This window comes from Streptomyces sp. NPDC091649, assembly GCF_044756785.1.
Lineage (GTDB): Bacteria > Actinomycetota > Actinomycetes > Streptomycetales > Streptomycetaceae > Streptomyces.
The window spans coordinates 1-55,743 of sequence record NZ_JBIVTR010000013.1 but is presented as its reverse complement, the minus strand read 5'-3'; the positions used below and the strand labels follow the sequence as shown (position 1 = coordinate 55,743).

The 55,743-nt window shown below is 73.0% G+C and carries 34 protein-coding genes; 23 read left to right on the top strand and 11 right to left on the bottom strand.

The window, feature by feature from the left end; genetic code table 11:
• The 4 genes from ACIQMU_RS21820 to ACIQMU_RS21805 form a co-directional block, all read right to left on the bottom strand.
• Positions 1-3,610, bottom strand: a 3,610-nt coding sequence (locus ACIQMU_RS21820) for a beta-ketoacyl synthase N-terminal-like domain-containing protein (RefSeq protein WP_402689493.1), incomplete at its 3' end; no start/stop codon positions are given.
• A 292-nt stretch (positions 3,611-3,902) separates the two neighbouring features.
• Positions 3,903-4,172: an acyl carrier protein gene (locus ACIQMU_RS21815; protein WP_352242735.1), complete on the bottom strand. Its 270-nt coding sequence runs from the start codon at positions 4,170-4,172 to the stop codon at positions 3,903-3,905.
• Between the two features lie 318 nt (positions 4,173-4,490).
• Complete coding sequence (locus tag ACIQMU_RS21810) at positions 4,491-6,419, bottom strand: BTAD domain-containing putative transcriptional regulator (RefSeq protein WP_402689492.1); 1,929 nt, start codon at positions 6,417-6,419, stop codon at positions 4,491-4,493.
• A 175-nt stretch (positions 6,420-6,594) separates the two neighbouring features.
• Positions 6,595-8,145, bottom strand: coding sequence for an MFS transporter (locus ACIQMU_RS21805; RefSeq protein WP_402689491.1), 1,551 nt, complete (start codon positions 8,143-8,145; stop codon positions 6,595-6,597).
• Between the two features lie 261 nt (positions 8,146-8,406).
• On the opposite strand from ACIQMU_RS21805, the gene ACIQMU_RS21800 reads away from it, so the two are divergent.
• Positions 8,407-9,117, top strand: a complete 711-nt coding sequence (locus ACIQMU_RS21800) for a TetR/AcrR family transcriptional regulator (protein WP_352242732.1) — start codon at positions 8,407-8,409, stop codon at positions 9,115-9,117.
• A gap of 104 nt (positions 9,118-9,221) precedes the next feature.
• Here ACIQMU_RS21800 and ACIQMU_RS21795 read toward each other — a convergent pair whose 3' ends face one another.
• Positions 9,222-14,372, bottom strand: coding sequence for an SDR family NAD(P)-dependent oxidoreductase (locus tag ACIQMU_RS21795; RefSeq protein ID WP_402689490.1), 5,151 nt, complete (start codon positions 14,370-14,372; stop codon positions 9,222-9,224).
• A 128-nt stretch (positions 14,373-14,500) separates the two neighbouring features.
• A complete protein-coding gene (locus ACIQMU_RS21790; RefSeq protein WP_352243816.1) occupies positions 14,501-15,811 on the bottom strand; it encodes an AMP-binding protein in 1,311 nt (436 codons plus the stop codon).
• A gap of 270 nt (positions 15,812-16,081) precedes the next feature.
• On the opposite strand from ACIQMU_RS21790, the gene ACIQMU_RS21785 reads away from it, so the two are divergent.
• Genes ACIQMU_RS21785 through ACIQMU_RS21720 form a run of 14 tightly spaced genes read left to right on the top strand, consistent with a single transcriptional unit; the run spans position 16,082 to position 37,037 of the window.
• The gene (locus tag ACIQMU_RS21785) at positions 16,082-17,119 is read left to right on the top strand and encodes a ketoacyl-ACP synthase III family protein (protein ID WP_352243817.1); all 1,038 of its coding nucleotides are present in this window, start codon (positions 16,082-16,084) and stop codon (positions 17,117-17,119) included.
• A gap of 12 nt (positions 17,120-17,131) precedes the next feature.
• Complete coding sequence (locus ACIQMU_RS21780) at positions 17,132-18,751, top strand: AMP-binding protein (protein ID WP_352243818.1); 1,620 nt, start codon at positions 17,132-17,134, stop codon at positions 18,749-18,751.
• 1 nt (position 18,752) lies between these two features.
• Positions 18,753-19,025, top strand: coding sequence for a phosphopantetheine-binding protein (locus ACIQMU_RS21775; RefSeq protein ID WP_352243819.1), 273 nt, complete (start codon positions 18,753-18,755; stop codon positions 19,023-19,025).
• Complete coding sequence (locus tag ACIQMU_RS21770; RefSeq protein WP_402689489.1) at positions 19,022-20,506, top strand: amidohydrolase family protein; 1,485 nt, start codon at positions 19,022-19,024, stop codon at positions 20,504-20,506. Before ACIQMU_RS21775 ends, ACIQMU_RS21770 begins: the two co-directional genes overlap by 4 nt.
• Positions 20,503-21,279, top strand: a complete 777-nt coding sequence (locus ACIQMU_RS21765) for a 2,3-dihydro-2,3-dihydroxybenzoate dehydrogenase (protein ID WP_402689488.1) — start codon at positions 20,503-20,505, stop codon at positions 21,277-21,279. The genes ACIQMU_RS21770 and ACIQMU_RS21765 overlap by 4 nt, the downstream gene beginning before the upstream one ends.
• A gap of 28 nt (positions 21,280-21,307) precedes the next feature.
• Complete coding sequence (locus ACIQMU_RS21760) at positions 21,308-21,976, top strand: isochorismatase family protein (RefSeq protein WP_352243822.1); 669 nt, start codon at positions 21,308-21,310, stop codon at positions 21,974-21,976.
• Positions 21,973-23,856 (top strand): anthranilate synthase family protein, encoded by a 1,884-nt coding sequence (locus ACIQMU_RS21755; RefSeq protein ID WP_352243823.1) that lies wholly within the window; start codon positions 21,973-21,975, stop codon positions 23,854-23,856. The genes ACIQMU_RS21760 and ACIQMU_RS21755 overlap by 4 nt, the downstream gene beginning before the upstream one ends.
• Entirely contained in the window at positions 23,853-25,139 is a 1,287-nt protein-coding gene (locus tag ACIQMU_RS21750; RefSeq protein ID WP_402689487.1) for a 3-deoxy-7-phosphoheptulonate synthase, read from the top strand. Before ACIQMU_RS21755 ends, ACIQMU_RS21750 begins: the two co-directional genes overlap by 4 nt.
• Positions 25,136-25,897 (top strand): 4'-phosphopantetheinyl transferase superfamily protein, encoded by a 762-nt coding sequence (locus ACIQMU_RS21745; RefSeq protein ID WP_352243825.1) that lies wholly within the window; start codon positions 25,136-25,138, stop codon positions 25,895-25,897. The genes ACIQMU_RS21750 and ACIQMU_RS21745 overlap by 4 nt, the downstream gene beginning before the upstream one ends.
• Positions 25,894-27,315 (top strand): acyltransferase domain-containing protein, encoded by a 1,422-nt coding sequence (locus ACIQMU_RS21740; protein ID WP_402689486.1) that lies wholly within the window; start codon positions 25,894-25,896, stop codon positions 27,313-27,315. Before ACIQMU_RS21745 ends, ACIQMU_RS21740 begins: the two co-directional genes overlap by 4 nt.
• Positions 27,312-30,467 carry an SDR family oxidoreductase gene (locus ACIQMU_RS21735; RefSeq protein WP_352243827.1) on the top strand — a complete coding sequence of 1,052 codons (3,156 nt, stop codon included), beginning with the start codon at positions 27,312-27,314 and terminating at the stop codon, positions 30,465-30,467. The genes ACIQMU_RS21740 and ACIQMU_RS21735 overlap by 4 nt, the downstream gene beginning before the upstream one ends.
• Entirely contained in the window at positions 30,464-33,220 is a 2,757-nt protein-coding gene (locus ACIQMU_RS21730; protein ID WP_402689485.1) for a KR domain-containing protein, read from the top strand. The genes ACIQMU_RS21735 and ACIQMU_RS21730 overlap by 4 nt, the downstream gene beginning before the upstream one ends.
• Positions 33,217-34,626, top strand: a complete 1,410-nt coding sequence (locus ACIQMU_RS21725; protein ID WP_352243829.1) for a cytochrome P450 — start codon at positions 33,217-33,219, stop codon at positions 34,624-34,626. Before ACIQMU_RS21730 ends, ACIQMU_RS21725 begins: the two co-directional genes overlap by 4 nt.
• Positions 34,623-37,037, top strand: coding sequence for an SDR family NAD(P)-dependent oxidoreductase (locus ACIQMU_RS21720; protein ID WP_352243830.1), 2,415 nt, complete (start codon positions 34,623-34,625; stop codon positions 37,035-37,037). The genes ACIQMU_RS21725 and ACIQMU_RS21720 overlap by 4 nt, the downstream gene beginning before the upstream one ends.
• On the opposite strand, the gene ACIQMU_RS21715 is transcribed toward ACIQMU_RS21720, so the two are convergent.
• A complete protein-coding gene (locus ACIQMU_RS21715) occupies positions 37,034-37,657 on the bottom strand; it encodes a WHG domain-containing protein (RefSeq protein WP_352243831.1) in 624 nt (207 codons plus the stop codon). The two genes, ACIQMU_RS21720 and ACIQMU_RS21715, sit on opposite strands and share 4 nt — an antisense overlap.
• A gap of 262 nt (positions 37,658-37,919) precedes the next feature.
• Between ACIQMU_RS21715 and ACIQMU_RS21710 the strand changes: the two genes are divergently transcribed.
• From ACIQMU_RS21710 to ACIQMU_RS21695, 4 genes are all read left to right on the top strand, one after another.
• On the top strand, positions 37,920-40,109 hold the full coding sequence (locus tag ACIQMU_RS21710; protein WP_352243832.1) for an MMPL family transporter: 2,190 nt from the start codon (positions 37,920-37,922) through the stop codon (positions 40,107-40,109).
• Between the two features lie 157 nt (positions 40,110-40,266).
• Positions 40,267-42,060 (top strand): ABC transporter ATP-binding protein, encoded by a 1,794-nt coding sequence (locus ACIQMU_RS21705; RefSeq protein WP_352243833.1) that lies wholly within the window; start codon positions 40,267-40,269, stop codon positions 42,058-42,060.
• Positions 42,057-43,796, top strand: coding sequence for an ABC transporter ATP-binding protein (locus ACIQMU_RS21700; protein WP_402689484.1), 1,740 nt, complete (start codon positions 42,057-42,059; stop codon positions 43,794-43,796). The genes ACIQMU_RS21705 and ACIQMU_RS21700 overlap by 4 nt, the downstream gene beginning before the upstream one ends.
• Before the next feature lie 606 nt (positions 43,797-44,402).
• The gene (locus ACIQMU_RS21695; protein WP_402689483.1) at positions 44,403-47,048 is read left to right on the top strand and encodes a LuxR C-terminal-related transcriptional regulator; all 2,646 of its coding nucleotides are present in this window, start codon (positions 44,403-44,405) and stop codon (positions 47,046-47,048) included.
• Between the two features lie 106 nt (positions 47,049-47,154).
• Here ACIQMU_RS21695 and ACIQMU_RS21690 read toward each other — a convergent pair whose 3' ends face one another.
• The 4 genes from ACIQMU_RS21690 to ACIQMU_RS21675 all read right to left on the bottom strand — a co-directional run bounded on the left by ACIQMU_RS21690 (position 47,155) and on the right by ACIQMU_RS21675 (position 51,199).
• Positions 47,155-48,348, bottom strand: a complete 1,194-nt coding sequence (locus tag ACIQMU_RS21690; RefSeq protein WP_352243838.1) for a thioester reductase domain-containing protein — start codon at positions 48,346-48,348, stop codon at positions 47,155-47,157.
• A gap of 64 nt (positions 48,349-48,412) precedes the next feature.
• Positions 48,413-49,654: an aspartate aminotransferase family protein gene (locus ACIQMU_RS21685; RefSeq protein WP_352243839.1), complete on the bottom strand. Its 1,242-nt coding sequence runs from the start codon at positions 49,652-49,654 to the stop codon at positions 48,413-48,415.
• A gap of 10 nt (positions 49,655-49,664) precedes the next feature.
• Positions 49,665-50,084, bottom strand: a complete 420-nt coding sequence (locus ACIQMU_RS21680; RefSeq protein WP_352243840.1) for an SRPBCC family protein — start codon at positions 50,082-50,084, stop codon at positions 49,665-49,667.
• Positions 50,085-50,251: 167 nt separating this feature from the next.
• On the bottom strand, positions 50,252-51,199 hold the full coding sequence (locus ACIQMU_RS21675; RefSeq protein ID WP_352243841.1) for an AfsR/SARP family transcriptional regulator: 948 nt from the start codon (positions 51,197-51,199) through the stop codon (positions 50,252-50,254).
• Between the two features lie 275 nt (positions 51,200-51,474).
• Here ACIQMU_RS21675 and ACIQMU_RS21670 point away from each other — a divergent pair, with 275 nt between their 5' ends.
• From ACIQMU_RS21670 to proC, 4 genes are all read left to right on the top strand, one after another.
• The gene (locus ACIQMU_RS21670; RefSeq protein ID WP_352243842.1) at positions 51,475-52,617 is read left to right on the top strand and encodes an FAD-dependent oxidoreductase; all 1,143 of its coding nucleotides are present in this window, start codon (positions 51,475-51,477) and stop codon (positions 52,615-52,617) included.
• Positions 52,618-52,811: 194 nt separating this feature from the next.
• Entirely contained in the window at positions 52,812-53,618 is an 807-nt protein-coding gene (locus ACIQMU_RS21665; RefSeq protein WP_402689482.1) for an ABC transporter ATP-binding protein, read from the top strand.
• Positions 53,615-54,418, top strand: a complete 804-nt coding sequence (locus ACIQMU_RS21660; RefSeq protein ID WP_352243844.1) for an ABC transporter permease — start codon at positions 53,615-53,617, stop codon at positions 54,416-54,418. Before ACIQMU_RS21665 ends, ACIQMU_RS21660 begins: the two co-directional genes overlap by 4 nt.
• An 84-nt stretch (positions 54,419-54,502) precedes the next feature.
• Positions 54,503-55,312 carry a pyrroline-5-carboxylate reductase gene (gene proC / locus ACIQMU_RS21655; protein ID WP_352243845.1) on the top strand — a complete coding sequence of 270 codons (810 nt, stop codon included), beginning with the start codon at positions 54,503-54,505 and terminating at the stop codon, positions 55,310-55,312.
• The last annotated feature ends 431 nt before the right edge of the window (positions 55,313-55,743 follow it).

Sequence of the window (55,743 nt, the reverse complement as noted above, 5' to 3'; positions counted from 1 at the left end):
CGAGTTCGAGCATGTCGGCGGGGTAGCCGGTCTTGAGTGCGACGACGTCGAGGAGTGCGGTCTGCACGGTGGCGGCGTCGAGGCCGGCGGGTGCGGGCGCGGCCGGGGCGGGTGCTGCGGCGGGCGTGGGCGCCACCGGGGGCGCTACCCGCTCCGGCGCGGGCGCCGCCGGGGCCGCCGGCAGGGGCTGCGGCGCGGCGGCCGGCGCCGCGGTGAGCTGCGCGGGGGCCGACTGGCGGGGAGCGGGCAGGGGCGACGGTGCGCGCAGAGCCTGCGGAACCGCCGTACGGGTCGCCGGGGCCGGCGCTCCGCCGAACTCCAGACCCGCCAGGTCGCGCAGGATCTCGTTGGCCCGCAGATGGCTGCGGCCGATGTCCAGGCCGTGTTCCTTGACGGCGTTCACACCGGCCAGGACCTGACTGACCTGGCCCTGGGCGGCGGCGCGCTCCAGCAGCCCGGCCAACCGCTCCGCGCTCTGCAACTGGCCGTTGAGGTAGTCGTCGTGCAGGGCGAGGTGGTCGGCCACCAGACCGGTCAGGCGATCACTGTCCACGTGAGGTGTCTCCAAGGCGGTGGGTGCGGGAGCGGGAGCGGGCCGGGCCGGGGCCGCGACCGCCGCGGGGCGGAGGGCCGTGGCCGTCGCGGCGGGGGCCGGGGCGACGGCCGCCGCGACGGGCAGCGCCGCGGGACGGGAAGCCGGAGCCTGGGGCCGGGCCGACGGCGGCGTCGAGGGGTTCGCCGGTGCGGGGCCCGCCGACGGCAGGGCCGGTGAGGCGATCCGGTAGCCGTTGTCGATCGCCTCGCGGTACGCGGCCCGCCGCTCGGGCGAGACGTAGTTGATGCCGTTCAGCAGGATGGACATGCCCTTGGCGGGCTCCGCCACCGGCGGCTCGGCGACGTACCGGTCGCTCGTCTCCAACGGAAGGCCCAGAACCGCGAGTTGGGCGACCGCCTGCTTGAGCGAGACGTCCGCGTCCCGTCCCGGGCCGGCATCCAGCCCCACGGCCCAGTGCTCCCGGTCGCCGAGGATGCGGCGTACCAGCTGGGTGAGGATGTTCTTGGGTCCGAACTCCACGAAGACCCGGAACCCGGCGGCGTACATCTCCTCCACCCGGGCGGCGAAGTCCACCGGGTTGACGAGCTGCTCGGCCAGGACCCTGCGGTTGGCCGCGGCGTCCTCGCCGTAGCCCGCGCCGCGCGTGTTGGCGTAGACGGTCCCGTTCGGCGCGCCGATCTCGACCTGCTCGACGTCGGCGCGGAACGCGTCCAGCGCGTGGCTGACGAAGGGGGTGTGGAAGGCCGCCGAGACCGGCAGCCGGGAGGCCCGCAGGCCCGCCTCCTTCGCGGTGGCGACCAGCCGGTCCACCGCCTCGGTGGGTCCGCCGACGACGATCTGGTCGAGCGCGTTGCGGTTGCAGACGATCACGTCGCTCTGCCCGGCGAGCAGCTCGGCGACGCGCTCCTCCGGGGCGGAGACCGCGGCCATCGCCCCGGCGTCGAACCCGGGGTCCGACGGCGGGGCCATGGCCCTGCCCCGGGCCCGGGCGAGGGCGAAGAAGGCGTCGTCGTCGAGCGCGCCCGAGGCCCACAGCGCGGTCAGTTCACCGAAGCTGTGGCCGAGGAACCCCTCGGCGGTGAGGCCCAGCTCGCCCAGGTAGCGGAACTGGCCCGCCGACAGGGCGCCGATGGCCGGCTGCGCGTAGGCGGTCGCCTGCAGCGCGGCCTCCTGCGCGGCACGGACATCGGCCCCGAACAGCGGCGGCGGGAAGGCGATCCGGGACAGCGGGGTCTCACCGGGCACCGCGACGTTGGCCCGGTCGAAGGCGGCCCGCATCGGGGGCACCGCCAGGACGGCGGTCTTGCCGAGGTTCGTGTACTGGCTGCCCTGGCCGGCGAAGAGCGCGCCGACCTTGCCGGTGCGCGCGGCGCGGCGCCGGTAGTTCGGGCCCTTGGGGTGCGACCAGGCGTCGGCGTCGGGACGGGCCCGCAGCTCGCCGAGGGCCAGCTCGCGCAGGGCGGCCAGTTCGTCGTCGGTACGGGCGACGAGCGCGACGCGGGCGTGGTCCTCGGGGGCCGGCCCGCCGGTCGCGGGGGCACCCGCCGCGAGCAGTTCGGTGAGCGCGGCGGTGTCCGGCGCGTGCCACAGGTGGACCGCGGCCACGGGGAAGGACACCTTCAGGTCGTCGCCGTCGCCGTGCTCCTCCAGGACCATGTGGAAGTTGGTGCCGCCGAAGCCGAACGAGGAGATCGCGGCCCGGCGCTTGGGGCGCTCCGGGTCGCGGATCCACGGGCGGGCCTCGGTGTTGACGTAGAACGGCCCGGAGGTGAAGTCGATGGCGGGGTTGGGCTCGGACACGTTGATGCTGGGCGGCAGCACCTTGTGGTGCAGCGACAGCGCCAGCTTGATCAGACCGGCCGCCCCGGCGGCCGCCTTGGTGTGCCCGATCTGCGACTTGACGCTGCCCACGGCCGCGTACTGCCGGTTGTCGTTGTCCTCGGAGACGACCGCGGACAGCGCGCTCAGTTCGGTGGCGTCCCCGACGGCGGTGCCGGTGCCGTGCGCCTCGAACAGCTCGATGCTGGAGGGCTCGCAGTCGGCGTCCTCGTACGCGCGGCGCAGCGCGACGATCTGGCCCTCCTTGCGGGGCGCGTAGATGGACTTGAACCGGCCGTCGCTGGAGGTGCCCATGCCCCGCAGGACCGCGTAGATCCGGTTGCCGTCGCGCTCGGCGTCGGACAGCCGGCGCAGCGCGAGCATCCCGATGCCCTCGCCGATCAGGGTGCCGTCGGCGTCCTTGTCGAACGGGCGGATCTGCCCGGACTTGGACAGCGCGGGCGTCTTGCTGAAGCAGAGGTACATGAAGATGGTGTTCTCGGCGTCGCAGCCGCCCACCAGCATGGTGTCGGAGCGGCCTTCGAGCAGCTCGCTGACAGCGGTGCGGACCGCGCCGAGGGAGCTGGCACAGGCCGCGTCGACCGTCATGTTCATGCCGCCGAGGTCGAGCCGGTTGGCGACGCGGCCCGCCACCACGTTGCCGAGCATGCCGGGGAAGGAGTTCTCCTCCCACGGGGCGTACGCCAGGCGGAACTTGGCGACGATCTCCTCTGCGTCCCGGTCGGACAGGCCGCAGCTGCGGACGACCTCCTTGAGCACCGGGCTCTGGAGGCGGGCGGTCAGCGGCTGGGTCAGCTGGTTGGCTCCGGTGATGCCGAGGACGACACCGGTGCGGGACGCGTCGTACCAGGGCTGCTCGGCGCCGGCGTCCTTGAGCAGGTCGCGGGCGACCACCAGGCTGAGCAGCTGGAGGACGTCGGTCACCTCCAGCGTGTTCGGCGGGAGGCCGAACTCCAGCGGGTTGAAGGGCACGTCGGGGATGAAGCCACCGCGCTTGGAGTACGTCTTGTCCGGCACCGTGGGATCGGGGTCGTAGTGCTCGTCCACGTCCCAGTGGCCTGCGGGCACATCGTCGATGCAGTCGGCGGCCGAGACAACGTTCGCCCAGAAGTCCCGCACATTGCTGGACTTGGGGTAGAGCGCGGAGAGGCCGACGATGGCGATGGGGTCCCGGGCGAGCCGACGGTCGAGGTCGGATTCCTGCGAAGAGTTCACGGCAAGTCTCTCTGGATCTGGGCGAACAGGGACTTCGGGGCGCGGTGGCCCCGGCTCCCGGCGCGAAGGGCCGAGGGGGGAAGCCGGAAGGCGGGGCGGGGCGGCCCTCGGAAGACGGACGGACCGGCTGCTCTCGCATGGCGGGCAGCGGCCGTCGGCAGGGGCGGGCCGGTTCGTGCGTGCGCGGGGGCCGCTGTCGGTGGGGGCGGCCGTACCGGTCGGGCGGTACGGGCGTCGCGCCGTGCGGGGTCCTGCCCGAGATCAGGCGGGCGGCGCCCGGGCTGCCGGGCGGCTACGCCGCGGCGGTGTGCTTCTGGCTCTCTTCGGCGATGTGGGCGGCGAGGGCCTCGATGGTGGGGTGGTACCAGAGGGCCGTGGTGCCGAGCTCGAACCCGAGCCAGGTCTCCATCTCACCGGCGATGATCAGCGCCTGAGTGCTGTCGAGGTCGAGCTCGTCGAAGTACTGATCGGCCGGAACGTCGGCCGGTGCCACGCCGACCCGCTGGGCGATCTCCTCGATCAGCCACTTCTGGGCTTCCTCGGCCGATATGTTCTTCGCCATTTCCCATCCTCTCCAAGCAGTTTATTGCCCACGTCGGGGACCTCAGCGAATTCCCCGTGGGACGCCTCGCGAGTGGAGGCTTCGAAGGGCGACAGGTGGGGTCCGGAACGGTGCCACCCGGGATCGTCCTGCGATCCGTGACCCTAGGTGGGCACTCGTTCCGGAGCAACCGAACTCTGCTCGTATAAAGGCCGGGCAATGCGTTTTCCGGCGGAACTCCCGGCCGGTTGACGCGCAATTGAGTCGCTGAGCTGCGGTGATGGGCGGAGACGAGGAGTGGCGAACGCTGCTGTCAGGCTGCCGTAAGGCTGTCAGCGGTCATGTCAGGCTCCGTTTCCGGCGGTCCTCGGCATTGCCCCGAGGGGCGGCCGGCGAGGGCTCCCGGGGGCCCGGAAACGGGTAGAGGTTGCTCTGGTCCCGCATTCCCCGCCGGTGCTCGGCGACGAGTCCGGCGATCGAGGCTTCCGGTGTCGCGGCGAGCTGGGCGACACACCTGCGCAGGGCGAGCGGCAGGTGGCCGCAGGCCGCCGCCAGCTCCTCGGCGGCCCCCGGCTCGGCGGCCGTGCGTTCTGTTCCGAGGTGCGTCACGACGAGTTCGCGGGCCTCCTCCGCGGTGAGCGGGCCCAGGGCCAGGGAGAGGGCGCCCTCCCGGGTCGTCAGGTCGACGAGGGGGGAGCGGCTGGTGGCGATCACCGCGTTGCCCGGGGTGCCCGGGAGGAGGCAGCGGACCTGGCAGGCGTTCGCGATGTCGTCCAGCACCACGAGGAAGCGGCGGCCGGCCAGCAGGCTGCGGAAGAGGGCGGTCGCCTCCTCGGTGGTGCCGGGAATCCAGTCGTCGCGTACGCCGAGGGAGCGGATGAAACCGGACAGCACCGTGGCCGGGGTCACCGTCCGCTGCGCGGGCTCGACGCTGCCCTGGAGGTCGGCGTAGAGCTGCCCGTCGGGGAACGCGTCGAGCCGGTGGTGTGCCCAGTGCACGGCCAGCGCGCTCTTGCCGATGTCCGGGGGGCCGTGCAGGACCGCGATGCCGAGGGGGCCGTTCGTGTCCCGCCGTCGCTCCAGCAGGCCGTCCAGCGCGGCCAGGTGCGGCCGTCTGCCGGTGAAGGGCGCGAAGACCGGGGGGAGCTGGGCCGGTGACCCCAGGGCGGGGGAGCGGTCGAGCGGGGTCGCGGCCTGACGGGCGGGCAGGGCCGCGGCCCCGTGGTGGGCCGTGTCGAGCAGCCGGACTCCGGCGGGCCGGTCGGTCACGGGGGGAACGGCCCGCTCGACGGCCCCGCTCAGCCGGAGGACGGCTTCGTGCGCCCGGCGGATGTCGTCGCTCGGTTCGACACCGAGCTCTTCCTTGAGCCGGGTCCGCAGCTCCGCGAAGAGGTGGAGGGCGGCGGCCCGGCGTCCGGAGGCCGCGAGCGCCAGCATGATGCGGGCCTGGAGGGGCTCGTGCAGCGGTTCCTCGTACGAGGCGATCCTGAGGTGGTCCACGGCGAGGGCGGACCGGTTCAGCCGCAGGGCCAGGTCGGCCAGCTCGATGGCCACGTCGATGTGGCGCTGGGCGACGCGGACCACCGCGGGGTGGTGCCAGAGCTGCGGGAGGTCGTGCAGCAGCCGGCCCTGCCAGCAGCTCAGGGCCTGCCCGTAGAGGTCGAGCGCGGTGGCGGGGCCGTTCGCCGCGGTCCGGCGGGCCAGGGCCACGCGGTCCTCGAAGTGGCACAGGTCCAGCCGTACGCCCGTGCTGTTGAAGACGTAGCCACCGCGGACGGTGCGGATTCTCCGGTCGGCGGCGCCGTGCCCGGGGGGAGGGCCGAGGAGCCGGCGCAGCCGGGCCATGTGGGTGTGCACCAACTGCGGGTAGGAGGGCGGGGCCTCTCCGCTCCACAGGACGTCCGCTATCTCCTCGTGGCTGACCGTGCGGTCCGGCTGGACGGCGAGGAGGCCGAGCAGCACGCGCTGTTTGCGCGGCATCGACACCGTCCGGTCGCCGCTCAGGACGCAGAGGGGACCGAGCAGCCGGATCTCCTGGGCGCAGGCCGGGGAAGCGGGGGTGTCGCAGACGTCCGGTCCTTCGGCGTGGCGCCAGCCGACGACTTCGGCGATACGTGTCAACGTCTCCAGTCGAGGCGTTTTCACGTGGCCGTGTTCGATATGGCGTATGGTGCGCACGCTCACGGAAGCCCGGCGCGCCACCTCGTCCTGGGTCAGACCCGCCTTTGTGCGTGCGGTGCGTAGTTCGGAACCTCGTATAGTTCTCAACTATTTCCCCACCGTGAGCCGATTGGCGAAGTCGGAAGTGAACTCGCTGCTAAGTTTCCGCTTCCAACCACTCTATTGCGAATGGTTAACGGAAGCGATCATTCCGGAGAGAGAAGGGTGCGGAACGGATGGCCGTCCCGCACCCTTTCCCTGTTCCGGCGCCGGCGAATGCCGGTCAGGCGACGGGTTTCGGGCTTTCCATCACGGGCCGCGGGCCGGTGTCCTGCCCCGACTCCGCGGCGTCCGACGGGTCGGGTGACCTGCGCACGAGCGCCAGCACGAGGACGCCGGCCAGCACCGCCGCCACTCCGCTCACCAGGAAGGCCAGGTCGAGCCCGGCGGAGTATGCCTGTTCGATCGCCCGCTCTCCCGCTTCCCGCGCCCCGGAGGGCAGTTCGGCGATCAGGCGCTCCGACTGGCCGCCGGTCACCAGCTCCGCGGCCGAGTCCGTGTCGGAGAACTGGCCGCTGTCGGCCATGCTCCGCCCGATCGCGCCGGTCAGGATGGCCCCCACCACGGGGATGCCGATGGCGAAACCGAGCTGCCGGAAGGTGTTCGCCGCGCCGCCGGCCATGCCCGCCCGGTTCGCCGGGGCCGCGGCCAGCGCGGCCGAGGCGAGGATCGGGGACGCGATGCCGACGCCGACACCGGTCAGCAGCATGCCGGGGAGCAGAGCCGTCCAGCCGGAGGTGGCCGTCAGCCTCATCTCCAGCAGGGTGCCGAGGCCGATCAGCAGCAGACCCGCGCCGATCGGCCACTGCGGGGGCGCCGACGAGAGGAACCGTCCCGCCAGCCCGGCGGCCACGAAGGACATGGCGCTCAGCGGCATCAGGATCAGACCCGCCTCCACCGGGCTGAGGTCCAGCACCGACTGGGCCCAGACGGAGACGAACACGAGGTTGGCGAAGGCGGCGGCGCTGAAGACCACCGCACCCGCCATGAGCCCGCCGAACGAGGGCGACCGCAGCAGCTTCAGGTCCAGCATCGGGTCCGGCCTGCCGCTCTCGGCCAGGAAGAAGACGACCAGCGCGACCGCGCTCCCGGCGAAGAGGGCCAGGGTGGTGGTCGAGGTCCAGCCGTCCTCGCCCGCGTGGATCAGGGCGAAGATCAGCAGCGTCGCGGCGGCGGTGAAGCAGACCGTGCCCGGTACGTCGATCCGGCGTCCGGCTCCGGACGGGGAGCCCTTGAGATGCCGGTGGCCGATGACCAGCGCGAGGGCCGCGACCGGCAGATTGACGAAGAAGATCCAGCGCCAGTTGACGTGCTCGGTGAGCAGGCCGCCGAGGATCGGCCCGGCGGCGGCCGCCGCGCCGTTGACGGCGCCCCAGAGGCCGAACGCGATCCCGCGGTCCCTGCCCTGGTAATTGGCCGCCAGCAACGCGGTGTTGGTGGCGAACATCGCGGCGGCGCCCAGGCCCTGCACGCCCCGGGCGACGATCAGCGTGGCGCTGCTGTCGGCCAGACCGCAGGCGAGCGAGGCGGCGGCGAAGACGGCCAGGCCGATCAGGTAGACGCGGCGGGAGCCGACGTGGTCGGAGAGGGAGCCGATCGCCATCAACAGGGCGGCGAGAACGAGGACGTAGATGTCGACCACCCATTGCAGGGCGGTGAACGACGCGCCGAGCGAGTCCGTCATCCGGGGGAGGGCGACGCTGACGATCGTCACATCGATCAACAGCATGAACGTGCCCAGGCAGACCGCCAGCAGCGGCATCCATTTGCGCATGGCGCGGTGCCTCTCGAGAAAGGGAGGAGCAAGTGGGGAGGGGGGTCGGGCCGACGGGCCGTGCGGGGCGTCGGCCCGGCAGCGCGGAGGGCGCTTCCCGGTCCGCGCCGGACAGGGCGACGCCGTCGGCACCGACGGTTCGAGCCGGTGTTAGACAGTGGCTAATAGGTTAGGCTGACTCTATGCCCTGCGGGTCGCCGGGCGTCAAGGGACTCCAGTTCCGGACTCCCCGGTAGCCCACCCAACCGCTAGGTTTCAGCCATGCCCGAATCAGCCCCGCGTGCGACCGAATCCACTCCGCGTCGCCGTTCACGCGCTTCGGCGGGCCTCCCGCCGATCACCGCGGACAAGATCGTCGACGCGGCCGTCGACCTGACGGCGGAGCACGGCCTCGACGGCTGGTCGATCCGCCAGATCGCGACCAGGCTCGACGTCTGGCCCGGCGTGGTGGCCCACCACGTGGGGGACCGGGAAGCGGTCGTGATGGCGGTGACGGACCGGATCGTCGGCCGGATTCCCGTGCCCGGCGCGGACGTCGGCTGGCGGGACTGGTTCCGTCAGCTGATGTTCGAGGGCCGGGACGTCCTGAAGCGCTACCCGGGGGTCGCGCGCCGTCTGGTGGTGGTGGGCCCGAACGTGCCGTCCGCGCTGGCGACGATCGACGCCGGCATCAAGGTTCTCCAGGTCGCGGGCTTCGGCGGCCAGGCCACCGAGATCTACCGGTACCTCCTCAACAGCGCCTTCATGCTGGTGGCGGTGGAGGACGACCGGGGGAGCTTCTTCCCGAGCGCGCGGGCGGACATGGGCCGCACGATGGCCGCGTTCGCACAGGACCCGGACCGGCCGGGGCTGGCGGCGGCAGGCGCGCAGGCGCTGGCCAGAAGCCAGGACGCGGCCGAGCAGGACCTCGCGTTCTTCCGCCTGACGGTGGAGCGTTCGCTGGACGGCGCGGAAGCGCTCCTCAAGCAGTGACGTCCCGCCGCGGCCCGGGCCGTTGAGAGTCCGCGCCGCGGACGCCGGGAGGCCGCGCCCCGGACATCCCGTCCGGGGCGCGGCCTCCCGGCCGTGGGCGGGCCTCAGTTCCGCCGGGCCCCGGCGGTCGACTCGTCCGGTGCCCGGGTCGTCAGCACGCCGGCCAGGAAGCCCGCGATCTCGCTCACCGTGGGGTAGTTCCACAGCAGCGTGGCCGGCAGGGCGACCCCCAGGTCACGCTCCAGGGCCACCCGTACCGCCGCCGCCAGCAGCGAGTCGACGCCCGCCTCCGTCAGCGGCCGGTGCACCCCCACCGCGTCCGGCCGCAGACCGAGGACCGCGGCCACCCGGCGGCGTACGTCGTCCAGCAGATACGCCGCCAGCTCGTCGCCCGACAGAGCCACCCAGTCCGGCACCTCGGCCGGCCGGGCCGCGTCGTCCTGGGCCAGCTCCGCCAACAGCGCGGGGCGGGGCCCCCGGTGGTCGCGGAGCAGCCCGAGCACCGTGACCAGCGGTCCCGGCGCCCCCGCCGCGATCTGGTCGAAGGCGCGCAGCGCCCGGTCCGGGGCGATGTCGGCCGCGCCCCGGGCGGCGAGTTCGACATCCGTCGCCTCCGCCGCCGTGGCCATGCCCATTCCGCGCCAGCTGGTCCACGCGATCGACACCGACTCCCGGGCGCCGTCGGACCGCCGGTGCGCGGCGAGCGCGTCCAGACAGGCGTTGGCGGCGGCGTACGCTCCCTGGCCCGGCAGTCCCAGGAGCGGACCGGCCGAGGAGAAGAGGACGAAGAAGTCGGTGGCGCCGGGCGGGAAGAGCTCGTGGAGCACCCGGGCCCCCTCCACCTTGGGCCGCATGACCTCCCGCAGCGCGTCGGCCTCCAGGCGGTGCAGCAGCGCGCTGTGGACGGTGCCCGCCGCGTGCACCACTCCGCGCACCGGCGGCAGTTCGAGCCGCTCCAGCGCCCGCCGGGTCGCCTCCCGGTCGGTGATGTCCACGGCGAGCGTGACCACAGTGACGCCCGCCGCCTCCAGCCGCCGTACCGCGGTGACCCGGCGGTCCTCGTCGGACCAGTGGGAACGCGGTGGCAGCGGGGTACGGCCCAGCAGCACGATCCGGCGTGCGCCCCGCTGGGCGAGGTGCTCGGCCAGTTCGAGGCCCAGTACGCCGAGGCCGCCCGTGATCAGGTAGGTTCCGTCGGCCCGGCAGGCGAACGGCTCGTCGTCCGGCGCCGGGGCCGAGGGCACCAGGCGGGGCGCCTGGACCGTGCCGCCGGCCACGGACAGCACCGGCTCCTGGGGGCGCAGGGGGAGCAGGTCCAGCAGCAGGGTGGCGGACTCCTCGCCGAGCGGGCCCGCGGGCACGTCCACCACGCCACCCCAGAACTCGGGGTGCTCACTCGCCGCGACCCGGCCCATGCCCCACAGCGGTGAGCCGCCGAGATGGTCCGCGGACGCCGCCTCGCGCACCCCGGAGGTCAGGCACCACAGGCGCGGCTTGCGGCCGGGCAGGGCCGCGACCTCGGCGACGAGCCGTGTGAACGCGACCGCCGTGGCGGTCGGGTCGGTGTCCGAGGGCGCGTAGAGCACATGATCGGCGTCCGGGAGCGCGGTCGCGTCCACGCTCACGGTGGCGCCCTGCCCCGCACAGGCGGACACCAGGGAGCGGGCGAGCTGTTCCGGGCCCAGCACGAGCACGGTCCGGCCGGGCAGCGCGGTACGCGGTCCGGCGTTCACCGGGAAGGGCTGCCACTCCAGGTCGAAGCGGCCGCTGGTGCTCCGCTCCTCCCCGGAGAGGCTGCCGTCCAGTTCGCCGTAGCGCAGTCCGCGCAGCGAGAGCACCGAATCGGCGCCGCTCCGGCCCTCCGCGAGGCCGCGGATGTCCACGTGCACGGTGGTGGGGCGTTCGGCGTCGAGCGTCACGGTGATGGCCGCCCGGCGGGGCGGCGGACCGGACCTGCTCACCCGGTCGATGTGGGCGGGCATGCGCAGCACCCCCGGGCCGGTGAAGACGACCGAGGCCATCGAGAGGGCGGCGTCCAGCACGGCCGCCCAGCTGCGGTCGAGTTCCGCGGTGGCCACGGCGGTCAGCACGCCCTCGCCGCGACGCAGTTCCTCGATCCGCCACGGGTAGCCCATGTCGGCCACGCCGAGCTCGGCCAGCCTCTCGATCACATGGTCCGGGTCCACCCGCTCCGGCGCGCTCACGTCGCCGATCGGCTCGACGGCCGGCTCCCCGCCGGCCTCCGCCAGGGTGTGCGTGGACCAGGCGGTGTCCGGTGCCCCGAGCTTGCGGGAGACGAGCCGCAGCCCGGAGTCGTCCAGGACGACCTGTATCTCCCGGGTCTCCTCCTGCGGCACCACGACCGGCTGGCGCAGCCGCAGGTCGCTCAGCACGTCCGTGCGGGCCGCGGTGAGGAAGGTGTTCACCAGTACGGCGGCCGGGATGATCTCGGTGCCCTGGACCGGGTGGCGGCGCGGGTAGGGGCGGGTCTTCAGGTCGAGCGTCGTACGCCAGACCCGCAGCCGGGAGGCGTGCACCGCCGTCGGAGTCCCGAGCAGGGTGTCGACGGGCGACTCGGCCGGCTCCCGGGCGTCGACCCAGTGCCGCTCGTGCTGCCAGGCGTTGGTGGGGAGCTCGGCGCGCCGGCCCCCGGGCTGGAGTACCGCCCAGTCCACCGGCACGCCGGCGCAGTGCAGCCGGGCCAGCGCGGTGAGCAGCGTGGCGCGCTCGGGCTTGTTCCGGCGGAGGGTCGGGACGACGAGGGCGCCGGGGACGCCGGCCGTGGCCTCGGTGATCGAGTGGCTGACGACGGGGTGCGCGGAGATCTCCAGGAAGGTCCGGTGCCCGTCCTCGACGGCGGCCCCGACCGCGTCGGCGAAGCGCACCGGGTTGCGCAGGTTCGCCGCCCAGTAGGAGGCGTCCTGCCGGCGTCCGGAGCGCGGGTCCTCGACGGCGGTGAGATAGAGCGGCACGCGGGCGGCGCCCGGCTCCAGGTCCGCGACGGCCAGGGCCAGTTCGGCGCTGATCTCCGTCATGTGCGCGCTGTGGAAGGCGACGTCGGAATCCACCCGCCGGACGGTCCAGCCGAGGCCCGTCCACCGCTCGGCGGCCGCGTCGACGGCGGGGATGTCACCGGCGACCACGGTCGAGGAGGGAGCGGCCGCGATGGCGGCGCACAGGGCGTCGGTGTCGCCGATGTCGGTGGCGACCTCGTCGAACGGCCGGTCCACCATGACCATGGCGCCCATCCCGGCGACCTTGCGCAGCAGCGCCGACCGGCGGCAGACGAGCCGGGCCCCCTCCGTCTCGGTCAGCACCCCGGCCGCCACGGCGGCGGCGATCTCCCCCACGGAGTGGCCGATGATCGCGCCGGGGACCACGCCGTAGTGCCGCCAGACCTCGGCCAGGCCGATCTGCACGGCGAAGAGCATCGACTGGATGACGTCGACCGAGCCGAGGTCGCCGTCGGTGAGCACCTCGCGCGGGGTGAGCCCGAGCTCCTCGGCGTAGACCGGACCGATCCGGTCGATGGCGGCGGCGAACACCGGCTCGTCCCGCAGGAGTTCGCGTCCCATGCCGGACCACTGCGCGCCGTGTCCGGAGAACACCCAGACCGGGGTGCGCGCCGGGCCGGAGGCGTCGCCGGTGACCAGGGCGGGGTGGGCCTCGCCGGCGGCCAGCGCCGCCAGGGCGGCGGTGAGTTCGTCCCGGTCGCCGGTGACGACGGCCGCGCGGTCGGCGAGGTGGGCGCGGCGGTGGGCGAGGGTGTGGCCGACGTCCTGGAGCGGGTGCGCGCCGACGGCCCCGGACAGCCGGGCGGCCTGTGCGGCGAGGCCGGCGCCGTGGGCGGAGGAGACGGGGTGGAGGGTGAGGGACGCGGCGTCGTCCGGCAGGCGGGCCGCGCGGGTGGGCCGCCCGGCCCCGGGGCCGGTTCCGGGGTCCTCGGCCGGGGCCTGCTCCAGCACGGCGTGGGCGATCGTCCCGCCGTAGCCGTAACTGGCCACGCCGGCCAGCCGGGGGCGCCCGGTCACGGGCCAGGGCGTCGCCGCGGCCACCAGGTGCAGGCCGGACGACGCCCACGGGATGTCCTGGCGGGGTCCGGCGACGGACAGGGTCGCCGGGATGACGCCGTGCTGCATGGCGAGAGCGGTCTTGATCAGCCCGGCCACCCCGGCGGCGGACTCGCAGTGGCCGATGTTGGTCTTCACGGACCCGATCAGGCAGGGGCCCCGGCCGGCCGCCCGGTCGCCCACGACCTCGGCCAGTGCGGCGGCCTCGATCGGATCGCCGACCTTGGTGCCGGTGCCGTGCGCCTCGACGTAGTCGACCTCGCCGGGCGCGAGGCCGGCCGCCGCGTACGCCTTGCGCAGCACATGCGCCTGCGCGCTGGCGCGGGGCGCCATGATGCCCTCGGTGCGGCCGTCCTGGTGGACCGCGCTGCCGCGGACGAGCGCGATGACGCGGTCGCCGTCCCGCCGGGCGTCGTCGAGGCGTTTGAGTACGAGGACGCCGCAGCCCTCGCCGCGGCCGTAGCCGTCGGCGGCCTCGTCGAACGCCTTGGACCGGCCGTCCGGGGAGATGGCCCCGGCGATGTCGAGGACCGTGGTCAGGCCCGGTCCGGCCATCAGCATGATCCCGCCCGCCAAAGCCACGGGCACCTCGCCGCCGCGCAGGGCGGCGCACGCCTGGTGCAGGGCGACCAGGGAGGAGGAGCAGGCGGTGTCCACGGCGAGGCTCGGGCCGCGCAGGTCGAGGCTGTAGGAGATCCGGTTGGGCACGCCGCACAGCGAGGAGCCGATCCCGGTCCACGCCTCGACGCCGGGCAGGTCCTCCAGGAGCCTGCGGCCGTAGTCGTCGGTGCCCACGCCGATGAAGACGCCGGTGTCGGTACCGGCGAGGCTCGTCGGGGGGATGCCGGCGTGCTCCAGGGACTCCCAGGCCACTTCCAGCGCCATCCGCTGCTGCGGGTCGAGCTGGCGGGCCTCGGTGGCGGACATGCCGAAGAAGGCGGCGTCGAAGCCGCTGATGTCCTGGAGGAAGGCGCCGTTGGAGATGACGCGCGACAGCACGGCCGCGTTCTCGCGCGACCGTGCGCGCTGCGGGGCCCAGCGGTCCTCGGGCACCGGCCCGGACGCGTCGACCTCGTTCATCAACAGCGTCCAGAAGTCCTGCGGGGAGTTGATGCCGCCGGGGAAGCGGCAGCCGATGCCGACGACGGCGATCGGCTCGTCGGGGGACGGCGGCAGAGAGGTCATTTCACTCACCATGGGTCACCGCTCACGGGTCGGGGCGTCGTCGTCCGCTCCGGACGACGGGGGGCGAGGGCAGTCCGGCCGGAGGCCGGTGGGGCGGGCGCGGACCGGGGCCGGGCACGGCTCGGGGATCATGCGTACATGACCGCCTTGTCCCAGTCCTCGCCCTCGCCGAAGAGGTAGCGGGCCTTGAGGATGTCCCGCTGGGCGGTGAGCGCCGAGGTGGGGACGAGCGTGCCGAGCGGCAGTCCGGTGATGTCGTGCGGCACGCCCAGCTCCCGGTCGATCAGCCGGGTCAGCTCCTTGACGGCCCGCTCGCGCACGGCGTCCGGGGCCTCGAACTCGACGCGCAGCAGGTCCGGTTCGGCCCTGGCCCGCCAGAACATCACGTCGTACTCGTAGGGCAGGCTGAACACCAGCTCCTCCAGGCGCTGCTGGGTGACGGTGCCGGAGCCCACGGGGTACCCCGCGCCGGACCGGCCCAGCACCCGGACCGTGGGCAGGACCCAGTCGCAGGCGCAGCCGTCGGCGGCGACCTCGACGTCGTCGGCGAGGTTGTAGCGCAGCAGGGGCATGGCCTCCCGGTGGAGCGGGGTCACCACCAGCTGGCCGCGCCCGGTGGCGGAGAGCTTCCCGGTCCGCGGGTCCCACACCTCGAAGACCGCGCGGTCCGCCCACAGGTGCAGGGAGCCCTGGGGGCACTGGCCGGCGATGGTGCCCGTCTCGGTGGAGCCGTACTCCTCGACGACCGGGATGCCGCCCCAGATCTCGCTGAGCCGCCGCCGCCGCACCTCGGTGAGCGGTTCGGCGGCGGTGAACATCGCCCGCAGGGCGGGGAAGTCCTGGTCGGGCCGGAGCCCGGCGGCCTTCGCGGTGGCCGCGAGCATCATGATCTCGGTGGGATTGCACCAGGTGAGGGAGACGTCCAGGGCGCGCATCACCCGCACCATCCGGGGCAGCGGCGTGGCCAGTGAACGGGCGTCGCCCGGCACGATGGTGGCCCCGCGCAGCCGTCCGGCGGCCTGGGCCAGATGGGCGGTGATGACCAGGCCGTAGGGGGTGCGGACGAGGAAGGTGTCGGAGGGGTTGATGCCGACCCACTTGCGGGCGTAGCGCTCGGCCAGGTCCTGCCAGTCCTCGTCGGTGTAGTAAGAGGCGGTCGGTTCGCCGGAGGTGCCGCTGGACTCGTGGTAGGTGGCGAGCCGTTCGCGGTCGACGGCGAGCATCCCGAACGGGTACTGGTCCCGCAGGTCCTGCTTGGTGGTCAGCTCGATCCCGGCGAAGTCCGCCGCTCCGGCCGGCGCCGCCCGGCCCGCGTAACGGGCCGCGTAGAAGGGCGAACGCATCGCCTGGGCGAGCACCCTGGGCAGCTCGGCCGCCTGGAGTCGCGCGAGTTCGGCGGGGTTGGACCAGTCGCCCGGTTCCGGACGCGGCAACGACATCGGATCTCCCTCGTCTGTGCCCAGGGCCGCGGGCTGCGGCGCGCGGCGGTTACGCGCACAGCACAGCACCGGGGGCCGGAGCGCGCCCGAGTAGTCGCTACTCAAGTCGCGCTTGAGCGGGCGGCCGGCGCGAGGCGTCGGCGCTGCCCAGCACAGCTTTTCTTAGACGCTGTCTAAGAGGGGGTGTTGAGTACCGCCTACTCATGAGGGTCCGAGGCCGGAGCTGTTGTGCTTGCGGCCAAGGCCACCCACCACGAAGGAGTCGGCGCGATGAGGACCGAGAACCTGTATCTCGCCGGGATCGGCAGTCACCTGCCACCCCTGTACCCGGCCGAGCGCGCGGTAGCGGAGGGGCTGTACGAGGAGGCGGCGCGGGAGTCCTCCGGCATGCGTTCCGCGGCTGTCAGCGAGTCGACGCCCGCCCCCGACATGGCCATCGAGGCCGCCCGCACCGCCCTGGCCGGATCCGGTCACACGCCGGACGACTTCGGCATCCTGCTGCACAGCTACACCTACCACCAGGGCCCCGACGGCTGGTCGGCCGGGCACTACGTCCTGAACAACACCCTCGACCGCCCGATCCCCGCCGTGGAGATCAAGCAGGGCTGCCTCGGCATGCTCGCCTCGGTGGAGGCGGCGGCCAACCGGCTCATCGCCAACCCCACGCACGAGGCGGCGCTCATCACGACGGGCGACAACTACTCCACGCCGGGCGTCCAGCGCTGGCAGGCTTCCGGGCTGTTCGTGCTGGCCGACGCCGGGTCGGCCGTGGTCCTCTCCCGCCGCTCCGGATTCGCCCGGCTCCTCGCGGTCGGTTCGCTCTCCGACTCCTCGATGGAGATCCTGCACCGCGCGGGCGAGGAGCTCTTCCCGCCGGGCGTCACGCGGGGCAGGGGCCTGAACTTCTCCGAGCGGGCCGAGAAGGTCCGGGAGCAGTGGGCCGCCGGCCAGGCCCCGCCGATCAAGAACTTCGGCGACCGGGTCGCCGAGATCGCCGAACGCACCCTGAAGGAAGCCGGCCTCACCCTCGACCAGATCAGCCGCGTCTGCCACGTCGGCTTCGCACGGCCCGCCCTGGAGGCCATGTTCCTGCTGCCGCTGGACGTCCCCGACGAGAAGAACGTCTGGGACTACGTCAGCACCATCGGGCACACCGGAGCCGCCGACCTGTTCCTCGGCCTCGAACACCTCTGGCGCGGCGGCGAGGTCGGCCCCGGCGACAACGTCCTGCTGATCGGCGCCAGCACCGGCATGGAGGCCGGCGCCGCCGTCGTGACCATCACCGAGTCCGCGCCCGAATCGGAGTGAGGGGAGACCACCATGCTCGCCGGATGCACACCCTGGCCGCCCGACGTGGCGCAGAGCTACCGCGAACAGGGCCTCTGGCGCGGTGAGACGCTCGGCACGGTGCTGCGCGACGCCGCCCGAAGGCACGGCTCCGACACCGCGCTGGTCCACGGCGACCGGCGCATCACCTACACCGAACTCGACCGCTGGGCCGACCGGCTCGCCGCGGGCTTCCTGGAGCACGGCGTCCGGGCGGACGACCGGGTCGTGGTCCAGCTCCCCAACGTGCCGGAGTTCGTGGCGATCTCCTTCGCGCTGATGCGGATCGGCGCCAAGCTCGTCTTCTCCCTGCCCGCGCACCGCGAGACCGAGATCAGCCACCTCGTGGAGCTGAGCGGCGCCACCGCCTACGTCCTGCCCGAGGACCACCGCGGCTTCGACCACCGGGAGATGGCCCGCAAGGTCCGGGGCGCCAGTGACACCCTCCGCTCGCTCTTCGTACTCGGAGCGAAGGAGGAGGGGTTCGTCACCGTGTCCGAGCTGGAGGCCGCCACCCCCGACCCGCGTCCGCTGCCCGAGCCCGACCCGTCCGACGTGGCGTTCTTCCTGCTCTCCGGTGGTACGACGGCCCTGCCCAAGCTGATCCCCCGCACCCACGACGACTACGTCTACCAGGCCGGGCGGGCCGCCGAGGTGTGCGAGCTGACGGCCGCCGACACCTACCTCGCCGTGCTCCCCGTCGCGTTCAACTTCGCCTACGGCTGCCCCGGCGTGATCGGCACGCTGATGACCGGGGGCACCGCCGTGCTCGCCGACACCCCCAACCCGCTGGACTGCTTCCCCCTGATCGAGCGGCACCGTGTCACCACGACCGCGATGGTGCCCTCCATCGTGCAGCTGTGGCTGGAGGCCGCCGAGTGGAGCGAGGACGACCTCGGCAGCCTGCGGCTGGTGCAGGTCGGCGGAGCGCGGATGCTGCGCGAGTTCACGGCCCGTATCGCCCCCGCCCTGGGCTGCTCGCTCCAGCAGGTGTTCGGCATGGCCGAAGGACTGCTGACCTTCAGCCGGCCCGACGACCCGGCCGAGTCGGTGCTGACCACGCAGGGCAAGCCGATCTCGGACGCCGACGAGCTCCGCATCGTCGACGAGAACGGCGCCGCGCTCCCCGCCGGATCGGTGGGCGAGCTCATCACCCGGGGTCCGTACACCCTGCGCGGCTACTACGGCGTACCCGAGTACAACCGGCGTGCCTTCACCGACGACGGCTTCTACCGGACCGGTGACCTGGCCCGCCTCACCGAGGACGGCGACCTGGTCATCGAGGGCCGCATCAAGGAAATGATCATCCGGGGCGGCGACAAGGTCTCCGCCGGCGAGGTGGAGGACCACCTCCTGGCACTCGACGGAATCGCGTCGGCCGCGGTGATCGGAGTCCCCGACCCGTTCCTCGGCGAGCGGATCTGCGCCTGCCTCGTCGCGGACGGGCCGCGGCGGCCGCTGGCCGACCTCAAGCGGGCCGTGCACGCGCGCGGTGTCGCGGACTACAAACTGCCCGACGCCGTGCACTACGTGCCCGAGCTGCCCCTCACCCCTCTCGGCAAGGTCGACAAGAAGGCGCTGGCGGCATTCGCGGCGTCCGAGCAGGAAGGCTGACGTGGACAAGTCCCCGAACCCGACGGAGCAGGACCTGCGCGAGACCCTCGCGCCGCTGCTGGGCATCGACCCGGCGGACATCGAGCCCGACGCCAACCTCGTCGTGCTCGGCCTGAGTTCGCTGGAGATCATGCGGCTCATCAGCCGCTGGCGCAAGAGCGGCGTCCCCGCCCAGTTCGACGCCCTGGTCGCCGCCCCGACCCTGAACGGCTGGCTCGCCCACTTCGCCGGCGTGAGCGACGCTCCGGCGGCCGGCTCGGGAGCGGAGCGGTGAGCGCCGAACTGATCACGGGCGGCACCGTCTACACGGCGGACGCCCGGGAGAGCGTCCACGCCGGCGGCGCCGTCCTGCTGGTGGACGGAACGATCGCGGCCGTCGGCCCCGCCGCCGACGTCGAGCGGGCCGTCGCCGCCCTCACCCCGCAGCAGCGAACGGGCCTGCGCCGCCGCGACGCCCGCGGCATGATGGTGCTGCCCGGCTTCGTCAACGCGCACTGGCACGAGATGTTCGCCATGCGCCTCCCGATGCGCGGCGCCCTGCGCCCGGCCTCAGACCGCGAGGACCAGGTCGCGTTCATGGGCGGCGGCGGCGACATGCACCAGATCTCCGCCACCTTCGACCGCTTCGACGGCCTCATCGACGCGATGACCCCCGACGAGGCGCAGGCCATCGCCGAATACTCGATGTGGACCCAGCTGCGCGGCGGCGTCACCACCCTCGGCGACATGGGATCGCTCAACCGCCCGCACTCCATGGTCGCCGCCGCACAGCGCCTGGGCATCCGCTTCTCCGCGAGCACCTGGGCCTCCGACGCCGTCTGCCCGCCCGATCAGAGCCGCTTCGTCCGCACCCGGGACGCCGACGGGGTCCTCGCGCGGGTCGAGGAGCTGCTGGAGCTGACGGGCCGGGACACCTCCGGCCGCGTCCGGGTCCGCCCCAGCATCGCCTACGTCACCAACATGACCGACGAACTGGCCCGCGGCATGGCCGACCTCGTCGCCCGGCACGACCTGGGCTTCGCCACCCACGTGGGCGCGCTGCGCAACGAGGTCGCGCTGATGCGCACCTACTACGGGCAGACCGGGGTCCGCAGGCTGGCCGAATTCGGACTGGTCGACGAACGGCTGATGGCCGGCCACTGCGCCTTCCTCGACGAGGACGAGCAGAAGCTCATGGTCGCGGGCCGCGCCCACATCAGCCACTCGCCCGGGAAGTACGGCCCCTCCGGCGAGTCCTCGCTCACCGAGACGGGCGTCGTGCCCGCACTGCGCCGGCAGGGCCTGGACGTGTCGCTGTCCACGGACGGCTCCTCCATGCCGAGCGCCGGGATCGCGGAGACGATGCGCGCCGCCTGGCAGATGTACAACGAGATGAGCGCCGACCAGACCGAGGTGCTGCCCACCGACGCGCTGGCTATGGGCACCAGGATCGCGGCCAAGGGGCTGCGCTGGGACGACGCCGTGGGCAGCCTGGAGGCCGGAAAGCAGGCCGACCTGGTTTTCGTACGGACGGACGACTGGCGCTATCTGCTCAACCCCCGCCCGCTGGAGGGCTTCCTGTGGCTGGCCGGTTCGGCCGACGTGGACACCGTCATCGTGGGCGGCCGGACCCTGCTGTCCGGGGGGCGGGGCGTCGAGGTCGACGAGAGCGGGCTCCAGGAGCGCTACCTGGACGCCCTCGCCTCGTTCTCCACCCGCGCGCTGGGCATCCCCGGCGAGGTCGTCGGACGGGTCGTCGGGGGGTGGACCCGATGAGCGATCCGCTGTCCGGCGTGGCGCTGGTCACCGGGGCCGCCGGCGGCATCGGGGCCGAGGTCGTACGCGCCCTGACGGCCGCCGGGCTCCCGGTCGGACTCGTCGACCGCGACGTACCGGCGCTGTGGGAGCTGGCCGCCGAGCTGAGCGCGACCGGGGCCCGGGTGCTCGCGGTCCCCGCGGACGTGACCGTCAGCAAGGACGTCGACACCGCCGTCGCCAAGGTGGAGGCCGAACTCGGCCCGATCGAGAACCTGGTCAACGCCGCCGGAGTGCTCCGCAGCGGACCGGCGGCCGAACTGAGCGACGCGGACTGGGACGCCACCTTCGCGGTCAACGCGGGCGGCGTCTTCCACACCAGCCGGGCGGTGGCCGGAGTCATGGTCCCCCGGCGGCGCGGTGCGATCGTGACGATCGCCTCCAACGCGGCGGCCACGCCCCGGATGTCCATGGCCGCCTACGCGGCCTCCAAGGCGGCCTCGGCCATGTTCACCAAGTGCCTGGGCCTGGAGCTCGCCCCCCACAACATCCGCTGCAACGTCGTCGCGCCCGGCTCCACCCGTACCCCGATGCTCACCGCCCTCCAGGGCGACGCCGCCGAGCGGGCCTCCGTGGACGGGGTGGCAGCCGCCTACCGGCTCGGCATCCCGCTGGGCCGCATCGCCGAGCCCGGCCACATCGCCGACGCCGTGCTGTTCCTGCTCTCCAAGCGGGCCGCGCACATCACCATGCACGACCTGACCGTAGACGGCGGCGCCACGCTCGGCGTCTGACCGCTCCCGCGAGAAGAGGACACGTTCCGTGGCGATTGCGCCGATCGACCCCTATCCCCTGCCGCGGGCCGCCGAGCTGCCGGCGAACACCGCGGCCTGGGCCGTCGACCCCCGCCGGGCCGTACTGCTGGTGCACGACATGCAGCACTACTTCCTCGCCCCCTTCGCCGAGGGCTCCGAACCGCGCACGGGGCTCCTCACGGGCGTCGCCACGCTGCGCGAGAGCTGCGCGCGGGCCGGCGTCCCCGTCGTCTACACCGCCCAGCCCGGCGACATGACTCCCGAGGAGCGCGGGCTGCTCCAGGACTTCTGGGGTCCCGGCATGTCCGCCGCGCCCGAGGAGCGGGGCATCCCGGACGTCATCGCGCCCGGTGAGGACGACACCGTCCTCACCAAGTGGCGGGCCAGCGCCTTCCACCGGACCGAACTGCTGGACATCCTGACCGCCCAGGGGCGCGACCAGCTGATCATCTGCGGTGTCTACGCCCACGTGGGCATCCTGCTCACCGCCTGCGACGCCTTCGCCCACGGCGTCCAGCCCTTCCTGGTCGCCGACGCGATGGCCGACTTCACCCCCGACGACCACCGGATGGCCCTCCAGTACGCGTCGGCCCGCTGCGGCGTGTCCGTCACCACGGCGGCCGTGTGCGACGCCCTGACGAAGACATCCGCGACACCGGCCGGGAGCGCGTCATGACCACACTTGAGGAACTCGCGGAGGGCAACCGTCCGTTCGCCCTCCTGCACCGCCCCGAGAGCGAGCACCCCGACACCGTCGACCTGCTGCTCGGCGACTTCTCCGAAGTGGCCGCCACGGCCGACCTGCCGGAGGCGAACGGCGGCTCGGACCGCCACGAGGCCCTGGTCCTGCTGCCCTACCGGGTGATCGGCGAACGCGGCTACGACCACCACGACGACGGTGAGCCGCTGCTGGTCATGACGGTCCGCGACCAGTCGCGGCTGCCGGTGGCGCGAACGCTCGACCAGGTGCTGGCCTGGCCGGTCGAACTGGACGGCGCGCAGGGGAACTTCGACCTGGAGGACGAGGAGTACGGCGACCTGGTCCGCCGGGTGCTCGCCGAGGAGATCGGCCACGGGGCGGGTGCGAACTTCGTCATCAAGCGGACCTTCGTCACCGAGATCCCCCACTGGTCCGCGCGGACCGCGCTGGCCTTCTGGGGGCGGCTCCTCCGCGGGGAGCCGAGTGCGTACTGGATCTTCATCGTCCACACCGGCGAGCGGACCTTCATCGGCGCGAGCCCCGAGCGGCATGTCAGCCTCGACGGCGGCGTGGCCGTGATGAACCCGATCAGCGGGACCTACCGCTACCCCGCCGACGGGCCGGACACCGCTGGTCTGCTGGAGTTCCTCGCCGACGGCAAGGAGACCAACGAGCTGTACATGGTGCTCGACGAGGAACTCAAGATGATGAGCCGGGTCTGCGACGACGCGCGGGTGGTCGGGCCGGGGCTGAAGGAGATGGCGCACCTGGCCCACACGGAGTACCGCATCGTCGGCCGCAGCACCCGTGACGTGCGCGAGATCCTGCACGAGACGCTGCTCGCCCCGACCGTCACCGGAAGCCCGGTGGAGAGCGCCTGCCAGGTGATCGCCAAGTTCGAACCCAGCGGGCGGGGTTACTACGCGGGCGTCGCCGCCCTGATCGGCCGCGACCCGCACGGCGAACGGCGCATGGACTCGGCCATCATGATCCGCACGGCCGACGTCGACGCCCGGGGCCGGATGCGGATCGCGGTCGGCTCGACACTCGTACGGGACTCCGACCCCGCCGGCGAGAGCGCCGAGACGCGGGCCAAGGCGGCCGGACTGCTCGCCGCCCTCGACCGCACGCCCCGCCGCCGGCCGACGGCCGGCCACCACGACCATCCGCAGATCAGGGCCGCCCTGCGGGAACGCAACCGCCCGCTCTCGGACTTCTGGATCACCCCCGCCGCACAGCGCCCCACCGGCCGGGGACGGCTCCTGGTCCTCGACGCCGAGGACACCTTCACCGCGATGGGGGCCCAGCAGCTGCGGTCGCTGGGCTTCGACGTCACGGTCCGCCGGTTCGACGAACCGCACCGGTTCACCGGCTACGACCTCGTGGTCCTCGGGCCCGGACCGGGCGACCCCCGCGAGGAGGGCCACCACAAGGTCGCCTACCTGCGGGCCGTCACCGGCAGCCTGCTCAACCTGCGGGTGCCGTTCGTCTCGGTCTGCCTGAGCCATCAGATCCTGTGCAGGCTGCTCGGACTCCCGCTGCGCGCACTCGACTTCCCCAACCAGGGCGTACGGCGGACGGTCGACCTCTTCGGCGCCGCCCAGCAGGTCGCCTTCTACAACAGCTTCGTCGCGCACGCCCCCGACGACCGGCTGCACAGCCCGCTGGTCGGCCATGACGTGGAGATCGCCCGCGACCCGGACACCGGCGAGGTGCACGCGCTGCGCGGCCCCGGCTTCGCCTCGGTGCAGTTCCATCCCGAGTCGGTGATGACACGTCACGGCGCGGCCATCCTGGACGACCTGGTCACCGGCGCACTCGCGCGGGTCCCTCACGGAGTGGAGCTCACGGCGTGACCGGTTCCCTGCTCGGCGCCCCTGCCGTGCCGGCCGCGGGCAGCCCGGCGGCCCCGCCCGCCCGGCAGCAGCCGCACTGGCCCGACGGCCCGGCGCTGCGATCCGCCCTGACCACCCTGGAGCGGAGCCTTCCCCTGGTCCTCGCGGCCGAATGCGCCCTCCTCAAGAACCGGCTGGCCGCGGTCGCCCGGGGCGAGGCGTTCCTCGTCCAGGGCGGCGACTGCGCGGAGTCCCTCGACGCGCTGGACGCCGGTTCGGTCCGGCGGACCGTCACCACCCTCGGCCGCGTGGCCGGCGTGCTGGGCCGGGCCGTGGAGCTGCCGGTCGTCGCGGTCGGACGGCTGGCGGGTCAGTACGCGAAGCCCCGCTCGTCGGCCACCGAGACCCGTGACGGCGTCGAACTGCCCGTCTACCGGGGCGACGCCGTCAACGGCCACGCCTTCACCGCCGCCGACCGCACCCCCGACCCCGACCGCCTCGTGCGCGTCCGCGACGCCTCGGCCGCCACCCTCAACCTGGTCAGAGCCATCACCGCGAACGAAGGGGGCGCCGCGCGGGGAGACCTGCCCGCGGAGCTGTTCACCTCCCACGAGGGGCTCGTCCTGGACTACGAGCGGGCCCTCACCCGGGCCGACCCGGCCGGCGGCCGGTACGCGTCCTCCGGCCACCTCCTGTGGATCGGCGAGCGCACCCGGCAGCTGGACGGGGCGCACGTGGCGTACTTCGCCGGCATCGGCAATCCGATCGCGGTCAAGATCGGGCCGACGGCCGGCACCGACGAGGTGATCCGGCTGGTCGAACGGCTGGACCCGGACCGCGACCCCGGGCGGCTCACCCTGATCGTGCGGATGGGCGCGGGCCGCATCCGCGACGTGCTGCCCGACCTGATCAGCAAGACGACCGCCGAAGGCATGACCGTCGGCTGGGTGTCCGACCCCATGCACGGAAACACGGTCGGAGCCCCCTGCGGGCGCAAGACCCGCCGGTTCGACGACATCCTCGACGAGGCGGCCGGCTTCTTCGAGGTGACCCGCGGCCTGGGGGTGCACCCCGGAGGCGTCCATTTGGAGCTGACCGGCGACGACGTGGCCGAGTGCGTCGGCGGCGGCGGCCGGGGGGTCGGCTTCGATGACCTGCCGGGCGGCTACCGGTCCGTGTGCGACCCCCGGCTCAACCGGGAGCAGTCGCTCGACCTCGCGCACCGGCTCGCCGCTCTCGTGGAGCGCCGCCCGTCCCCGGCGGACGAGCCGGCCGCGCGGCCCGGCCGGGCGGCCGTCTCGTGAGGGGCTCCGCCGTCGTCGACCGCGAGCCGGCCACCGACACCGCCGACATCTGGCTGCTCCCCGAGCACGCCATCGCCGCGTTCGCCGCCGAATCCGGCGGCGAGGAGCTGCTGAGCGGCGAGGAACGTACGCGCATGGCACGGCTCATCCGTCCGGCGGACCGGCGGCGCTTCCTGGGCCGCAGGCTGCTGTGCCGCTTCGCGCTCAGCGCCCGCACCGGCCGCCCGCCCGAGGAATGGCGCTTCACGATCGGCCCGCACGGCCGTCCCGAACCCGACCGGGAGGGGCTGCGGTTCAGCCTCGCCGATACCGAGGGGCTCGTGGTCTGCGCCGTCACCGAGGGACGGGCGTGCGGGATCGATGTGGAGCAGACCTCCGTGTCCGCCGAGTCGGCCCACCACATCAGCAGGTTCTTCGCCTGCGAGGAACTCCTGGAACTCTCCGCCCTGGAGCCGGACGCGCTGGTCGCCCGGGTCGGCGAGCTCTGGGTGCTGAAGGAGTCCTACCTCAAGGCCCAGGGGACGGGACTGCACCGGAGCCTCGCCGGGTTCTCCTTCGCCCGGGGGCCGGCGGCGGACGGGCTGATCACCGTGCGCGACCCCGTACTACCCGGCGACTGGGCGTTCGAGCTGTTCCGCCCAGGCCCCCGCCACCTGGTCGCCCTCGCTGTCGAGGGCGCCGACCGTGCCGCAGTGCGGCAGACCTGGCTGACCGAATCCGGGAAGCCGACCGACCCACGACGAGGGGAAGGCCCATGAGCCGAGAACTTGACATGACCGTCGCGCTGTTTCCCGGGCAGGGCGCGTACCGCGCCGGCGCGCTGAAGGAGTTCTGGGAGAGCGGGGACCGGACCGTACGGGCCACCTTCGAGGAGGTGGACGCGGTCGCCAAGGACCGGATGGGCCGCGATGTGTCCTCGACCGTGTTCCAGCCCTCTCCGCCCAGCCCCGCCGCCCTGCTGGACTCCGCCCCGGACGTCCTCCAGCTGGCCGTCTTCACGACGGCCGTCGCCACCCACCGGCTGCTCGCCGAACGCGGGGCCGCCCCCTCGGTGCACGTCGGCCACTCCCTCGGCGAACTCGCGGCGCTGGCCTGCGCGGGAGCCTGGAGCCTCGCCGACGCGGCGGCGATCCTCTGCGAGCGGATCTCCGTCCTGCGGGAGCACGACCGCAGCGGTGGCGCCATGCTCGCCCTGGGCTGCGACGGCGAACGCGCCGAGCGGATCGTCGCCCTGATCGCCGACCCCGACCTCGTGCTCGCCGTCGACAACGGGCCCCAGTCCGTGGTCTCCGGCCGGGCCGAGCCGATCGCGAGGGCCGAGGCCATCGCCGCCCAGCTCGACATCACCCGCACCCGGCTGCGCTCCCCGCACCCCTTCCACCACCCCCTGCTGGACACGGCGCGCGGGGTGCTGGCCGAGCGCCTCGCCTCCTTCCCGTCCCGGCCGCTCGACGTGCCCGTCTACTCGCCGATCCTGGGGCGCTTCTACCGGGACGGGGACGACCTGGCCCGGCTGCTCGCCCTCCACCTGGTCACACCCGTCGAGTTCGGTCCGGCCGTCTCCGCACTGCACGCCGCAGGCGCGCGGGTGTTCGTCGAGACCGGTGCGGGCCGGGTGCTCAGCGCCCTGGTGGAGCAGGCCCGGCCGGACGCGTACGTGGTCGCACCGCTGGCCGGCCGGGACGAGGAGGCGGGGCTCGCCGCGGCGGCCGACGCCCTGCGGCCCCCGCTGACCCGCGGTTCCGCTCCGGCGACGACGGTCCCGGCCTCCACGGTCTCCGGGTTCACGGCTCCGGCGTCCACCGCCTCCGGGTTCACCGCCCCGGCGGCCACCGTGACGCCCGCGGGCCCGGCCTCCCTCGCCCCGGAGACCGCTTCCGCCGCCGCGCCCGGCCCCGACCGCGAGGAACTCAGCGGCCGGGTACGAGCCCTGTACGCGGAGGCGATGGAGTACCCGGAGGAGGTGTTCACGGACGACGTGCAGCTGGAGGCGGACCTCGGGGTCGACTCGGTCAAGCAGACCGAGCTGCTCAGCAGGCTGGGGGACCGCTTCGGTCTCGGCCTGCCGCCCGCCGGGCTGCGTGTCGCCGACTACGACACCTTCGGCAAGGTCGTCGACTTCGTGGCGGCCGGCGTCACCGACGGCGCGGACGCCGGAAGCGCGGCCGGACGATGACGCATCCCGCCCTCCGCGCCGACGCGGAGTTCGCCGGACGCGTCGCCCTGGTCACCGGCGGCGCGGGCAGTGTCGGCCGTGTCATCGTCGAACGGCTCGCGGAGCGCGGCGCGACCGTCCTGCTGAACTGCTTCCACTCCTACGACGCCGCCAAGGAGCAGGCGCGGGCGCTCGTCGACCGGGGCCTCGACGTACGGCTGATCCGTGGATCGGTGGCACGACGGGCCCAGGTCGAGCGCATGTTCGCGGAGATCGCGGAGGAGCACGGCCGGCTCGACATCCTGGTGAACAACGCCGCCGCCGGCTCCTTCGTGCCCTTCGACGAGATCACCGACGACCTGCTCGACCGGACGTACGCCACCAACGTCAAAGGGCCGCTGTGGTGCGCCCAGTACGCCCGTCCGCTGCTGGCGGCGTCCGGCGGGCGGGGTGGCGCGATCGTCAACGTCTCCTCCCTCGGCTCTTCCACGGCACCGGCCAACTACCTGCCGGTCGGCGTCTCGAAGGCGGCGCTGGAGTCGCTGACGCGCTATCTGGCGGCGGAGCTCGCCCAGGACGGAATCCGGGTCAACGCGGCCTCGTGCGGTCTCATCGACAATCCGGTGGGGCGGCTGTTCCCGGACTTCGACGACGTCCGGGCGAACACCGTGGCGGCGACCCCGCTGTCGCGGCTCGGCCGGCCCGAGGACCTGGCCGAGGTCGTCCTGTTCCTCAGCTCGGAGCGTTCGGGCTGGGTGACGGGGCAGACGGTCCTGGCGGACGGCGGACTCACGCTGCTGCGTTCCGCGATGTCCCCGACGCCGGAAGCGGTGCCGGAGGAGACGCGGCAAGCGGCGCCGGAGGCCGAGCGGCTCGCGGTGGAGGAGGCCGAACCGCGCGCGGCGGAGGAGACGGCGCCGCAGGAGAAGCGGCGAGCGGCGCTCCGGGCCGCGCCGGACGAGGAGATCCCCGCGCCGGACGAGGAGATGCCCGCTCCCGCCGCTGCGACGCTCCCGCCGGAAGCACCGGACGACGACCCCATCGCCGTGGTCGGGATGGGGCTCGCCATCCCCGGAGCCTCCTCCCCGGAGGAGTTCTGGCGGCTGCTCACCGACGGGGCCGAGCTCTTCGTTGACGCGCCCCGAGACCGCTGGGACATCTCGCGCTTCCACGCCGAGGACCGCCGGGCGCCCGACAAGACCTACCAGCGGCGCTCCGGCTTCATCACCGGCTTCCGCCCCCACGACAAGCTCCGTGAGGAGGGACTCGCCGACGCCGGACTCGACCACACCGCGCTCTGGCTGCGGCACAGCCTCCACCAGGCACTCGAGGGCGTGGGCCGCGCGGAGGGCGACCGCTTCTCCTTCTGCGTCGGCTACACCCCCGACGGCAGCCAGCACCTCGAAGAGGCGTATGTGCTGGGCCACGCCCTGGAGACCCTGGCCGAGGACGGCGACGACGCCGTGCGCGGCCCGGTCGGGGACGCCCTGCGCCGGAGGTTCGGCCGGGGCGGCGAGCCCGGGGAGGCACGCCACCCGCATCGCGTCGGCCGCGACGCGATGGACGGCATCCTGCCGGACGGCACCCGGCTGCACATGGTGGACACCGCCTGCTCCTCCTCGCTGTACGCGATGGACCTCGGGGTGCGCGACCTCCTCGCGGGCCGCAGCGACGTGGCGGTGTGCGGAGGCTCCTTCGCCCTCGCCCCCAGCGGTTCGATCCTGTTCGCCAAGCTGAACGGGCTCTCGGCGGGCGGGGCCGTACGGGCTCTCGACGCCGGTGCGGACGGGGCCCTGTTCTCCGACGGCGCCGGACTCGTCGTGCTCAAGCGGCTCTCGCGCGCCCGCGCGGACGGGGACCGGGTCCTGGGCGTCATCTCGGCGATCGGCCTGTCGGCCGACGGCCGGGGCAAGGCCATCTACGCACCGGCCCCGGCCGGCCAGGAGCTGGCCGTGGAGCGGGCGTTCGAGCGCAGCGGGCTCGGCCCGGACGACATCGACTGGATCGTCGCCCACGCCACCGGCACTCCCGCCGGCGACGAGGCGGAGTTCACCAGCCTCGCCCAGGGCTATGCGGGCGACCGAGTCCAGCAGGTCACCTCCAACAAGTCCCTGGTCGGGCACTGCGGCTGGGCGGCCGGAGTGGTCTCGGTGATCCACACCCTGCTGGCGCTGCGCCACGGAACGATCCCCGCGCAGTACCGGTTCTCCCGGCTGCCCGACGCCCTCGCCGACCGTGCCACGGGGCTCACCGTGCCGAAGGAACCCGTGGCCTGGCCCGTCGACAGCGCCCGTCCGCGCCGCGCGGCGGTCTCCGGCTTCGGATTCGGCGGCACCAACGCCCACGTGATCATCTCCGAGGACCACGCGGCCGTCCGGTCCGGGCATCCGGCGGCCCTGCCCGCTCCACTCGGCGAGGACCTCGTCCTGGTCGGCTGGTCCTCCCGGTTGCCGGGCGGCCCCTCGTCCGAGGAGGTCGCCGCCTGGGCGGCGGGGGACGCCGACGAGGAGTTCGCGCCGTCGTTCGGCATGACCTACCCCGTACCGCCGTTCCAGCAACTGCGGATGCCGCCGCCCACCGCCCGAACCACCGACCGCACCCAGCTGGCCATGATCCGCTGCATGCAGGACCTGGACGAGCCGGTGCGGGAGCTGTGCCTGAGCCACCACCGGACCACCGGGGTCGTGGTCGGCCACACCGGGGCCACACGCAACGCCCTGCTCTACAAGTCCCGTGCCTACCTCGACGAGATCCGCCATGTGGTGGCGGGAGCGGGCGGGCCCGCGACGGAGAAGTTCGTGACCCGGCTGGAGGAGCGGGCCACCGGCCTGATCGCCGCGCCGACGGAGGACTCCTTCCCCGGGGCGATGCCCAACGTCATCGCGGCGCGGCTGTCGAACTACTTCGACCTGCGCGGCCTCAACATCACGGTCGACGCCGGGGAGGCGTCCCTGCTGGAGGCGTTCGACGTGGCGGGGGCCTACCTGGACTTCCGCGAGATCGACGTCGCGCTGGTCGCGGGGGTCAACGGCACGGCCCTGCCCGGGTGGAACGACGACGAGGGCCGCCGGCCCGCCGAAGGAGCCTTCCTGTTCGTCATGACCCGCAGATCGCTCGCCGAGGAGGCCGGCCTCCCCGTGCTGGCCGTTGTGGAAAGGAGCGTGGCGGTGTGAACCCCTCGCAACAGGGAGCCACCACCCTGCTGGGCGCCGAGGGCGCCCGGGAACTGATCGCCTTCCTCACCCGGTCCGAGCCCGGCCGGACGACGCCGGGCCCCGGCACCGCGGTGATCGAGCGGGCCCCGGAGCCGGGCGGGCCCGCCCGCAGGCTGCGGCTGAGCCGCCCCGCCGCCGAGGAGGAGCCCGCCGAGCCGCGGCTCCTGGACCGGCACGTCCTGCGGCTCGCCCCGGCGCCGCGTGCGGAACCCGGTCCGCCGGCACCGCTGTTCCCGCCGTCCACCGCCCTGCTGACGCACGGTCTGGCGGCGCTCGGCGCGTACGACCTGCCGCCGGACACGGAGCTGTTGCCGCTGTCGCAGGAGGAGGCCCTGGAGGAGGCCGTCCGGCGAGCCGCCCCGCGCCATGTGCGGGTGGTGGTCGACCTGAGCCGGGAGGACAGGCTCCGGGGCCCCTCCGAGCGGCTGCTGACGCTGCACGACGCACTCTTCCGTACCGCGAAGGCGTGTGCCGGGCTCCCCGCGCTGCCCGAGTCGTTCGTACTCGTCATCCTGGGCGGCATCGACGCCGACCGGGTGCAGCACCCGAGCACCGGCCTGTTCTCCGGGTTCGCCAAGAGCCTGGCCCTGGAGTGGCCGGCCTCCTCGGTGGTCGCGGTCGTCCACGAGGCCGCTGTGCTGGAGGAGGCCGAGGCCGACGCGGCCGCGGAGTCCCTGGCCGGGCAGCTCCTGCCCGTCGTCGCGTTCGCCGGCGGCGTCCGCCTCCTGCTCAAGGCCGTGCGGGACCCGGGGACCACCGCGGCCGCCCCGAAGCCACTGCGGACCGTCGTCGCGGCGGGCGGCGGCCGGGGCATCGGGGCGACGCTCCTCACGGCGCTGGCCCGCCGCGACCGGCCCCGGTTCCACATCATCGGCTCCACCCCGCTCGGCGCCGGTGCGCCCGAAGAAGCCGTCGGGCGGCAGGAGTTCATCAGAGCCCGCAGCACCAGTCCGGACCGGCTCACCGTGCGGGAGGCCAACGCGGCCTACGACCGGCTGGCCGCCGCCGCCGAGGTGCGCGCCACGGTGCGCACGCTCGAGGAGACCTGCGGTCCGGACCGGGTGACCTACCACGCCTGCGACCTCCGTGATCCGGAGGCCGTACGGGAGGTCGTCGCCCGGATCGAGTCGGTGGAGAGGGACGGCGTCGACCTGCTGCTCAACATCGCGGGCACCAACCGGGCGGCCTCCGTGGCCAAGAAGAGCCTCGCCGACTTCCGTACCGTGCGCGACCTGAAGGTACGCACCCACATCAACCTCAAGGCGGCGTTCGGCGACCGGCAGCCCCGCCGCTGGTGCAACTTCGGCTCCTTCGTCGGCTTCACCGGACAGAACGGCGAGACCGACTACGGGTCGGCGAACGACTACCTCAACACCGCGGCCGCCTACAGCGCGGCCCGGGGGTCGGGCGAGTTCACCATCGGCTGGACGCTGTGGCGCGATGTCGGCCTCGGCGCGACCCCGATCATGCGGAGGTTCCTGGCCAAGAGCGCACAGTTCACCGCCATGCCCACGCCGGAGGGCATCGACCACTTCCTCCACGAGATCGACCAGGCCGAACCGACGCCGCTCACCGTGCTGTTCGGGGACGCGGAGCGGGCGACGATGGAGCTGGCCGCACCGGGCTACCTGGACTTCTGCCGCGTCCCGGACGCGCCTCCGGAATCGGCGCCGGCCCCCGCCCCGACCGCCTCGGCCTCTACCGCCCCCGCCCCGGTCGCCGCGAGCCCGGTCCCGGCCGCGGGACCCGTCCGCCCGGCGCTGCCCGACTTCTTCGTCGACGACATCGTCGACCGCCGTGCCGACCGGCTCACCGTGGTGCGCACCTTCACCCTGGAACGGGACGCCTACCTGCGCGAGCACGTCGTCAACGGCTACCCGACCCTGCCCGGCACCTTCGTCCCCGAACTCGCCGCGCAGGCCGCCATGCACCTGGTGCCCGGCCGCGTCCCGGCCGTGCTGGAGGACATCCGGCTCGACGCGTTCCTGCGCGTCTACCGGCCCGGCCGCGGCGAGACCAAGAAGATCACCGCCCGCCTGGTGGAGAGCGGGCCGCGCGAGTCCGTCGTCGACGTCGAGGTGACGGGCGACGTGCTGGCCCCCGGGGGGCAGCTGCTCGTCAAGGACCGCCGCCACTTCTCCGCCCGCGTCCGGCTGCGGGACGAACCCGTGACCGCGCCGCGCTGGGAGCACTGGAACGACCAGGGCGTCGAGCCGGTGGCCGACCCGTACCACCTGCCCAATCCCGCCGTCCTGCTGAGCGGGGTCTTCGTCTCCACCGGCGACACCCGGGCCCACCCGCACGGCCGACGCGCCCGCTACGTACCGGACCGGCCGGGCATCGAGCGCTGGTTCTCCGGCCTCGTCGTGCCCTCCGTCCTGCTCGACGGCCTGGCCCGGACCTCCGTCCTCGACCGGAGCGACGGCGACTGGATACCCCTCGCCGTTCCGCGCACCATCCGCCGCATCGACCTGTACGGGGGGCACACCGACGCCACGCTGGCCGCCGCCGGCACCCGGGTCGAGCTCTACTCCCTGCCCGCACGCCTCGATCTGGAGAGCGCGGAGGAGAACCGCTCGGTCGCGGTCACCGCCGCCGGGGACGTCGTCCTGCAGATCAAGGACATGACCGGAGCCGTGCTCGGCCATGTGAACCAGACCACCGGCGAGTACCGCGGACGCCGCAGCCCAGCCGAGGAGACGACACCATGACCGACACACCCGACGACCTGACCACCACCCCGTCGCCGCCGGACGCCGCCGTCTGCCCGGTGACCGGAGCGCGGGCGAAGCCGGTCGAGGGGCCGACGAGATTCCCCCGCTCCTCCCCGATCATGTCCACCGTCGCGTACGCCGCCGATCCCCCCGGCTACTCGCTGCGCGCCCAGCGCGACCACGGCACCGTCGTGAAGCTGCCGATCCTGCCGCACAATCCGACCGTCCAGGTCTCCGCGCCCGACGGCATCCGCCGCGTGCTCCAGGGCAACGCCGACAACTACGCGCGCGGCGCGTACTACGAGGCGTTCGAACTGTTCATGGGGCGCGGGCTGCTGACCCTGGACGACGGGGACTGGCGCGTCCACCGCAAGGCCGTCAACTCGGCGTTCACCCCGAACGCCATCGCCGCCCGGGGCGCGCACAGTGATGAAGCGGTCGCCGCACTGCTCGACCGGTTCGCCGAACACGCGTGCAGCGGCAAGCCGTTCGACCTCTTCCAGGAGGCGATGAGTCTGACCTCACGGGTGATGGGCATCGCCCTGGTGGGCAAGGACCTCTCCCAGGACGGCGGCGAGTTCGCCGAGGCGGTCTCGGTCGCCCTCGAAGCGATCTTCAAGAACGTCGGCTCGGTGGACAAGGCGATCCCGTCGTTCGTCCCGACCCCCTACCGCCGCCGGGTGGCGCGGGCCCGGCGCACCCTGGAGCGCGTCGTCGCCGAGGCGGCACGGGACGTGGACCGCGGTGTCGGCGGCGAGGTCGCCACGCTCATCCGCGAGGCGGACCTCCCGGACGACGCCCTCTGGGCCGACCTGGTCACCCTCTTCCTGGCGGGCGTCGAGACGACGGCGCTGTCGCTGACCTGGACGCTGTACGAAGCCGCCCGCCAGTCCGAGGTGCGCGAGCGCCTGGAGGAGGAGACGGACCGGGTGCTGGGCGGCCGCCCGCCGGCCGCCGCGGAGCTGGACGCTCTCACCTACACCGCGATGGTGGTGGACGAGAGCCTGCGGATGCACCCGCCGGTGTGGCAGTTCACCCGCGAGGCGATCGAGGACGACGTCCTGGCCGGTCACAGCATCCCCGCGGGCACCCCGCTGCTCGTCTCCGTGTACGGGGCCCACTACAACCCGGAGCAGTGGGAGGACCCCGAGCGCTTCGACCCCGAGCGCTTCCGGCCGGGAGTCCCCACCACCCGGGACCGCTCCGCCTACCTGCCGTTCGGAGGCGGGCGGCGCCAGTGCATCGGCAAGCGCATGGGGCTGGCGCTGCTCCAGCAGACGGTCGCCGCGGTCTTCGGCCGCTACCACGTCTCCGTGGAGCGGGAAACGGTCCGCGGCGGCGCGTTCATCACGCTGTTCCCCAAGGGCGGCATGCGCGTACAGGTCCGGGAGCGCACCCGATGACAGCCTCCACCGAAGCCCCGCGGGCGGCCGAGTGGCCGGCGCTCCGCCCCCACCTCTCCTCCTTCGACCCGGACGCGTTCGTACGCCCGGTGGACCGGTTCGTCTGGGAACCGGTCCCGGTCCCGCACCCCGCTGCCGCCGCCGCCCGCCCGCTGGCGGGGCGGCGGATCCTGCTGGTCGGCGAGTCGGCCGCCCTGGTGGCGGCCGTCGCCGGGGAGCTGGGGGAGCGGGGTGCGCTGGTCGTGCGGTCGGACCCCGGCACCCCGCTCACCGCCGAGGGCTGGGACGGCATCGTCGACCTCAACGTGACGGGCCGGACCTACGAACTGGGCGACACCGGCTGGCGGTCCGCGCTCGCGCGCACCACCGCGGCGATCCAGGCCGCCTACGGCCGCTGGAGCGAGGAAGCGCGCTTCGGCCGCCATGTGTATCTGGCCGTGACCCACCTCGGCGGCCTCTCCGGCCACGGAGCGGGCCGGGTGCCGCAGCCGCTGGGCGGCATCTGGGCCGGACTCGCCAAGTGCCTGCCGCGCGAACTCCCCGCCGCCGGAGTGGTGGTGGTCGACCTGGACCGGTCCGACGCCTCGGCGATCGCGGACGCCGTCGAGCGCGAGTACGTGGCGCCCGCCCAGTTCGAGGTCGGCTACCGGGACGGGGTGCGCCATGTGCTGGCCGGGCGGCCGTCGCCCGCCTGCCCGCCGGGGCCCCGGCCGCCCGGGCCCGAGGACACCGTGCTGATCACCGGCGGCGCGCGCGGGGTCGGGTTCGCCGCCGCCCGCTCGTTCGCCGAGACCTTCGGCTGCCGTGTCGTGGTCACCGGCCGCGGCGAGCTGCCGGAGGAGGGGGAGGCCACCTCCCTGGACGACGAGGCGTTCGCGCTGTGGCGGCGCCGCCGGATGGCGCGGGCCCGCACCCCGGGCGAACTGGCCGGGCTGCGCCGGGAGATCCGCCGGGCGGACGAGGCCCGTACCGTCCTGGGCAATCTGCGCGGGGCGGCCGCGGACGGATTGCGCATCACCTATCTGCGCTGCGACTGCACGGACGCCGAGCAGGTCGAGAGTGTCTTCGCCGCACTCGGCGACGGCCCGCAGTACGTCGTGCACAACGCCGGCATCGACGAGCCGGCCCGCTTCGACCGCAAGTCCGCCGAGTCCGTGATCCGTACGGTCGACGTCAAGGTGACCGGCTTCGCCCAGCTGGTCCGCGCGATCCTCGCCCGGCCCGAACGCCGGGCCGCGCTGCGGCTGCTGAGCAATGTGGGGTCACTGGCCGGCCGGATGGGCGGGATGGTCGGCCAGATCGACTACGCGGCGGGCAACGAGGCGCTGGCCCGGCTCGGATTCTGGGCCCGCGACGACCTCGGGCTGCCGGTGCAGACTCTGTGCTGGCCGACCTGGGAACGCCTCGGCGTCATCGCCAACTACTCCGCGGCCGTCCGGTACGTCTCCACGCTCGACCCCTTTGAGGGCGCCCGGCGCTGGGCCGAGGAGATCGCTTCCGGGCACACCGGTGAGACGGTGTTCCTGGGCCGTATCGGAGCCGTCCTGGCACCGGGGCAGCTACGGGGGTTCGGCATGCTGACCGGCCACCCGGACCTGCCCCGGCTGCACGCGCTGGACCACCACCTCGGCGAGGTCGAGGAGTACGCCCTGTTCCGCTCGATGCGCACCCGGTGGACGCTGGAGGCCGGAGCGCACCCGTGTCTGACGGAGCTGCGCATCGAGGACGCGCCCGCCGTCCCCGTCGGCGTCGTCCTGGAGCACCTGGTCTCCGCGGGCGACTGGGTGGTGCCGGAGGGCTGGCCGCTGCTGCACCTGCGGGAGGTGCACCGGTTCGCGGTGCGCCTGGCCGGGCTCCGGTTCACCGGCGGACGCCTGGTCCTGCACCGGAGGGCCGAGGGCGTGCGGCGGGACGGGGTGTGGCAGGTGGACGTCACCGTGTCCGATCCGGCCGGCGAGCACGTGGCGAGCGCCACCCTGGTGTACGGGCCCGAGCCCGCCGCGCTCCCCGCGGCGCCGCCCGCCGCCCGTCCGGAGCCGTCCGGCCCGGCCGCCCCGGACACCGGGTGGCTGGACTGGTCCGGGGTGGTGTTCCGGGAGGAACGGCCGGAGCCCGGCGAGGCGGGCGGGTTCGCACTCACCCCGGTGGCGCCGGCCGACCTGTGGACGACGTCGTTCCCGCCCGCCCACACCCTTTCGCCCGCGGCCGTCGAGACGATCGTGCGCGAGACGGACCGCTCCCACGACCGGGACTCCCCGGGCACCCTCACGATCGGGCGGCTGGTGCTGAGCCCGGGGGCGCAGCGGGTCGACCTGGTGCGGAGGGGAGCGGTGTCCGGGCAGTGGCGGGGCACCCGTGCCGGGCGCGAGGTGTTCCTGGCGGAGGGCGTCGCCCTCGACGACGGGTCCTAGGACGAGGCGGCCCGTGCCGCGGCCTCCGCGCCACGGGCACGCCAGCCGCTGACCACGGCGTCCAGGGTCTCCTCGTAGGCGGCCCCGATGTCGAGCCCCGGCGGGGCGTTGCCGGACAGTTCCAGGGAGACCAGGCCGTGGGCCGCGCCCCAGCAGGACAGCGCGATGACCTCGGCCGAGCCCACCTGGAACTGTCCGGCCGCCTGCCCTCGCAGCACCGCGTCCACGAGCGGCTGGATGGTCGAGCCGGCCTCGTTGCGGCGTTCGGGCGTCGGTTCGTAGTCGCCGCGGTCGGCGAACACGATCCCGTACAGATGGGGGTTGGCGAGGGCGTACTCCCGGTAGGCGACGCCGAGCCGCACGACGTCGGCCGAGGGGTCGTCGGAGGAGTCGACGGTGTCCAGGCGTGCGATGAACAGCCGGACCGCCTCCTGGTACAGGCTGTCGAGCAGCCCGGCCTTGTTCCCGAAGAGGGAGTAGACCGCCGTGGTGGATGTCTTCACATCGGCGGCCAGCTTGCGCAGGCTCAACGCCCCGGTGCCGCGGTCGAAGACCGTCGCGGCGGCACGGTTGATGAGCTTGAGGCGAAGAGCGTCGTCGTGTGTCTTGAGCCTGGCCATGACCCCAATGTAGCGCAACGGTGTTTTGAATGGTGGCCGACGACGCTGGGTTGTGGCGCGCTGACACGAAGCTGACATCGGCCAAAAAATCTTACACAGTGTCTAACTGCCATAGAAGCCCAGGTCAGAGCCTGTTTGATCCTGGTCGCCGGGTGTGGAGGTCAACCCGAACCGCCATGACGAGTATTGATAACGCTGTTACTGTCGACGTAGCTTGGGGATTGTGACACGGCGAACAGGCAAGACGATCTAGGGAGTTCGGATGTTCGAGACATTGGGGCGGTTCATCCATCGGGGGCGTAAACCCCTGCTGGTCCTCACACTGGTATTCGCTGTCTTCTCCGGGGTGTACGGCCTCGGCGTCTTCGGCGACATGAAGCCCGGTGGCTTCGAGGATCCGAACTCGGAGAGCCGCAAGGCGGCGCTCCTGGCCGAGGAGGCGTTCCCGCAGCGGGCGCCGGACGCGGTCGTGGTCTACCGCAGCAAGGACAAGACGGTCGACGACCCGGCCTTCCAGGAGGCGGTCGTCGGCAAGATCTCCTCGCTGCCCGAGTCGTCGGTGACCGGGTCTGCGCACTTCTGGATGACCCAGATGCCCGCCCAGGTCAGCAAGGACCGGCGCGCCACCTACGTGGCGATGAATCTGAAGGGCAGCGACGACAACGCCAAGGAGGCGTCGTACAAGAAGATCAAGGACCAGTTGGACGTCGAGGGCTTCGAGACCCTCCGCGGCGGCCCCGTGCCCACCGGATTCCAGGCCGGTGAGCAGATCGGCGAAGACCTCGCGGTCGCCGAGGGCTTCTCCTTCCCCGTCCTGTTCCTTCTGCTGGTCGTGGTCTTCGGCGGGCTCGCCGCGGCCAGCCTCCCGCTGTTCGTGGGAGGGCTGTCCATCCTGGGCTCCATGGCGGTGCTGCGGGTCATCGCCCAGTTCACCGACGTGTCGGTGTTCGCCATGAGCCTGGTGACGATCCTGGGCCTGGCCGTGGCCATCGACTACGGCCTGCTGATCGTGAGCCGCTACCGCGAGGAGCTGGCCGCCGGGCACACCGGCGAGGACGCCCTCTCGCGTACGGTCGCCACCGCCGGCCGGACCGTCATGGTCTCCGGCATCACCGTGGCGGTCGCCCTGTTCGGCATGACCTTCTTCCCGTTCGCCTTCCTCAAGTCCATGGCCTACGGCGGCGTCGCCGCGGTCGTCCTCTCCGTCTTCTTCTCGATCATCGCGCTGCCCGCGGCGCTCGCCGTGATGGGCCCGAAGGTCAACGCCCTCTCCCTGCGCCGCAAGAAGGGCGGTCCCGCCCCCGCGGCCAAGGACGAGGGGCCCTGGTTCCGGCTGGCGCACGGTCTGATGCGCCGTCCCGTCGCCGTCGCCGTGGTCGCCCTGGCGGTGATGCTGGCGCTCGCGGTGCCGTTCCTGCGGATCGATTTCGGAGCCAACGACGCGCGGCAGCTGCCCGACAGCGCGGAGGGCCGCCAGGTCCACAACATCATGGAGCGCGACTTCGAGGGCGACGGCGTCAAGTCCATCGACGCCCTGCTGAAGCTCTCCGGTGACGCGAAGTCCCCGGAGCAGGGCGCGGCGCTCCAGGCGTACGCCGAGCGGCTCGCGAAGGTGCCCGGGGCGAAGGACGCCCAGATCAGCGGGATGGAGGGCTCCTCGGGCCGGGTCTCCATCAGCTTCGACGGGGTGGCGGTCTCCTCCGAGGCGCGCGACCTGGTGAACGACCTGCGCGAGGTGGAGCGCCCGGTGGGCGCCACGGTGTACTTCGGCGGCGAGACGGCGGTCTTCGACGACACGCTGGACGCGCTCGGCGACGTCCTGCCGTGGATGCTGCTGTACATCGCCATCGCGACGTACATCCTGCTCTTCCTGGCCTTCGGCTCGGTGCTGCTGCCGCTCAAGGCCATCGCCATGAACCTGCTGTCGCTGTCGGCCACGTTCGGCATCCTGGTCTGGATGTTCCAGGACGGGCACCTGGCCGATGTGATCGGGTTCGACCCGACCGGCAACATCGAACCCAATATGCCGATCATGCTGTTCGCCCTGATCTTCGGCCTCTCCATGGACTACGAGGTGTTCCTCGTGTCCCGCATCCGGGAGCAGTACGACCAGCTCGGCGACCCGACCGCGGCCGTGGCCACCGGTCTGCAGAGCATCGGCAAGCTGATCGTCAGCGCCGCCCTGCTGATGTGCGTGCCGCTCGCGGCGATGGCGACCAGCGGTGTGCTCACGATGACGCTGTTCGGTGTCGGCATGGTGATCGCCATCCTGCTGGACGTGGCGGTGGTCCGCATCCTGCTGGTGCCGGCTGTCATGAAGCTGATGGGACACGCCAGTTGGTGGGCGCCGGGCCCCCTGCGGAAGGTGTACGCGCGCTTCGGCATCAAGGAGGGCGACGCGGCGCTGACGGAGAAGAGGCCCGACGAGGAGCGCGTCCCCGTGGGCCGCTGAGCCGGCCGGCCCCCCACCGGGTGAAGCGCCCCGCTCAGCGGCGGTGCTTCACCCGGCGGGGCCGGGAATGTGTGCCTCGCTCGACCGGCCGCGCCGCTCGTCGGGTACATTCGTCACATCCATTAGACAGTGTCTAACTGAGGTCATGGAGGACCGGATGGCCACGGAACAGGCCGTACTGGGCGAGATCCTGCGCCCGATCAAAGGAAAGCTACGGCTGGCCGTGGCGGCTCAGGCGGTCTCGGCGATCGCCGGGGTCGTCCCCTTCATCGCCATCGCCGAACTCGGACGGGTGCTGCTGGGCGACGAGGCCGACCGTTCGGACCGGGCGTGGACCATCACGGCCGTCGCCGCCGGCGCCCTGCTCGTGAGGCTCGCCTTCATGCTGGCGGCGGGAGCCCTGTCGCACTTCGCCGACAACGAACTCCAGTCGCACATCCGCCGCGGGCTGGTGGCCCGGCTCGCCCGGGTGCCGCTGGGCTGGTTCTCCGAGCGCAACTCCGGCACCGTGAAGAAGGCGGTGCAGGACGACGTGGACGCGATGCACCACATGGTCGCCCACTCCGTCCTGGAGATCACCTCGGCGACCGTCGTCCCGGTGGTCTCCCTGGCCTACCTCTTCTGGGTCGACTGGCGGATGACGCTCGTGACGGTCGCCCCGCTCGTCATCGGGCTGGGCCTCTACAGCATCACGATGGCGCAGATGGCCAAGCATCTGCCGGACTACGACCGGGCCATGGGCGAGATCAACGGCAGTGCCGTCGAGTTCGTCCAGGGCGTCGCGGTGGTCAAGACGTTCGGCCAGACCCACCGGGCGCACCAGAAGTTCAGGGACGCGGCCGACGACTTCGCCGCCTTCTTCCTGTCCTGGGTCCGTTCCACCATCCATTCCAAGGCGGTCGCGGAGATGGTCCTCTCGCCCATCGCCGTCCTCCTGGCGGTGGTGACCGGGGGCGCCTTCCTCGTCACGGGAGGCGGGCTCGCCGGAGTGGACCTGCTGCCGTTCGCCCTGGTGGGCGTCGGCCTCACCGCCCCGGTGCTCGCCCTCTTCTACGCCGGCTACGACCTGCGGTTCGCCAAGGCGGCCGCGGCGCGCGTCGGTGACGTACTGGACGCCGAGGAACTGCCGGTGCCCCGGGAGCCGCTCACCCCCTCGGGCAACCACGTCAGCTATCAGGGCGTCAGCTTCAGCTACGACGGGGACAAGGAGGCGCTCGCCGGCATCGATCTCGACCTCGCCCCCGGCACGGTGACCGCACTGGTGGGCCCCTCCGGCTCCGGCAAGAGCACCCTGGCCACCCTGCTGCCGAGGTTCGGCGACGTGACGGGCGGCAGCATCACCATCGGCGGCGTGGACATCCGGGACCTCGCGCTGGACGACCTGTACCGCAGGGTCGCCTTCGTCTTCCAGGACGTCCGGCTCACCCAGACCTCGGTGGCGGACAACATCGGCATGGCCCGGCCCGACGCGAGCCGCGAGGACGTGATCGCGGCGGCGCGTGCCGCCCGCGTCCACGACGTGATCGAGGCGCTGCCCCGCGGGTACGACTCGGTGGTCGGCGAGGACGCCCGGTTCTCCGGCGGCCAGGCCCAGCGGGTCTCCATCGCCCGTGCGGTGCTCGCGGACACCCCGATCATCGTCCTGGACGAGGCCGCCGCCTACGCGGACCCCCAGTCCGAGGCGGAGGTCCAGGAGGCCCTGTCCGAGCTGACCCGGGGCAAGATCGTCCTGATGATCGCGCACCGGCTCTCCACCGTCGTCGACGCGGACCGGATCGTGGTCCTGGAGGACGGAGAGATCATCGAGTCGGGTACGCACGCCGAACTCGTGGCCCGCGAGGGGCGGTACGCCCGGATGTGGCACGCGCACGAACGCAGCACGGTCTGGCAGCCGCGCGGGGACGCCCCGGACCCGGCCGCCACCGCTGGAACGGGAGGAACGGGCCGATGATCAGTCAACTGCTCCAGCTGGTGGGACCGGAGCACAACCGGCCCCTCCGCAGGATGATCGCCGCGCTGGTCGTCTGCGCCGTCCTCCAGGGCGTCGCCTTCGCCCTGCTCGTACCGATCCTCCAGGCGCTGCTCGGCTCGGACCCGGACGCCGTCTGGCCGTGGCTGTGGACGCTGTTCGGGGTGTCCGCCCTCTACGGCATCGCCTACTACGACTCCCTGCGCACCGGCTTCGACGCGGGAGCCACCCTGTCCCGGATGCTGCACAACCGGATCGGCGACCAGGTGGCCTCGCTGCCCCTGGGGTGGTTCGGCCCCGAGCGGGTGGGCCGGCTCGGACAGCTCGCGACCAAGAGCGTCATGGACGTGATGGGCGTCCCCGCCCACCTGTTGAGGCCGCTGGTCACCAGCTTCGTCACCCCCGCCACCGTCGTCGTCCTCATGTACTTCTTCGACTGGCGGCTCGCCCTCGCGGCGACGCTCACGGTGCCGCTGATCGTCGTGGTCTACCGGTGGAGCACCGGTCTCACCCGTACCGCGGACGAGGCCCGCAGCGCCGCCCAGGCGGAGACCGGCGGAAAGGTCGTCGAGTTCGCCCAGCTCCAGCCGGTGCTGAGGGTGCTCGGGCGCAACGCGGAGGGCTCCGGCGGCAAGGGGCTGGACGCCGCGCTGGCGACCCAGCACGAGGCGTCCCGCCGGGTGCTGATGACCGGCGTGCCCGGGCTGGTCAGCTTCGCCCTGGTGGTCCAGGCGGCCTTCACGGCGGTCCTGGTGGCCGGCACGTACCTGGCGCTGGACGGCGGCCTGGACATCGCCAAACTGCTGGCGATCCTGGTGCTCGCGGCGCGCTTCACCGAGCCGATCGCGGAGGCCGCGGCCCTGGGGTCCACCCTGCGCACCGCGCGGGCGGCCCTCGACCGGATCTCCGCGCTGCTGGCCGAGCCCCGGCTGCCGCAGCCGGCCCACCCCCTCACACCGCGGGGCCACGACATCGAGTTCGAGAACGTGGACTTCGGCTACGACGGCACCCAGGTGCTGTCGGGGGTGTCGCTGAAGCTCGCGGAGGGCACGATGACGGCCCTGGCCGGACCGTCCGGGGCGGGAAAGACCACGGTCAGCAAGCTGATCCCCCGGTTCTGGGACGTGGACGGCGGCGTGGTGCGGATGGGCGGGGTGGACGTCCGGGAGATCGACCCGGAGGTCCTGATGTCGAAGATCTCCGTGGTCTTCCAGGACGTCTACCTCTTCGAGGGCACGATCCTGGAGAACATCCGGCTGGGCCGTCCCGGAGCCGGGGACGAGGAGGTCCGCGAGGCGGGCCGGCTCGCCCGGGTCGAGGAGATCGCGCTCCGGCTGCCGCTCGGCTGGGACACCAAGGTCGGCGAGGGCGGCGCGCTGCTCTCCGGCGGTGAGCGCCAGCGGGTCTCCATCGCGCGGGCGATCCTGAAGAACGCGCCGGTCGTGCTGCTGGACGAGGCCACCGCGTCGCTCGACCCGGAGAACGAGCGGGCGGTGCAGGAAGCGCTGGGCCACCTGACGGAGGGGCGGACGCTCCTGGTCATCGCGCACCGGTTGCAGACCGTCGCGGCGGCCGACCAGATCCTGCTGCTGGACGAGGGGCGGATCGTGGAACAGGGCACCCACGAGGAACTCATGGCGCGCGAGGGCCGGTACGCCTCCTTCTGGGCGCAGCGCAGCCGTGCCCGGCGCTGGCGACTGGCCGCCCGGCCGGCCTGACGGCGGGCCCCGGCGGCCCGCCCACGAACCACTCGTCCCCGGATGCCCCCGCTCCGGGGGCGAGTGCCGTCCGGGCGAGCGGCTGGAGTGATATCAGGTCATGGCATATGCCAATGGGCGAGAAGGTGAGGAAAAGTCACTGATAGCAGTCCACCGGAAGCGAAGTAAGGATTGCCGGTCGATATTGCCTGTCCGAGTTCCTTCCGGTGGCCGGCGGCCCCGGTTATCAGGCAGTTTGACTTTCTCGGTCCCGTCAGGTCGCTGTCAGCTCTGCTTTCAAGGTGCCGGTCTATACTTGACCGAAACCGTTGGCCCCATGGTCAGAATTTGACTAAAGATGACCTGTATTGACAGATGTGGCGAGATTTTCGGCCATGCCTGAGTCGCATGACATGCGGTGTTTACGTAACCGACACAAGGCGGACAGGTCACGGGGCTACGGAGCATTACCTGAGAGTGCTGACATTCTTCCTGCGGGGGCATGAGATTCAGATGTCAACAGAGGTTCTATTCCACTGGCCCATAACCGGCAGACAGACCGAGCTCAAGGATATCGAGCAGGCTCTCGAGCGCGGCGGCGGAGCGCTCCTGGTGGGCGGAACCGGGGTGGGCAAAAGCTTACTTCTCGCCACCGCTCTGGAACGCGCGTCCGACGCCGGCCGCACCGTCCTTTCCGTCGGCGGCGCGAGCTGGAGCAGCGGCGCCCGCGCGAAGGGGTACGGATCGCTCGGCGAATGCATCGCCTCGATCGAACCCGCGAACCTGAGCGGCTCGGCGTCCGACCGCCCGCTGGTCGGCGTCGACGACGCCCACCTCGTCGACGACGCGTCGGGCCACCGGCTCCACCGGCTCGTGGCGGCGGGCCGCCTCAGCGTGCTCGCCACCAGCCGCAAGGACGTCCACACGCCCGCCGGCATCGACAAACTCTGGGTCGACCGGCTCATCGACCACGTCGACGTGGCGCCGTTCGACCGCGCGCAGCTCCGGGACGTCCTGCACGCCCGGCTCGGCGGCCACACTGACGCGGCCACCCTGGAACGCCTGTGGTCGGCCACGCACGGCAACGCGCTGGTGCTGCGCGAACTCGTCGACCACGCCGTCGAGAAGAAGTCCCTGCGCTGCGTCGACGGAGTCTGGGTGTGGGACGGCCTCACCCACCCGCCCAGCCGCCGGCTGTCCGAACTCATCCGCCTCGGACTGCGCGACCTCAGCCGTGACGAGCGGGAACTGGTCAACATGCTGGCCGTCGCCGAGCCGCTGGAGATGGACATCGCCGCGGCGTCCGGACTCGCGCACGCGGCCGAGTCCCTGGACCTGCGCGGCATCGTGGCCGTCCGCTACAACGGTACGCGCGTAGAGTTGCGGCTGGCCGTGCCGCTCAGCCGGGTGGTGGTCTCCTCCCGGATGTCCGACCTGACCGCCCAGCGGCTGCGCCGACAGGTGGCGGACGCGATGGAGGCCACGGGCTCGCGGCTCCCCGAGGACGTCCTGCGCGTCGTCTCGCTCCGCATCGAGGCGGGACTGCTGCCGGAACGCGAACAACTGCTCATCGCGGCACGCACCGCGATCCGCCGGCGCATCCACGACCTCGCCGAGCGGCTCTGCCTGCTCGCCCTGCGCGCCGTCGACCCGGGACAGCGACTGCTGCACGGCGGCCCGGTCTCCGACGCCGGCGAGGGCCCGGAGGCCCTGTGCCGCATGGTGTCGTACGCGATCCAGCGCTCGGACACCCCCAAGGACTCCCTCCGGGCCGCCCTGATGCTCGGCGAGGTACTCATCGGCAAGGGCCGCCACGAGGAGGCCGAGGCGGTCTTCGACACGGCCCTGAGCACCGCGGTGGACATACCCCAGGCGGAATACGTCGCCGCCGTGCACGCCCGGGTCGTCAACCTGGCCTGGCGGTTGCGGCGGGTCAAGGACGCCGGCGCGGTACTGGACCGTGCCGTCGCCGCCGTCGGGCCGGGGCAGGCGGGAGTGCTGCACGGCAGCCGCGCCCTGATCGCCGTGATGTCCGACCGGCTGCGGGACGCCGTCGACATCGGGGAAGCGGTCCTGGGCGCGGGGGACGCCCAGCAGGCCGTCACCCAGGGACTGGTCCCGGTGGTGGTGCTCGCCCGGACCGAACTCGGCGACCCGTCAGGAGCGTTGGAGCTGCTCAGCCGCTACCGGGGGTCCTCCTTCGACTGGGACCCCGAGGCGGCGGCCCTGATGGTCGCCCTCGCCGCCCGCTGCCTCTGGCACACGGGCAACCTCCGGGAAGCCGCGGACGTGCTGGACACGGCGCGCCGCTACGACGAGGCCGACCGCTGGCCGATGCTGCTCCAGACTGTCCTGGCCCGGGCCCGGCTGCTGAGGCTCCGCGGCGAACCCCAGCGGGCGGTGGCGCAGCTGCGGCAGGCGGTCGCCCTCGACACCGGCCACGAATGGCCGGTCACCCGCGCCTGGACACTCGCCCAGCTGGGCGGCGCGCTGGCCGAGGCGGGACAGCACGCGGAGGCCCTCCGCACGCTGGTGGAAGCCCGTACCGTGCAGCGCGAAGCCGTCTCCCACCCGATCGCCGACGACGAGATCGCCTACGACCGGGCCCTGGTCCTCGCCCACACCGGCGACTACTCCGGAGCCGCGTCCGCCGCCCTCGACCTCGCCGACCGCGCGGAGGCCGGAGGACGTACGCCCACCGCCCTCGCGGCCCTGCACCTGGTCGCCCGGATCAAGGAGAACGCCTCCTACCGCTTCCGGTCCCGGGCCCGGCAGTTCGCCGCCCGGTGCGGCGGCGCCACCGCCCGGATGATGTCCGATCACATCCAGGCGCTGGCGGAGGCCGACGGGAACGCGCTCACCAAGGTCTCCCGGCAGTTCGGGGAGATGGGCGCCCTGCCGCTCGCCGCCGAGGCGGCGGCCCAGGCGGCCCGCGCCCACCGGGCCGCCGGACAGCGCCGCAAGGGCAGGGAGGCGTGGGCCACCTGCGAGGACCTGCTCCGCGGCGGCACCGGCACCCTCCCGTCCTGGATCGTGAACGAGAACCGCGGCGACATGGCCCCGCTCACCCCCCGGGAACGGGAGGTGGCCGCGCTCGCCGCCACGGGGATGTCCAACCGCGACATAGCCCTCCGGCTGGTGGTCTCGGTGCGGACGGTCGAGAACCACCTGCACCGCATCTACCACAAACTGGGCATCACGGAGCGGCAGGCACTGCACCGCTCCCCGGGCCAGGAGGCGCTGGGCCGCAGCGTCCGGCTGCCGGCCGGATGACCTGACCCCCTCCGGGGAACCGGCCGGCGGACGCGGGGCGGTGGCCGACGAGAAACCTCGTCGGCCACCGCCCCGTGCGGTCGCCCCGCGCCCCGGGGGCGGGGCGTCAGCCGGCCCCGACGGCGGCCGCCACCGGTTCGGGCAGCGTGCCCTGGCGGACGAAGTAGGAGACGTAGGTGGAGAACAACGCCTCGTCGATCTCCGGACGGACGACCCCCGAGCCGCTCAGGAACGCACGGGTCTCCTCGTCGGAGAACTCCGCGGCTTCGAACCGCTCCAGGTCCACGATGAGCCGCATCAGGGGGAACATCGAGTTCTCCACATCGGCCGAGACCGCCTTCATCCACTTCAGGATGCTGACCTCCTTGATCTCGTACCCCGCGCCGCGGACGAGTTCGAGAATCCGGTCCGAGTCCAGCGAACGCGCGCTCACCTGGTGGAACACCCGTCCCGTCGACCGGGCGTCGCGGGAGGCGGCGACCAGCGCGGAGCTGACGTAGTCGACCGGCACCATGTTCATGTCCAGCCCGAACCGTCGCGGATACACGCCCGCCTGGATGGACCCCTTGATGAACCGCCACACGAAGTCGTTCGGCTGGCAGGCCCCGGTGGTCGAATCGCCCCACACCTGGCCCGGCCGGTGGATGGTCACCGGCACCCCGCGACGCACGGCCTCGCGCACCAACTGCTCGGCCACCCACTTGCTCTTGGTGTAGCCGAGGGACAGGGACTCCGGCGGCCCGGTCGGGTCCGACTCCTTGCGCGGGGTCTCGTGCTCCTTGGGCTCGAAGATGCCGGTCGTCGAGACGTGGTGCAGCGTGGCGCCGGAGGCGCACGCCAGTCGCAGCACCTCGTGGGTGGCGTCCACCGTCGGCTTGCGCAGCCACTTGTAGAGGGTGAGGAAGTTGACCTTGGCCGCGGAGTGGTAGATCGCGCCGATGCGCGCGGTCACGTCCGCGTGCGCGCCCTCCTCCATGCCGAGCCGGGGACGCGTGACGTCCCCGGTCACGACCCGGACGCGGGAGAGGTCCACCTGGTCCAGCACCTCGTAGGAGGCGAGCGTCTTCCGCAGTCGCGCGAGACCCGCCTCGGCGTCGGCGGCCCGTACCAGGCAGTGCACGGTCAGGCCGCGCGCCAGCAGGTCCTTCAGAAGGAAGCTCCCGAGGAAGCCGGTAGCGCCGGTGAGCAGCACCTCGGAGACCGTGCTCGGGTCCTTCGCCTCAAAACCGGTGATGTCGTCGGCGAGCACGACATCCTCCGCGAACTCCTCGGCGATTCCCGCATACGTGGGCGGAGTCATCAGTCTTCTTCGTTCCTTTCCCGGGACACGGTCCCCGGATCCGTGCGGCGTCGGAGGGACGGCCTCAGACGCGGGCGGCCTGGGCTATCGCCCCGTCGAGCAGTGACAGGGCCTCTTTCACGTCTTCGTCCGACGCGATGATCGGAGGCAGCAGCCGCACCGTGGTGGGGCGGCTGATGCAGGGGGAGACGACGAGACCGCTGCCGGCCAGGGCCGCCAGCACGTTGCCGGAGATCTCGGCCGTCGTGAAGTCGATGCCCCACAGCAGCCCCCGGCCGCGCGTCTCGGTCACCACGCCGGCATGGCGGTCCTTGATCTCGGCGAGACCGGCGGACAGCGCCGCGGCGATCCGCACGCCGTTCTCGGCGTGCTCCTCGATGGTGGCCAGAGCCGTGGGGATCACCCCCGTGCCCAGGGGGTGACCGCTGAACGTCGCCGTGTGCAGCATCGGGTCGGCCAGCAGCGGGGCGAACAGCCGGTCGTTGCCGACCGCCGCCGACACCGGCACCACACCGCCGCCGAGCGGCTTGCCGAGCAGGACGGCGTCCACCGGCAGACCGGCCTCCAGCGCCAGCGACGGTGCGCCGCAGCGCCGCAGCCCCACCTGGATCTCGTCCGAGACGACGAAGGCCCCGTGCTCCCGCGCGTCGGCGCACCAGCGCGCCAGCACGCCCTCGTCCAGGGCGCGTACGCCGTTCTCCGCCTGCACCGGCTCGAAGAAGACGGCCGCGACGTCCCTCTCGGCGATGACCCGGGCCACCGCCTCCGGGTCATCGGGGTCGATGTGCACGACGTCCCGCAGCAACGGCTCCAGTCCGGTGCGGAACCTGTCGTTGTGGGTCAGGGAGAGCGCCCCGAGAGTCTTCCCGTGGAACGCGCCCTCGACGGCCACGACCGTGGTACGGCCGGTCGCCAGCCGGGCGAGCTTCAGCGCGACCTCCACGGCGTCGGCGCCGCCGCATCCGAAGTAGACCCGGTTGAGCGTCCCGCCCAGGTACCCGGTCAGCTTCTCCGCGGCCAGCGGGGCCGCCGGGTTCTGCACCGTCCGGGTGGAGGTGGGCAGAACGTCCAGCTGCGTCCGGACCGCGTCGACCACGGCCGGGTTGCGGTGCCCGAGCAGAGCCACGGCGTACGAGCCGAAGTCCAGCACGGAACGGCCGTCCGACAAGGTGACCCGACAGCCGTCCGAGGACGCCTCGACGGCGCCCTGCCCGCTGAACTTTCCGGCCACCGAAAGAGCGGGAGAGAAGTGCTTCTTCACCCGCCGAAATGTTTCCTTGGCATCGCCCGCACGAACTTCACTCATGACTCTCCCCCTAGACGCTCTGGCCGACGATGTCCCGCTGGTAGCCCTCAAGCGCCTTGGCCACAGCGGGGTGAATCATTTCGGCGACCATCGGCAGACCGATGTCGAATTCCACCTTCAATTCCAGGCCGGTCCCCTCGGCGTCGTCGACGACCTGCCAGTACCCCTCGTAGAGCGCGAGATCGCCCTCCACCTGCCGAAACTCGACCCGCCGACGCTCGGCGTCGATGACGTCCTCCTGCTCCCACTCCATTTCGGAGCCCTTGAGCTCGACCACCCAGCTGCTTTCGCGACGGCCGTCCTTCTCGCCGGTTATCTCGACCTCGTTGACGCCCCCCATGTACGAGGGGAACGCCTCGATGTCCAGCAGCGCCTTCCACACCTGATCGGGACTTCCGGCGCCCCGATGAGTCTCATGCAGTACGGCCACGGGAATCTCCTCTCCTCACTGTGCGTGCGATTCTTCGGCGATCCGAATTTTAGGAGCGCCCACCGTCCGATCAGCTGATCCGAAGCGCATACCTGACACGTCATTGACAGACTGACGGGCCGCTCGCGACCGGGGCCGCGGCGGCGGGCGCCGGCCTGCGGGCCCACTCAGGCGGAGTCCCGCCGCTGGGCCGAACCGCCCCGCTCCACCAGGGCCGTCAGCCGGTCCAGTTCCGCCCGCATCGACCGCTGTTCGGCGGTCATCTGGTCCACCCGGCGGCGCAGCCGCACCAGCTCCAGGTCGTCCCCCTCCTCGCGCGGGTGCACGTGGTCCCCGACGCCGTCGTCCGCGGGGTGCTCCAGCGCCCAGGGGCCGCCCCGGCCGTGGCCCGCCTCGTGGATCTGCCGTACGGCGGAACCGTGCGCGCTCCCCGTGCCGCGGTCGCCCTCGGGTGCGCGCAGCCTGCGGACCGTCGACGCGCCGCCCTGCCGGCGCGCGAGCGCCAACTGGTCGCGAAACCGCTCCCGCAGCGGATGCGCGGAGACCAGCTCCTCCAGCCGCCCGATCACCTGACGGTGCCGGCCGAGCCGGATCGAGGCGTCGCACAGGTCCTCCAGAGCCGCCAGGCGTTCCTCCTCCAGCCGGGCAGCGACCCCCGCGCACAGCGGACCGTGCGATCCGCCGTCCAGCGCCGCCCCGCGCCACAGCCCGAGCGCCCTGCGCAGCAGGCCGGCGGCGGCCTCCGGGTCCTTCGCCAGCTGCCGTCGCGCCCGCGCCGTCTGCAACCGGAACTGCACGCTGTCGAGTTCCTCGGGCCGGGCCTGGAGCAGGTAGCCGGCCCCGCGAGCGATGAGACGCGGTGTGTTCGCCCTCGGGGGCTCCGCCTCGATCAGCTGCTGGCGCAGCCGTGAGACGTGCGCCTGCAAGGCGTTGACCGCCTTGTCGGGGGCGTTGCGCCCCCACAGTTCGTTGATCAGTGTGTCCGTGGGAACCACGGAGTCCATACGCACCAGGAGCACGCCGAGCAGCACGCGCTGCTTGGGGCTGTTCAACGGAATGCTCCGCCGCCTGACATCGTCGTAGATCTCAGGGGCACCCAGTACACGGAACTGCATCACAGCCTCCACCGGTCCGCGCGGCCTGCACGGTGCCGCAACACCGAGGCCATCACGTCTTCGTGGTCCGCATCGTGAGTACTCAGGTACTCAAACCGCGGTCTTCCGCACGTGGGGCGCCGCCCGGTGAATCCGCCCGCACGACGCCTTCGGGGCCGTGGGGCGGCACGGAAGTGAGTACTCCGGAAGCTGAGTACCCGTTACTCACGCCCCGCACGCCGGCGCCGTGTTCGCTGTACCCAAGCACCGTGACGGCAGGGACAGGAGCGCATGACATGACTCGCTGGGACGCGGAGGCGGCCGTCGTCGGACTCGGGTCGTGGGGGGCCTCGGCCTTGTGGCGGCTGGCAGCCCGGGGCGTCGACGTCCTCGGCTTCGATCAATCCGCCGTGGGCCGGGGCGCCGACTCGCGGCAGGCGGGCTCGCTCATGTTCCGGCTCAGCCGCTCCGAGCATCCGGGACTCGTCGCGCTGGCCCGGCGTTCGCGGGAACTGTGGGCGGAGCTGGAGGACGCCTCCAGGACACGGCTGCTCGTCCCCTCCGGCGGGCTGGTGGTCGGCCCGCAGGACGGCCCGACGGCGGGGGGCGCCCTGCGGACGGCGCGCGAGCACGACATCGATGTCCGCACCTTCTCCGCCCGGGCGCTCCGCTTCCAGTACCCGCGCCACACCGGAGTCCCCGACCACCACATCGGCGTGTGGGAGCCCACGGCCGGACTGCTCCGCCCGGAGGCCGCCGTCCACGCCGCGGTCTCCGCCGCCAGGACCGCGGGAGCCCGGGTCTTCGAGTACAGCAGGATCACCGCGATCGAACTCGTCGAGGGCGGCGTCGTGCTGCGCTCGGCCCAGCGGGACGTGCGGGTACGGCGGGTCGTGGTGACGGCCGGACCCTGGCTGCCGTCGCTGGTCCCCGGAATCCCGCTGGAGACGTACCGCGCGCCGGTCACCTGGTTCCGTCCGCTCGAACCGGACGCCGGTTTCACGCTGGAGGAGTTCCCCGTCTTCGTGCGCGAGTTCGACGACGGCCGGGTCCTGCACGGCGGCGGGGCCGAGGGCGACCAGGACATCAGGCTCAGCCTGGAGGACCCGGGGGCGGCGGCCAAGCCGACGGCCCCCGACGACGTGGACCCGTCCGTCCTGTACGACGACTGGTCCGGCCTCACCAGGCTGCTTCCCTCCAAGCTGCCGGGACTGCACCGGCTGCCCGCCAGGGCGGCGGCCTCCTGGACGACCCGCGCGACGGGCGGGCCCTTCGTTCTCGGCCGCCCGGACGGCGACGCCCGGCTGACGATCGCCGGCGGGAGCGGCGCGCGGGGCCTCCAGCACTCCACCGGGATCGGGGACGCCCTCGCGGACCTCGTCGCCGGAGGCGGAGCCGGGGCGCACCCGGAGACCCTCGCGATGGGCGGCCTGCGCTGAACACCGCGGCCCGGAGCCGGGCCCCCGGATCGCGGGGCCCGGCGGCACGGAGCGCCGGCAGCCCGGCAGAAGGGTGAGAACCGCGGTACGAGGGTGATCCGGGCAGGTCTCCGGACGGGGGCGACTCCACCGGACGGGGGACGGCGCGCCGTCGCCCCTTGACGGGCCGCTCTGTCGGGAGAAGAATTCATCACGTGATGAATTACGAGCCCGGGCCGGCCCCGCCCGACCCCCCGAGGACCCCGCCGCCCCCGGCGGTACGAGCCCGCGGCCTCACCGTCGCCCGGGGCGACCGCACCGTCCTGCGCGCCCTCGACTTCACCGTCGGCCCCGGCCGCGTCACCGGCCTCCTCGGCCCCTCGGGCTGCGGCAAGACCACGCTGATGCGCACCGTGGCCGGCACCCAGGCCAGAGCCACCGGCGCCCTCGACGTCCTCGGCCGCCCCGCCGGGGACCCCGCGCTGCGCACCCGCATCGGATACGTCACCCAGGCGCCCTCCGTCTACACCGACCTCACCGTCCGGCAGAACCTCGACTACTTCGCCGCCGTCCTGCACCCCGGCCGCGCCCACCGGGGAGCCCGCCGCGACGCCGTCGACCGCGCCATCGGGGACGTCGACCTCACCAGCCGCGCCGACGCCCTCGCCGGCGCGCTCTCCGGCGGCCAGCGCAGCCGCGTCTCCCTGGCCGTCGCCCTGCTCGGCACCCCGGAACTGCTGGTCCTGGACGAGCCGACCGTCGGACTCGACCCCGTACTCCGCCGCGACCTGTGGGACCTCTTCCACCGCCTGGCCGCCGACCGCGGCACCACGCTCCTCATCTCCTCCCACGTCATGGACGAGGCCGAGCGCTGCCACCGCCTCCTCCTGATGCGGGACGGCCGGATCCTCGCCGACGACACCCCCGAAGCGCTGCGCCGCCGTACCGGCACGGAGACCGTCGAGGACGCGTTCCTCCACCTCGTCGCCGCCGCGCCCAGCACCGGAGAGGTCTTCCGATGACGGCCACCACGCCCGCCCCCGCCCCGCCGCCGACCGCGGGCGAGGCCGCCCCGCCCCGCCCGCTCACCTTGTCCCGCACGACCGCCACCGCGGGCCGCGTCCTGCGCCAGCTGGCCCACGACCCCCGCACGATCGCCCTCCTGTTGATCGTCCCGGTCCTGCTGATCACCCTGCTCCGGTACGTCTTCGACGGGAGCCCCCACACCTTCGACTCGACCGGGGCCTCACTCCTCGGCATCTTCCCGCTGATCACGATGTTCCTGGTGACCTCGATCGCCACCCTGCGCGAACGCACCTCCGGCACCCTGGAGCGCCTCCTCGCCCTCCCGCTCGGCAAGGGCGACCTCATCGCGGGCTACGCCCTCGCCTTCGGCGCGGTCGCGGCACTCCAGTCGGCGCTCGCGACGGCCGTCTCCCTCTGGCTGCTGGGCCTGGACGTCGTCGGTTCACCATGGCTGCTGCTCCTGGTCGCCCTGCTGGACGCCCTCCTCGGCACCGCGCTCGGCCTGTTCGTCTCCGCGTTCGCCGCCTCGGAGTTCCAGGCGGTCCAGTTCATGCCGGCGGTGATCTTCCCCCAGCTCCTGCTGTGCGGCCTGTTCACCCCGCGCGAGGCGATGCACCCCGTCCTGGAGGCGGTCTCGAACGTCCTGCCCATGTCGTACGCCGTCGACGGCATGAACCAGGTCGTCGAGCACCCCGCGGTCACCGGAGACTTCGTCCGCGACATCGCCGTGGTCGCGGGCGGTGCCCTCCTGGTCCTCTGCCTCGGCGCGATCACCCTCCGCCGCCGTACGCCGTGAGAACCCGATGCGAGGATGACGGGACGCCGGCCGGAACCAGGAAGCCGGCTCACAGCCCAGCCCAACCGCCCGGAGGGTGAACGCATGACCCAGACAGTCGCAGTCCTCGGCACCGGCAAGATCGGCGAGGCCCTGCTCAGCGGAATGATCCGGGCGGGCTGGCGACCGGCCGACCTCCTGGTGACCACCCGCCGCGGCGACCGGGCCCGGGAACTGCACACGCGGTACGGGGTCGAGTCCGTCACCAACGCGGAGGCGGCCGGACGCGCCGACATCCTCATCCTCGCGGTCAAGCCGCAGGACATGGGCAAGCTCCTGGACGAGCTCGCACCGCACGTCGCCGCCGACCGCCTGGTCATCAGCGCCGCGGCGGGCATCACGACCGCGTTCATCGAGGACCGGTTCACCCCGGGCACCCCGGTCGTGCGGGTCATGCCCAACACCCCGGTCCTCGTCGACGAGGGCATGTCCGTCATCTCGGCCGGCAGCCACGCCACCGGCGCGCACCTCGCCGCCGCCGAGGAGATCTTCGGCGGCGTCGGCAAGACCCTGCGCGTGCCGGAGTCCCAGCAGGACGCGGCGACCGCCCTCTCCGGCTCCGGCCCCGCCTACTTCTACTTCCTGGTCGAGGCCATGACCGACGCGGGCATCCTGCTCGGCCTGCCCCGCGCCCAGGCCCACGACCTGATCGTCCAGGCCGCGATCGGCGCCGCCGTCATGCTCCGGGACAGCGGCGAGCACCCGGTCAAGCTCCGCGAGGCCGTCACCAGCCCGGCCGGCACGACCATCAGCGCCATCCGCGAACTGGAGAACCACGGGGTGCGCGCGGCCCTCATCGCCGCCCTCGAAGCAGCGCGCGACCGCAGCCGCGAGCTGGCCTCCGGCAACGGCTGACACCCGCCCGGGCCCGCGGTCCACCCCCGGTCTCCGCCACCCCCGGCCGGGGGTTGACACGCCCCGCGCACGTCCGTAGTGTGCTCCGAGTTGTCCGACGTGAGCGCCGACCCAGGTCGGTCCCCGGACAGCCATTCCGCAGTAACCACGACAGGACGCGACCTCGTGTCGCATGCCTTTTCGTGCGCCTACGAGGAATGAGGAATCCGCGTTCGAAGGGACGCACCCCGATTGGCGTCGGGGCGCAGTATTCCGCTAAAGTCTCACTCGTCGGAACGGCCCAACAGCCGGGAAGACAAACCCCGCTGACTGGGAATCAGGCCCGAAAGGATCTGGTAGAGTCGGACTCGCCGGAAAGGGAGAACGCGAAAGCGAAGGACCTGGAAAGCGAAAGCAAGATCGCTCGGCCCGCTTCGACCGGGAATCGGACA

What these genes read in the sequence shown, in the direction of transcription:
- ACIQMU_RS21815 (WP_352242735.1), bottom strand. Translation starts at nt 4,172, where the DNA reads ATGGCGAAGAACATATCGGCCGAGGAAGCCCAGAAGTGGCTGATCGAG.
- ACIQMU_RS21805 (WP_402689491.1), bottom strand. Translation starts at nt 8,145, where the DNA reads ATGCGCAAATGGATGCCGCTGCTGGCGGTCTGCCTGGGCACGTTCATG.
- ACIQMU_RS21800 (WP_352242732.1), top strand. Translation starts at nt 8,407, where the DNA reads ATGCCCGAATCAGCCCCGCGTGCGACCGAATCCACTCCGCGTCGCCGT.
- ACIQMU_RS21795 (WP_402689490.1), bottom strand. Translation starts at nt 14,372, where the DNA reads ATGACCTCTCTGCCGCCGTCCCCCGACGAGCCGATCGCCGTCGTCGGC.
- ACIQMU_RS21790 (WP_352243816.1), bottom strand. Translation starts at nt 15,811, where the DNA reads ATGTCGTTGCCGCGTCCGGAACCGGGCGACTGGTCCAACCCCGCCGAA.
- ACIQMU_RS21785 (WP_352243817.1), top strand. Translation starts at nt 16,082, where the DNA reads ATGAGGACCGAGAACCTGTATCTCGCCGGGATCGGCAGTCACCTGCCA.
- ACIQMU_RS21780 (WP_352243818.1), top strand. Translation starts at nt 17,132, where the DNA reads ATGCTCGCCGGATGCACACCCTGGCCGCCCGACGTGGCGCAGAGCTAC.
- ACIQMU_RS21765 (WP_402689488.1), top strand. Translation starts at nt 20,503, where the DNA reads ATGAGCGATCCGCTGTCCGGCGTGGCGCTGGTCACCGGGGCCGCCGGC.
- ACIQMU_RS21755 (WP_352243823.1), top strand. Translation starts at nt 21,973, where the DNA reads ATGACCACACTTGAGGAACTCGCGGAGGGCAACCGTCCGTTCGCCCTC.
- ACIQMU_RS21740 (WP_402689486.1), top strand. Translation starts at nt 25,894, where the DNA reads ATGAGCCGAGAACTTGACATGACCGTCGCGCTGTTTCCCGGGCAGGGC.
- ACIQMU_RS21735 (WP_352243827.1), top strand. Translation starts at nt 27,312, where the DNA reads ATGACGCATCCCGCCCTCCGCGCCGACGCGGAGTTCGCCGGACGCGTC.
- ACIQMU_RS21725 (WP_352243829.1), top strand. Translation starts at nt 33,217, where the DNA reads ATGACCGACACACCCGACGACCTGACCACCACCCCGTCGCCGCCGGAC.
- ACIQMU_RS21720 (WP_352243830.1), top strand. Translation starts at nt 34,623, where the DNA reads ATGACAGCCTCCACCGAAGCCCCGCGGGCGGCCGAGTGGCCGGCGCTC.
- ACIQMU_RS21715 (WP_352243831.1), bottom strand. Translation starts at nt 37,657, where the DNA reads ATGGCCAGGCTCAAGACACACGACGACGCTCTTCGCCTCAAGCTCATC.
- ACIQMU_RS21710 (WP_352243832.1), top strand. Translation starts at nt 37,920, where the DNA reads ATGTTCGAGACATTGGGGCGGTTCATCCATCGGGGGCGTAAACCCCTG.
- ACIQMU_RS21705 (WP_352243833.1), top strand. Translation starts at nt 40,267, where the DNA reads ATGGCCACGGAACAGGCCGTACTGGGCGAGATCCTGCGCCCGATCAAA.
- ACIQMU_RS21700 (WP_402689484.1), top strand. Translation starts at nt 42,057, where the DNA reads ATGATCAGTCAACTGCTCCAGCTGGTGGGACCGGAGCACAACCGGCCC.
- ACIQMU_RS21690 (WP_352243838.1), bottom strand. Translation starts at nt 48,348, where the DNA reads ATGACTCCGCCCACGTATGCGGGAATCGCCGAGGAGTTCGCGGAGGAT.
- ACIQMU_RS21685 (WP_352243839.1), bottom strand. Translation starts at nt 49,654, where the DNA reads ATGAGTGAAGTTCGTGCGGGCGATGCCAAGGAAACATTTCGGCGGGTG.
- ACIQMU_RS21675 (WP_352243841.1), bottom strand. Translation starts at nt 51,199, where the DNA reads ATGCAGTTCCGTGTACTGGGTGCCCCTGAGATCTACGACGATGTCAGG.
- ACIQMU_RS21670 (WP_352243842.1), top strand. Translation starts at nt 51,475, where the DNA reads ATGACTCGCTGGGACGCGGAGGCGGCCGTCGTCGGACTCGGGTCGTGG.
- ACIQMU_RS21660 (WP_352243844.1), top strand. Translation starts at nt 53,615, where the DNA reads ATGACGGCCACCACGCCCGCCCCCGCCCCGCCGCCGACCGCGGGCGAG.
- proC (WP_352243845.1), top strand. Translation starts at nt 54,503, where the DNA reads ATGACCCAGACAGTCGCAGTCCTCGGCACCGGCAAGATCGGCGAGGCC.